We start from the raw sequence: 57,671 nt of genomic DNA, 5'->3' as shown, positions 1-57,671 counted from the left end.
TGGGCAAGCCGTTGGCGACGCGCGAAACCGTCTGCTGCGAAACGCCAGCAGCGCGGGCGACGTCGGCCATGGAGACCGGACGCGCACCTGTATCGTTGGACGAGTGCCTTGCCACAGAACCACCTTCACCCTTGCGAGATCTGAATAGCGCGCATGCCGGCCCGGGCAGAAATACACCCCGCGCCGAGGCCCGCTATCGTCGGACGCATGTTAACGTACTCTACTTTTTCTATCTGCATCTCTTCTGCTTTATAAGTCCATACGGCAGTACCGTTCACAGCTGTATTTCTACCGACTACCGGATTCTCAAAAAGTGTCAAGCGTTGTGTTATGAGTACGTTAACATAGCCCGTAACGTGCGGCATCGTGAACACTTGGTTCATGCCGCTTTAAGTTGTTAACGTACTCATAGCGACGCAAAACTCACCCGTGCGCGCCAAGGAAAGGACTCCCATGACCACCCCCGACGAAAAGACACTCACCATGCTCACCAGGCTGTTTGAGGAGGAGTTTGGACCCATCGGCGACCGCCAGGTGCTCTACGTGCACGCACCCGGCCGTTCCGAGATCAGCGGCAACCACACCGATCACGAGGGAGGCCATGTTATCGCCGGCTCGCTCGATGTCGCCGTTGACGGTATCGCCGTGGCAACCGACTCCAACAAGATCCGCGTCGCCGACGAGGGCTATCCTACCTTTGAGATCACGCTCGATACGCTAGATGTTCAGGAGTCCGAGAAGGGCACGTCCGCAAGCCTCGTCCGCGGCATGGCCCACGAAATCGCCGCTCTGGGCGTTGAGCCCCAGGGCTTCGACTTCGCCTTCACCTGCTCCGTTCCCTCGGGCGGCGGTCTTTCGAGCTCCGCTGCTGTCGAGGCGGCGTACGGTCGTGCCATGGAGGCGCTCTGGGGCGCACCCGCCATCGAGCCCGTCGCGCTCGCCCAGATGAGCCAGCGCACCGAGAACAACTATTACGGCAAGCCCTGCGGTCTGATGGACCAGGCCGCCGTTTGCTTGGGCGGCCTCGCCTACATGGACTTTGAGGACCAGGCTCAGCCTAAAACCCAGAAGCTCGAACTCAACTTTGAGGATCACGGCTATGCGCTCGTGCTCGTTAAGGTTGGCGCCGACCATGTGGCAGCTACCGACGACTACGCCGCCGTTCCGCGCGAGATGCAGGACGTCGCCGCCGAGTTTGGCAAGACACGCCTGTGCGAGGTAAACGTGGCGGATTTTGACGCCAAGCTCCCTGAGCTACGCGCCAAGCTGGGCGACCGTGCCTGCCTGCGCTCCGTTCACTACTGGTATGAGAACGGCCTGGTCGATAAGCGCTGGGCAGCCCTTAGCGCCGGCGACATCGACCAGTTCCTAGTCCTGACGCGCGAGTCCGGTGCCAGCTCTGCCATGTACCTGCAGAATGTCGTCGCCAAACTGGGCTCCGAGCAACCTTCCATGTATGCCTTGGCGCTGGCCGAGCATGTGCTCGACGGCCGCGGTGCCGTCCGCATCCACGGTGGCGGCTTTGGTGGCACCATCCAGGCCTTCGTGCCGCTCGACCTGGTCGACACCTTCATCACCAAGATGAACGGCTGGCTGGGCGAGGGCTCTGCCCGCCACTACGCAATTTCTGACAAGGGGGCTTACGCGGCATGGCTGTAATGACTGATGTGCGCGAGGCCGCGCAGGGCCTGATTGAGTATGCCATCCATCGATCCATGATCGGACAGGATGACCGCATCTGGGCCTACAACACCATTCTCGAGTGCATCGGCGCCACGGGTCCTGCGCTCGACATGGCTTGGGCGATGCAGAACGAGAAGCTCTCGCTCTTGCACCCCGATACGCTCCCCAATTTTGACCTGGAGGGCACGCTTGCCGCGCTTTCCGAGGACGCCGTTGCCAACGGCGCTGCCGAGGACACGGCGTCGGGCCGCGACCGCATCGCCATGCGCATCATGGGCGCGCTCATGCCGAGGCCTTCGGTTGTAAACGAGGAGTTCAACGGACGCATGGGCGTCAACGAACCCCGCGCCGCGACCGACTGGTTCTATGGTCTGTGCTGTGACGCCGGTTACGTGCGCCGCGCCGCCATCGCGCGCAATATCAAATGGAGCACCCCCACCAACTGGGGCGACCTGGAAATCACCATTAACCTGTCGAAGCCCGAGAAGGACCCGCGCGACATTGCCGCGGCCGGCGCCGCAAAGAACACGGGCGAGAAGTATCCCGCCTGTCAACTGTGCATCGAGAACGAGGGCTACCCTGGACGCTCCGCCGCAGCCGACGGCGGCGCCCATCCCGCTCGCCAGAACCTGCGCGTTATCCCCATCCAGCTCGACGGCGAGCGCTGGGGCTTCCAGTACAGCCCGTACGCGTACTTTAACGAGCACTGCATTGCTATGAGCGCCGAACATCGCCCGATGCACGTCGACCGTAAGGGACTGACCTGCCTGTTCGATTTTGTGGACCTGTTCCCGCACTACTTTATTGGCTCCAACGCCGACCTGCCCATCGTGGGCGGCTCGATTCTGTCGCACGACCACTTCCAGGGCGGCGCGCACGAGTTCCCCATGATGCATGCCGCCGAGGTCTCGCAGTTTAACGTGCCCGGCTTTGACCAGGTCAGCGGCACCGTGTTGCAGTGGCCGCTCTCGGTGCTGAGACTGCGCTCGCACGACCGCGCCCAGCTGCTCGACGCCGCCGAGAAGATTATCCTCGCCTGGCGCGAGTGGACCGATGAGTCTGTGGGCGTCATCGCGCACACAGCCGACGGCGTGGCGCATAACACCGTGACGCCCGTCATCCGCCGCGTCGACTCTCGCGGCAATGCCGGCGGCGAGATCTACGAGGCCTACCTGGCGCTTCGCTGCAACATCACAACCGACGAGCATCCGCTGGGCGTATTTCACCCGCATGCCGAGTACCACCACATCAAGAAAGAGAACATCGGCTTGATCGAGGTCATGGGCCTGGCCATTTTGCCGCCGCGCTTGGTTCCCGAGCTTGGCGCTGTCCGCGAGCACCTGCTGGCGGCCAAGGTCGATGCCAGCTACGATCTTGCCAGCGCGCTCGAGGGCGACGACCTTTGCCGCAGCCACGCCGCATGGGCCAAGGATGTCTTTGCCCGCCGCGCCGACGAGCTTACGGCGGATAGCGCCATCGACATCCTGCACGAGGAGGTCGGTATGGTGTTTGGCCACGTGCTCGACAACGCCGGCGTTTTTAAATGGAACGAAGCCGGTCGCGCCGCCCAGCAGCGCTTTATCGACTCGCTGTAGCACGCGAGCTCGAACGCACGCACTTAACAAATAGCGCCTACACGACCGCGGCGCCCGCCGGCAACATCGCCGGCGGGCGCCGTTTTCTGATGCAAGGGTAACTAATTTGCACCAAAACAAGGAGTGTCCCAAACTGCCGGCAGAAAAAGAACGTCCCCAGATGCCGACCTAAACCCACACATTATTCGATGGAAAAACGTGGTTGCCTCCCACATTATTCGATGGAAAAACGTGGTTCATTCCCACATTTTTCGACGGAAAGACCAACACGGTCTTATACTAACCATGATCGTTAGGAGGCAGTATGCAGCGACAGCTAATGGACGAACTCATCGCTTGGAAATCTAGGGCAAACCGTAAGCCCCTCCTGCTTAAGGGGGCCCGCCAGACGGGAAAAACCTGGCTTCTCAACGAATTCGCAGGCCAGCAGTATCAAAACGTCATCCGTTTTGACTTTATGCTCGAACCGGGCGTACGTTCGCTGTTCGACGGAAGCCTTGACCCCAAACGCATCATCTCCCAGATAGAGCTCCTGCGCGGCCAGACCATAACGCCGACAGACACACTCATCATCTTCGACGAAATCCAAGAGGCACCGCGTGGCATCACCTCGCTCAAATACTTCAACGAGCTGGCGCCGGAATACCATATCGTGGCAGCCGGCTCCTATATGGGGCTCGCGCTCCGACGCGAAAACGAGTCGTTCCCCGTCGGCAAGATTGACCAGCTTACCATGCGCCCCATGGGGTTTGTCGAGTTCGTTCGTGCCGTCGATGGCGATCCGCTCGCAGATGCCATCCTTGCCACAGACATGGACCTGCTGGCAAACGTTTCCGAAAAGCTCGAGCGCCTGCTCAAGGAATACCTCGTTGTCGGTGGCATGCCAGAAGTTGTCTCCGCTTTCGCCGCCTCCCACGATTTCATCGAGGCCCGCAGGCTTCAGCAGCAAATCATCGAAGCTTACGAATCCGATTTTGGCAAGCATGCACCAGCCCGCATCGTCGAGCGCATGAGGCTGGTTTGGAAATCCCTTCCCGGCCAGCTCGCAAAGGAAAACAAGAAGTTCGTCTACGGTGCGCTCCGTCCCGGGGCGCGCGCACGCGATTTTGAGGAAAGCCTCCAGTGGCTCATGGACTATGGAATCGTTCATAAGGTACCACGTGTTTCCGCCCTAAGAGCACCGCTCACAAGCTACGAGGATCTCTCGGGCTTCAAGCTGTTCTGCATCGACACCGGCATCCTCGGAGCACTCTCCGGCCTCTCGCCAGCCATTGTTCTGAACGGGCCCGCTGTTTTTACGGAGTTCAAAGGCTCGCTGACCGAGCAATACGTCGCACAGGAGCTTTTGCTCCAAGGCAAAACTCCCGCGTATTGGTCATCCTCCTCCGGCAATGCAGAGACTGACTTTGCCATCGACCATTCGGGGACCGTGCTTCCGCTCGAGGTCAAGGCGGCAGAGAACCTCAAAGCAAAGAGCCTGAGGATTGCCTGCGAGAAGTTCAAGCTCGAGCGCTGCGTGAGAACATCGTTAGCGGCATATAGAGACGAGGGCACGCTCGTCAACATTCCGCTCTGGGAGATTGGGCAAATCGACAAGCTGGCATAGGCGCTGTGGAGGGGGTGTCCCGTAAGGAGTGTCCCAAACTGCCGGCAGAAAAGGAACGTCCCTATCTGCCGCATTCCCGAAGCAAGGCAACGCCGATGTCTTGGAAACGACAGCGAGCGGGCCGCATTTGAGACAAGGTGACGTGAAACGAAAGGGCGCTGACCTTCTGGTCGCGCCCTTGAAGTTGAACGTCAGATTGTCCAAATGCGGCCCGCGCAGCGTCGGCAGGTTACGGCGTTTGGTAAAACGCCGTAACTCGACGCCGTAACCCTAAAGCTCCGTTACTTCAACGCTGTTGTAGACCTCGTCCCAGCGGTCCATGACCAGGTGACCGGTCTTGGGATCCATGGCGTTGAGCTTGCCGCAGGTATTGGCGGTCTTGAGCACCGTGACGTCGTCGGCACCAGCAGCAATGGCATGCGCAAAGCCGGCGATGGTCGAGTCACCGGAACCCGTCGCGTTCACAGCCGCAATCGCGGGCGTCTTGGCGCGGAACGCGCGGCCCTCATGGAATCCTACCGAACCGGCAGCACCCATCGAGACAACGACCCAGGGGATACCGGCAAAGCGGCCATCGGCGGCAAGCGCCTCGCGCAGGGCATCGACATCATCGGTCGTAAAGGACGTACCCAGCAGGCCGTTAATCTCGGTCAGGTTGGGCTTTACGAGCTCAGGCTTAGCGTCGGACTCCAGCGCGGCCTCCAGCGATGCACCCGAGGTGTCGAGTAGCACCTTGGCGCCCGCCTCCTCGGCGATCTTTACGAGCTCGGCATAGTAGCCGGCATCGACGCCGCGCGGCAGCGAGCCCGAAAGCGTCACAACGTCCGCCTTCGCTGCAAGCTCGGCGAACTTGGCCGTAAAGGCCTCGAGCTCTGCCGGGGCGATCTGCGGGCCGCTCTCCAGCAGCTCGGTCTGATTGCCCTCGTGCAGAATATTCAGGCAAATGCGCGTCTCGCCGGCAATGGGTACAAAGTCGTTCTTGACGCCGTCGGCATCCATAAGCTCGGCCATATAGGCACCCATGTGTCCGCCGAGCAGACCGGTCGCGAGCACATCGTCGCCCAACTGCAGCAGCACACGGCTCACGTTGAGGCCCTTGCCGCCAGCGGTCTTTTCGGGCGTCACACGGTTCACGTCGTCGATGATCAGCTTGTCGAGCTGATAGCGCGTATCAATCGACGGGTTCATGGTAACGGTCAGAATCATATTGAACTCCTGTTTCCGGGGCACGACACGCGCGACCCCAAACATACGATAGCTCGTTAAAGGATCTCGATCTCAAAGCCGCGGGTGACGGTCTCCCCCGGCTTGGCCACCAGGCAGCCGCGCTTGTGCTCCAGAATATCGTCCTCGTCGGAGCAGGTGGACAGGCCGCCCCACGGTTCCACGGCCACAAAGTCACCCTCGGGCTTGCTCCACACAATCAGGTACGGCATATCGGGGAACGTCAGGCGCACGCCCTTGTCCTCGGTCTTCTTGGTCAGCGTAACCACGCGGCTCTCGAGCACGTCAAAGATGGTCTCCGCAAAGTCAAAGAGTTCGTGGGTCAGCGGCAGGTCATGGCCAACCATCGGGTTCTTGCTGCGATGCTCAACATCAATCAGGCCCGTCGAGGGAACGGCAGTGCAGAGGTCGGTGGCCTCACGCTGCTCAAAACGAAGCTCGTAGTCGTCATAGGACTCGCCCTCGTCGAGCGGGCACTTAAAGCCGGGGTGACCGCCCACAAAGAACGGCATGTCCTCGGTGCCCTCATTGGTCACCTCGTACGACACGGCAACCTTTTCCGAATCGATCGTGTAACGAGCAACGATCTTAAACGGATACGGGTACTGCTCGAGCAACTCGGCATGGTCGGCAGAGCTTAAGCTCAGCGCAACCATGTTGTCGCTCTGTTCCTCGAGCTTCCACTCCTGCTTGCGCGCAAAGCCGTGGCGGGCGAGCTTTACCTCGCGGCCGCCCATGGTCATTGCGTGGCCGTCACGAAGGCCACCGCAGATCGGGAAGCAAATGGGGGCCTGGCCCGACCAGACTGCCGGATCACCCTGCCACAGGTACTCACGGCCGTTGGCCGCAATAGAAGTGAACGACCCGCCCGCCGTGCTCAGTGCCACGCGGATAGAACCGTTATCAAGAACAAACTCCATAGGAGTCTTCCCTTTCTTACGACAGCCCACCAAGTCAATAGGACTGATAGAAAACCGGCCCGCGCCCCCTCACAGAAACGCGAGCCGTCAATTGAAAAGCTGCAGAATGCCGGGTACCGCCAAGAGCGAAGCACTCAAGCCAAGCAAGCAAACGTGTTATCGGAGCAGCTCGCCGAACCAGAACGCTTCGCAACAACAGCGGTAACCCCACAGGTACCCCCAACGTCAGCGAGCGGCGATCAGGTGCCCCAGGTCGCCGCGAAAGAGGAGCGACGCGTACTTCATGTACGCGAGCGACGGTTTGAGCGACGAGATGGGGTGCCTGAACGCCGCGCAGCGTCGACCCGTTACGCGGTTTGGTAAAACCGCGTAACCCCACTAGTCGTGGTATTCTCCGCGGTCCCACTTCTCGAGGAACTCATCAAAGAAGTGCGGGTCGGCCTGAGCCTCGGCGTCGGCCTTATTGCAGGCATCGATCTTGGCGATCAGGGCATCGTGCTCGGGGGTCTTCTCGTAGGGCTCCTCCAGGAAGGCAAGCATAATATCGGCCATCAGGAACTCACCGGTGATCTTGCCGCCAAAGCCCACGATGTTGGCGTTGAGCTCGCGACGGGCATACAGGGCAGAGGTCATGTCGCGAACCAGGGCGCAGCGGGCGCCGGGAACCTTGTTGACGGCGTTGGTGATGCCGATGCCGGTGCCGCACAGGGCCACGCCAAAGTCGGCCTTGCCGCTGGCAACAGCCTCGCCCACGGCCTTACCGTAGATGGGATAGTGCGTACGGGTGTGGCTGTAGGTGCCGCAGTCGAGCACCTGGTAGCCAGCCTGCTCCAGGCGGTCGGCCAGATAGATCTTCTCGTCCGTAACGATATGGTCGCAACCGATTGCGATGGTCTTCTTCATCAGAACGTCCTTTCGTCTGAATTCACAAGTTGAGATAGAAGTTCGAGTTCTCGGTGGCTCTCGTTAGGCCATCTTGTTGAGCATGTCGACACGGATCTGGTGACGACCGCCGGCGTACTGTGCACGCAGGAACTCGCGGGCGATCTTCTTGGCGACCTCGGTGCCCACAACGCCCGGGCCCATGGTGACCATGCGCGAGCCGTTGTGCTCGCGGGTCATGTAGGCGGAACGCTCGTCGGAAATGTTAGCGACGACCATGCCCTTGATCTTGACGGCGGCCATATAGGAGCCGACACCGTACTTATCGAATGCGAAGCCCTGGGAATCCTTGTGCTCCAGCAGGTCCTTGGCAACGGCGGTAGCGGAATCGACAAAGTCCGCGGCAGGGGTCTCGGAATAGTCGACGACCTCGTGACCATCGGCGATGAGCATCTCCTTGATGGACTCCTTCATCGACATGCCGTCGGCATCGGAAGCGATTACAACCCTCATGACATCCTCCTTGAGAGATACGCAGGTGCGTTGTTTCTGTTTGGAAGTGTTGAATCTCGTTCAGGTCCGGGCATCTGAATGTGCGATTCTTCACTGTTCATGTTTATTTGAACACATTCGAACAGTAACTGCAACAACTTTTTGTTTATCTTTGTTCTTTTTTGAACAAATACCGTTCACGGATGATTGCTGACCGTTTGGACCGGGCGCGGGCGTAGCGACCATGTGTTCAACAAACAAAAGGGCGGCCGAGAACGTGTCTCGGCCGCCCTTCGGCGGTATTCCCCGGTATATACGGCAGCTTTAGCTACTAGGACTGGCCGCCCTTCTTGGCATGCTTGGACGGAGTGCCCAGAAAGCGGCCCGTCAAATAATTCGTCGGCCCGGAAATATCAATCCCCAGCAGTGTGTGCCCCAGCCACAAAAACGCCGCGAGCACCAGCAATGGGATAACGCACGAGGTCACTATCATCACGATGACACCTTCGATCAGATCGGTCACCTGCTGCACAATCTCATCGGTCATCTGCTTGGCGCCGCTGGTCACCGTCGTGACGAGACCCGAGGCACCGTCGGCAAGCTGTTCAAGCACGTTCTTGGACTCTGCGGACTCGGTCTTTTTCTTGTTTGCTTTGGAGCTATCGCTATCTGCCGCACTCGCAGCGTCAGTCGCCTTTTGCTCGGCCGCCTCGATGCTCACTCGATACGTTTCATCAACCTTCTGCGACACCCATACGCTCGCGGGCACCAACACCATGCTAATGATGGCGACCACCAGCACACGCGTTGCCACGCGACGAATGACCGTGCTCGTGCTCCAGCGTCCGTGAATGCCAAGCGACGCTGCAAAGAGCACCAGCGCAAACGGGATCAGGATGCCCAGGCCAACCGACCACAAAATCGTGAGTAAATATTTCTCTAGGTATAGCACGGCAAGCACGATACCAAGATTACCCGAAAGCTGAGCGAGCTGCTCGGCAACCGGCGTTCCCGTATCGCCCGGCAGCGCAGTGATACCCGCAGATAGGGCGACGCACGAGGTCGTGAGCGCCAATACATTGCCCTTCTTTTGATCGATGACCTCGATGGTGGAGTCCCAAGTCTTGGTATCGGCAAAATGCGGACGAGCCACAAACCCCGACAGCAGCGCCAGTACCACGAGCGCAACGATGAGGCCAATCTGCAGTTTTTTGTTTGCGCACACGACATCGGATAGGCTGGGCTGCAGCTCGGTCACCGTTGTTTGCTCGGTTATCTGGACAGGACGCCCATGAGCCATCTCGCGCGCGTCTCTCTTTTGAATCGATCCGTTGTCCGGCATTTGGATACCTCCTCATTCCGGCCTGTATTGCGGATGGAAGTATACCCACCCAGCGAAAAACCGAACGGCAAGAGGCGCAACAGACTGCTGCATGACCTGCCCGCCATGAAATGGGCCCATCTACTACGTTTAACTGCCCATCCCCGACCATGCCCCGTGGCGTAAAAACAAAACCACAGGTAGAACGCCTGCAGTTTTTCATGAAACGCAGGTGTGTTCGGGGGCACCGGGTTAAACGTAGTAGATGGTCCAGTTTCGTGGCGAGTACTGCTAACTGATCCTCCGGGGACGGGAAAAGCGGGTCATTTTGGTCTATCGACCCCTTTTTCGCCGCAACCGAGATAGATGGGATACAGAAAAGCCCTGCTGCGGGTAGCGGCAGGACTTTTGGAAGGGGACTTGGTTGTGCGGGCTCGTTAGGCGAGCTTGGCCTCGAGCTCGGCGATGCGCTTGTAGGCATCGATGGTAAAGCGGGCCTGCTTCTCCAAGATCATAGTGGTCATGAGAGTGTCCTGAGCGTGAGCCATGATGAAGGTCATCTCCATCTCGCCGCCGCCGGCCTCCTGCGAAAGCAGCTTGGTCTGCGTGTCGTGGGCGCCGATAAGCGCATCGCTGGCATCCTTGTGCAGCTGCTCGGCCTTCTCAAAGTCACCCTCGCGAGCAGCATCGAGCGCTGCAAGCAGATCGGTCTGGGCGTCACCTGCGTATGCGACAATCTCGAATCCAACCATCGAGATTTCTTCTTTGGTTGCCATATTGCGTTCCTTTCACATATGAACCAACGGAGAGCATCGCGTCCGGGCATACGCGCTGCGCTGTGTATGACAGAAACAATAACATTCAAACAAAAAAGAACAATACAAAACGTAATTTCGAGCTATGAACGGTCACTTTTAAGCCGCGAACGGTTTCCAAACCATTTCGAACAATATCAAACATGATTAACGGAAACCCAAACAGGACCGCGCCCTAACGCAAATCGTGCACCGTATCGCCCTCTACGAGCACGCCGGGGATCAGCATGTGCTCCACGCCAGACGCAACTCCCTCGGCGCCGGCGATCTTGTCGACTGCCCACATGCCGACACGCTTGTTGTCAAAGCGCACGGTGGTCAGGCGACGATCGGGCACGATGTCGCCCAGACTATCATCAACCCCCACCACGCTCACGTCCTCGGGCACACGCCTTCCGCGCGACTCGAGTCCGCGAATGCAGCCGTAGGCCATGGCGTCATTGGAGGCATAGATGGCAGTACAGGTCGGATCGTCCGCCAGAGCCTGGCCTGCGGCATATCCACTCCGCGCCGTCCAGTCGCCACGGATGAGTCGCGGCAGCTCAATACCATGCGCGCGCAATGTCTCGCGCCAGCCCTCCTCGCGCTGCATGCCCGAAAGCGAGCGTTCGGGACACGAGATAAAGTGCACGGTCTTGTGCCCCTGCCCCAGCAAGTACTCGACAACCTGGCGCGAGCAATCGAACTGATCGTTATCGACCGTCGAGCACAGCGGGTGCTCCAGCATGGTAACGAGCACCGTCTGCATACCAGGCAGAGGCTCAAAGGTGCCAAAGTCCGCCGGCATGCGATTCATGATCACAACCATGCCATCCACCGGCAGTGCGCTCATGCGCGACGATGCGCTCTCGAGGGTATACGGATGTCCATCTACTTTAGTGAGGGTAATGGCGTAGCCGTGCTTATCGGCGGCGGCGGCAAAGCCCTCCATACGGTCGAGGTTGCCGGTACCGGTAATGTTGAACATGGCGACGCCGACGGTCTTAAACTTGCCGCGGCGCAGCGATCGACCGGCAAAATTGGGGCGATACCCCAGCTCGCGCATGGCGGCACGCACGCGCTCCTTGGTCTCGGGGCGCACGCTGGGTGAATCGTGGACGGTGCGCGAGACCGTCTGTTCTGAGACGCCCGCGAGGCGCGCCACATCCTTAACGGAAACCGTTTTTTTAACAGCGGCCATAGGTCGATCTTTCTATGTCAACGATGCCATTGGTGGCACCCTACGCAGTCAAATGAAACATCTTCAAGTATATCTAACGCCTCCCCCACCATACGCTCACCACCCAAAACCTACCGTTCACCGACATTTTTGCTTCCCCGAACGGCTTTTATCGCCCAAATGTTAACGTTGCCATTGTGCAAACACAGAGCCACCGGGCGGCTCAAACGTTTACGCGCAAGAAATCGACGGTCCGCAGGCACAGGGGCCATCGGTTCGCATCTTATTTTGTGTCACAAAATGGCAACGTCAACATTTTGGCAACCAAACGTCAAAAGCTGCTATCGTTGCTAACCCACCGACTCTTAGGAGCTTTGCATGGAGCAACTCATCGCCACCATCGAAAAGGGCCAGCCCTTTTTCAACGCGATCGCCCGCAACAAGTACCTCAAGGCGATCCGCGACGGTTTTATCTCCGTCATCCCCATCATCATCTTCTCGTCCATCTTCTGCCTGGTAGCCTCGGTCCCCAACATCTGGGGTTTCTACTGGCCCGATGACATCAACAACGCCCTGTGGAAGTGCTACAACTACTCCATGGGCATCCTGGCCATCGCCTGCGCCGCTACCACGGCCAAGCATTTCGCCGACGCCCAGAACCGCGATCTGCCCAAGAATAACCAGATCAACTTTATCTCGTGCATGTGCGCGGCCATCATCGGCTTCTTGCTCCTTTCGAGCGACACCATCGCCACGGATGCCGCCAGTGGCTTCAACACCACCTACCTTGGTTCCAAGGGCCTACTGACCGCCTTCATCGCTGCGTTTGTGACCGGCATCATCTACAAGTTCTTTATCAAGCGCAACATCACCGTCAAGATGCCCGAGCAGGTTCCGCCCAACATCTCGCAGACCTTTAAGGACATCATCCCCTTCTCCGTCTGCATCACCGTCTTTTGGGTCTTTGACATCGTCTTCCGCGCTGCCTTTGGCTTCTGCTTTGCCCAGGGCGTCATCCAGGTGTTCCAGCCCCTGTTCACCGCTGCCGACGGCTACATCGGCCTTGCTGTGATTTACGGCGCCATGAGCCTGTTCTGGTTCGTGGGCGTCCACGGCCCCTCGATCGTCGAGCCCGCCATTGCCGCCGCCCTCGTTTCCAACATGACCGACAACCTGGCTGCGTTCCAGGCCGGCCAGCACGCTTCCGCTGTCCTGACCCAGGGTGCCCAGTACTTCGTCGTCTGCATGGGCGGCACCGGCGCCACGCTCGTCCTGGTCTTTATGTTCTGCTTCCTGGCCAAGTCCCAGGAGATGCGCGCTGTCGGTAAGGCCGCCATCGTCCCCGTGTGCTTTGCCGTCAACGAGCCGCTGCTGTTCGCCGCGCCTATCGTGCTCAACCCCGTCTTCTTTGTCCCGTTTGTCTTTGCCCCGATCGCCAACATCTGGATCCTCAAGATCTTTATCGACTTCTTGGGCATGAACGGCTTTATGTACACCCTGCCTTGGACCGTCCCCGGCCCCATCGGCACCATCATGGGCCTGGGCTTCCAGCCGCTCGCCTTTGTGATGCTCGCCCTTATCCTGGTCGTCGACTTCGTTCTGTACTATCCGTTCTTCCGTGCCTATGACGCCCAGAAGTGCGCCGAGGAGGCCGAGATTTCCCAGGAGGAGCTCGCCGCCAAGAACGCCGAGAAGGCCGCCAAGCTCAACGATGCCTTCCAGGGCAAGGCCGACGCCAAGAGCGTTGCCGCCGGCGCTGCTGCCGAGGCCGTGGAAGCCGGCGCTCCCGCCGCTTCCGCAGCACCCGCTGCCGAGGCAACGGCCACCAGCGACCTCAACGGCAAACGCGTGCTCGTGCTCTGCCAGGGTGGCGGTACCTCGGGCCTGCTCGCCAACGCGCTGGCCAAGGCCGCCAAGGAGCGCGGCATCAATCTTGAAACCGCTGCCGAGGCCTATGGCAACCACGTGGACATGCTCCCCGACTTCGATCTGGTCGTCCTGGCCCCGCAAGCCGCAAGCTACCTGGCCGACCTGCAGAAGGACTGCGAGCGCGTGGGCAACAAGTGCGTCGCCTGCCGCGGTAAGCAGTACATTGAGCTTTCCCAGAACGGCGATAAGTCTCTCGCCTTCGTAAGCGAGCAACTCTCGAAGTAAGTAACGCACAGGGCCAGCCGACCATCCAAGACCGGCTGGCCCTTCGATTTAGACGATTGGATCATCATGTCCGTTAACCCTGCTAGCGTCACCAACCCGCCTGCGCAGTTTCCCGAGGACTTTGTCTTTGGCGGCGCCACTGCTGCCTACCAGGTAGAGGGCGAGACCCGCACCCACGGTAAAGGCAAGGTTGCCTGGGACGACTTCCTGGAGGCCCAGGGGCGCTTTTCCCCCGATCCCGCTTCGGACTTCTACAACCAGTACCCCGTCGATCTGGAGTTGTGCGAGGAGTTCGGCATCAACGGCATTCGCCTCTCCATTGCCTGGAGCCGCATCTTCCCCAACGGCACCGGCGAGATCAACCCCGAGGGCGTGCAGTTCTACCACGATCTCTTCGCCGAGTGCCACAAGCACCACGTTGAGCCGTTTGTCACGCTGCATCACTTCGACACGCCGCTTGCCCTCTTTGAGAAGGGCGACTTCCTCAACCGCGAGACCATCGATGCCTTTGTGGACTTTGCCACCTTCTGCTTTAAGGAGTACGCCGACCAGGTGACCTACTGGTTCACCTTTAACGAGATTTGGGCCGATGCCTCCAACACCTACATCGAGGGCACCTTCCCCGGCGGCGTCAAGGCGCATCTGGCCGAGGCTTTCCAGTGCGAGCACAACATGATGCTCGCCCACGCCAAGGCCGTACTGGCCTTCCACAACGGCGGTTTTAAGGGCAAGATCGGCGTCATTCAGTCGTTGGAGTTTAAGTATCCGCTCAACGAGAACGACCCCGCCGACATCAAAGCCGCCAACAACGAGCACGTGTTGCAGAACCAGTTCTTGCTCGACGCCACCTTCCGAGGCGACTACGCGCCCGACACCCTCGAGTGCGCCAACCGTCTGGCTGCCGTCTCGGGCGGCACCATCGAGATCCTGGACGAGGACCTCGAGATTATGCGCGAGGCCGCGCTCTACAACGACTACCTGGGCGTCAACAACTACCAGTGCCGCTTCTTGAAGGCTTACGACGGCGAGAACGACCTGCACCACAACGGTACGGGCGAGAAGGGCACCGGCCGCTGGCGCGTTAAGGGTATTGGCGAGCACGTGAACAAGCCTGGCATCCCCACCACCGACTGGGACTGGATCATCTATCCCGAGGGCCTGTTCGATCTGCTCGTCTACATTAAGCAGCGCTACCCCAACTACAAGCAGATCTTCATTACAGAAAACGGCATGGGCTACAAGGACCCCTACAAGGACGGTTTTGTGGACGACCAGCCGCGCATCGACTACATCGAGCAGCACTTGCGCTGGCTGCTCAAGGCCATGGAGGTGGGCGTCAACGTGGGCGGCTACTTCCTGTGGAGTCTGCAGGATCAGTTCTCCTGGACCAATGGTTACAACAAGCGCTATGGCTTCTTCTACGTTGACTTTGAAACCCAGAAGCGCACGCCCAAGGCAAGCGCCTACTGGTACAAGCACGTGGCGCAGACCCGTCGTCTGGACTAGCAGCTGGCGACCAGCGGAATTGCCCCGCTCACATAACCTGTCCCCATTTCTCAGCCGGGGGTGGCACGTCACACGGCGCGCCGCCCCCGGCCTTTTGTTTTTGTTCGGCTGGGGGGCCGTTTGTCTCGATCTGTAACATCTAGCCGAGTTTTTGGTCCCTAGCTGTTACAAATCAAGACAAACCGGGAAGACGGGGCCGAATTGTCTAAATCTGTAACACTAAAACCGGTTTTGGACGTCTGGTTGTTACAGATTGAGATAAACGCACAGGACAATCCTCTCAATCTCGATCTGTAACATCTAGCCGAGTATTTCGGTCCTAACTGTTACAGACTGAGATGAACGATCCAAGCACGTCTACGCCCGCAGGTCCTTCACGCTGGAACGCTCGATCAGCACGCCTGACACAAGCGTGCGGCTTCTGGAGCTCGGAGCCTCAAGGCCTGCGACGACCTCGTTAAGCGCACGGATGCCCAGCTCGCGGTGGCGAAACTTCACCGACGTCAGAATCGAGTTGGGAATCGTCTTGTAGAGCTCATCGTCGAAGCCGATCACGGACACGTCGTCGGGCACACTGAGCCCTTTGTCACGTAGAGCCATCATCACGCCGTTTGCCATGCAGTCGTTAGCAGCGAGGACCGCCGTGCAATCGGGTTTATCGGCAAGCACAAGGCCCGCGGCATAGCCACTATCCGCATTCCAATCACCTTGCAGAGGCTCGGGCGGCTCAATGCCACGCGTCTCGAGTGCTGCACGCCAACCTTTCATACGGCACTGGCTCGACAGCGACTCTTTTTTACCAGAAACGAAATACACGTTCTTGTGCCCGCGATTTAAGAAGTACTCGCACGCCATGCGCGCACCGTCCTCTTGATCGTCACTAACGGTAGAGCAGGTAGGATGTTCCATCGGCGTGATAATCACCGTCTTGAGGTCTTTCGGCGCCTCAAAGGTATCAAAGTCATCGACCATTTGACGCAGGTTGAAGATCATGCCGTCGACGGGAAGCTGCGACATCCTGCGCGCCGCTTCGGCAAGGGTCATCTTCTCCCCCGCCCGCTTTTTGATCATCGTGAGCGCAAAGCCTCGCTCTTCGGCGGCATCGGCGATTCCGTCAATCATGTCCACGGCGCCGCCCGACAAGTGGAACAGCACGACGCCGATGCACCCGTAACGGCCCAACTTGAGTGAACGCGCGGCAAAGTTCGCCCGGAACCCAAGCGCCTCCATGGCAGCATGGACCCTATCGCGCGTCGACTCGCGCACGCTATCGGGCTCGTTGATCACGCGCGACACCGTCTTGAGAGAAACACCCGCGGCAATCGCCACATCGTTCATCGAGACGTTTTTCTTGTCCATCGTTGCCACTGCTTCTCCAGTCGGTTCTCTATCGCTTGTTTTTTGCGTTCTAGCATACACTACCTACCCGACTGACAAATCAGCCGTTTATCGGACAATATCGACCGTTCACCCGTAAATCCTTGTTGCTCTTCCAAAAATGTCTTACGTTGTCATTAACGAAATGACAACGTTGTCATTTCGCAATGCCTTCCTTAAGCGGGAAGGTTTCCGGGCAGTCCTGACCATCCACCGACGACCAGTTCCATCCACATGCATCGCGCATCAAGTAACAAAGGAGCTTTATGGACGCCATCGTAAAGATGCTCGAAAAGCATCAACCATTCTTTGAGAAGATCTCGAGGAACATCTACCTCCAGGCCATCAAGGACGGATTCCTTGGGTGCATGCCCATCGTCCTCACCTCTTCGATCTTTTTGCTAATCGCCACGCTTCCCGGCGTGGTCGGCATCACGTTGCCCCAACCGCTCATCGACTGGTGCAACAAGCTGTACAACTTCACCATGGGCGTCATGGGCATCATGGTTGCCGGCACCACCGCCAAGAACTTCACGGCCTCCATGAACCGACGCATGCCCGCCGGCAAGGTGCTCAACGACGGCTCCACCATGGTGGCCGCCCAGTGCAGCATGCTGCTGCTCGCCGTTACGCAGTTCACCACCAAGCTCGACGGCTCCGAACTTTCGGTCTTCGACTGCACCAGCATGGGCACGCGCGGTCTGTTCTCGGCCTATATCGCCGCGTTCATTACCGTGTGGGTCTATAAATTCTGCGTCTCGCGCGATTTGACCATTAAGCTGCCCAAGGAAGTCCCGGGCGCCATCGCTCAGAACTTCCGCGACATCATCCCCTTTGGCGGCGCCGTCATCATCTGCGGCATCATCGATGTCGTCGTGCGCAACCTCATGGGCGTTCCGTTCTCCGAGCTGCTTATCAAACTGCTCTCCCCGCTCTTTACCGCCGCAGAAACCTATCCTGGCCTTATCCTTATCCAGGCAGCCACCGCGTTCTTCTGGTTCATCGGTGTCCACGGTCCTTCGATTGTCCAGCCGGGCATCGACCCCATCCGTCTTGCCAACCAGGCCGAGAACCTGCAGGTTCTGCTGGCAGGCGGCCACCCCGCCCACTCCCTCACCTTTAACATGTCGCTCGTGGGTGAGTTCGGCGGCACCGGCGCCACGTTCATCGTGCCACTTCTGCTGATTCTCTTTATGAAGTCCAAGCAGCTCAAAGCCGTCGGTAAGGCCTCGATTGTTCCTGTTGCCTTCGCCGTCAACGAACCGCTGCTCTTTGGCGCGCCGATGATCCTTAACCCCTACATGCTCATCCCCTTTGTTGCCGCCGGCTGCGTCAACGTGAGTGTTGCCAAGTTCTTTATCGACAATGTGGGTATGAACGGCTTCTCCTTCGTGGTGCCTTGGGCTACCCCCGCCCCCATCGGCATCTTCATCACCACGAACTTCCAGCTTATCGCCCTGGTATTTGTCGCGATCATCATCTTGCTGGACGCCATCATCTACCTGCCGTTCTTGAAGGCGTACGATAAGCTGCTCTGCGACCAGGAGGCCGAGCGCGCCGCCGAGCTGGGTCTTGAGTCCGACGGTGCTGCCACCATCGCCGCCAGCACCTCTGAGCCCGCCGTCGAGCAGGCTACCGCTTCCGTCGAGCCGACCGCCGCTGCCGGCGACAGCGAGCCTGTCGCCAATCAGCCCGAGCCCGTCGTCGAAGCATCCGCTAAGAAGGATGTCGACGGCCTGAAAGTCCTCGTCCTGTGCGCCGGCGCTGGCACCTCTGCCATGCTTGCCAACGCCATCAAGGAAGGTGCCGCGCAGACCGGAGAGAACATCGCTTCCTCTGCCGGCGCTTATGGTCAGCACACTGCCATCATGGATCAGTACGACGTTATCGTGCTTGCCCCGCAGGTTCGTAGCTACTACAACGACATGAAGGCCGACACCGATCGTCTGGGCATTAAGCTGCTCGCCCCGCGCGGCAAGGAATATATCGACCTTACCCGCGACCCCGCTGGCGCCATCAAGTGGCTCCGCGAGAACCTCGACTAGCTCCTCCCTCTGTTGGTGCCCGGATCCCCAGTTCGGGCACCTCTCCCTATTCGTACCCCCAGAAAGGATGCCTCATGAACAACCCCATGCAGTTCCCCGACGGCTTTGTGTTTGGCGGCGCCACTGCCGCTTACCAAGTTGAGGGCGAGACCCGCACGCACGGCAAGGGCAAAGTGCCCTGGGACGATTTCCTGGCCGCTCAGGGTCGCTTCTCCCCCGATCCCGCAAGCGATTTCTACAACAAGTACCCGGTCGATATCGACCTGTGCCAGCGCTTCGGCATCAACGGTATCCGCGTCTCCATCGCTTGGAGCCGTATCTTCCCCAACGGCACCGGTGAGATTAACCCCGAGGGTGTCGCCTTCTATCACGAGCTCTTAGCCACCTGCAACAAGGCCGGCGTTATCCCCTATGTCACGCTCGATCACTTCGATACGCCCGAGGCCTTTTACCAGAACGGCGGCGAAGGCTTCCTGACGCGCACGACGATCGACGCCTTTGTCGAGTACGCCAAGTTCTGCTTTGCCGAGTTCACCGAGGTCAAGCACTGGTTTACCTTTAACGAGATTCCCGCGACCGCCGAGGGCAGCTTTATCGTCGGCAACTGGCCGCACGGCGAGAAGTATCGCCTGGACAAGGCCTTCCAGCTTATGCACAACATGATGGTGGCCCACGCCAAGGCTGTCGTCGCCTTCCATGAGGGCGGCTTTGAGGGCGAGATCGGCATTGTCCAGAACCTAGAGCCCAAGTATCCCCTCGATCCCAACAGCGCTGCCGACTGCGAGGCCGCCCGCATGGCCGACGTCATCAACAACCGCTGGGTACTCGATGCCACCTTCCGCGGCCACTATGCAGCCGACACCATGGAGGCTGCGACCAAGCTTGCCCATATCGCCGGCGGCGAGCTCGACGTTCGCGACGAGGACATCGCCGCGCTGACCGCCGCACTCCCCTACAACGATTGCCTGGGCGTCAACACCTACAAGTGCCAGTTCCTGCGTGCCGCCGAGGGCGAAAACGACATCAACCACAATGGCACCGGCGACAAGGGCTCCTCGCGCTGGTTCCTCAAGGGCGTAGGCGAGGCATGCGTGCGCGAAGGCGTACCCACCACCGATTGGGACTGGATCATCTATCCCGAGGGCCTGTACGACCTGCTGCTCCGCATTAAGAACGATTACCCCAACTACAAGAAGATCTACATCACCGAGAACGGCATGGGCTATAAGGACGACTTTGAGGACGGCTTTATCGATGATGCCCCTCGCATCGACTATATGCGTCAGCATCTCGCATGGATCCTCAAGGCGATCGACGGCGGCGTGAACGTCGACGGCTACTTTGTGTGGTCGCTGCAGGACCAGTTCTCCTGGACCAACGGCTACAACAAGCGCTACGGCCTGTTCTACATCGACTTTGAGACCCAGGCCCGCTATCCCAAGGCGAGCGCGTACTGGTACAAGAACGTCGCGGAGACCGGCCTGTTCATGGCCTAGTTTCCGCCGCATACCCCCTGTCGGCCGCATACGAATCCCTCCACGGGTTCGCATGCGGCCTTTTTGTTTTGGCTCGGCCCGAGCAGGTCGTTTATCTCGATTTGTAACATCTAGCCGAATATTTCGGCCCTAGCTGTTACAGATCAAGACAAACAGAACGCCCGAGCAGAAATATCTCAATCTGTAACATCTAACTCGCTTTTAACCGTCTAACTGTTACAGATCAAGACAAAGGTGATGGCTGGATAGACAAAATCTCGATTTGTAACACCTAGTCGAGTTTTTGGGTCCTAGCTGTTACAGATCGAGACAAACGGAATAGGCCGGGCCAAAATCTCGATCTGTAACACCTAGTCGAGTTTTTAGGTCCTAGCTGTTACAGATTGAGACAAACGGAATAGGCCGGGCCAAAAATCTCAATCTGTAACATCTGGTTGGTGACTTCACCCCTACCTGTTACAGGTTGAGACAATTTGATAGCGAAGTCCCCATTTGCGCGTCATATCGCATAGCGCTGACGCGCCGATTCCCCACAATGACAGGGGGGCAAAAGTCCTCACACAGCGCTTACTAGCAATCCTGCAGCGCTAGCTAGCAAATGACCTGCGTATGCTCCTCGATGGCGGCACGATCCTCGGCGGTAATACCCGGCTCGCACACCACGGCATCCAGGCTGTCCAGACGGCAGAAGGTGTAGAAGTCGCGCTTGCCAATCTTGCTGGAATCGGCGATCAGATAGCGCGAGTCTGCCTTGCTAAAGGCGAGCTGCTGGATGCGGCCCTCTTCCATGTTGGACGTAGATACGTCACCGTCCAAGATGCCGTTGGCGCCGATAAAGGCTGCATCGATCCCCAGCGCACGCAGGGTATCCTCGGCCGTTGGTCCCACAAAAGCGGCGGTGCGGCGACGATACATGCCGCCCACGAGGCACAGGTCGCAGTCTTCGCGCGCCTCGAGCAGGTTAAACACCGAAAGCGAGTTGGTCACAATGCGCAGGCGGCACGCCGGCAGCATCGAGGCCATCTGCTCCACCGTAGTACCCGTGCCCAAAAAGATGGTCGAGCCTTCCTCGATAAGCTCCACAGAACGGCGCGCAATCTGCAGCTTTTCCTCGGCATGCTTGGTGCGCTTTTCGCTGTGCGAGTACTCGTGGCGCAACATAGCGTGGGGACGACCCTGCGCACTGCGGGCGCCGCCGTGCACGCGCTCGATCTCGCCCAGGCTCGCAAGCTCCTCAAGATCACGGCGGATCGTCATATCCGAGACGCCCAGTGCATCCGAAATCTCCTTGACCGAGACCGTGCCCTGCTCCTCGAGCAGCTGACGAACCTTATCCTGTCGCTCCGCTTTAATCACGATGAATCCTCGCCGTTCTTTGTGCGCATATCATTCAAACAGTAACGAACAAATTGTATCAGACTCGCGCGCGTCAAAAATGAACGCCCGCACAGCTCCAATCATCACTTTTTTGAGAAAAATACCCCCTGCTTTAGTGGGGTGTAGTGATAATCTCGCCTGTTCGCGCTACAGTTTGTCGGAAATACCTCGATGTTAGGAACCAAATGATCACTTCCGAGCTTTTCGGCACCGCGCCGTGCGGTACCCCCGTTCATCGTTACACCCTCAACGGGCCCGAGATCTGCGTTCGCATTATGGACTATGGCGCCACCGTGCTGGGTATCGATGTGCCCGACATTCCCGGCAATGTGCGCGATGTGGTGCTGGGCTTCGATAAGCTCGAGGATTACTTTGACAACCCCGCCTGCTTTGGCGCGACCATCGGCCCCGTGGCAAACCGCACCGCGGGCGCCACGATCACCATCGACGGTACGGACTGGCATATGCCCGCCAACGAGGGCGCCAACAACCTGCACAGCGATCTTGAGCACGGCCTGCACAAGCGCGTGTGGGATGTTGAGCTCGACGAGGCCCACAACGCCGTGCGCATGACCACCTCACTTGAGGATGGCGAGTTGGGCCTGCCCGGCAACCGCACCTTTACGGCCGTGTTTACTGTGACGCACACCGGCCGCTTCCGTATCGAATATGGCTGCGAGAGCGACCGCGCCACGTACGTGTCCATGACCAACCACACGTACTTTAACCTTGCCGGTCATAATGCCGGCATGGACTGCGAACACTTCTTTGTTGCCAACGCTGCCCACTACCTGCCCATCGACGACCAGAACATTCCTACTGGCGAGATTGCTCCGGTCGAGGGAACACCGTTTGATTTTCGCGAGTTACGCCCCGTCGCGCCTGGCATGGAGGCCGACCATCCGCAGATTAAGCAGGCACGCGGCTACGATCACTGCCTGTGCATTGGCGGCTATCAGTACGGCCGCAATCTGCGCCGTGCCCTGCACGTCGAGGAGATGTGGACCGGCCGTGAGCTGGACTACTACACCACCGCCCCGGGCGTGCAGCTCTACACCGGCAACTGGCTAGGCGATGAGCACGCCAAGGACGATGCCAACTACGGCTGGGGCGCCGGCTTTGCCCTCGAGGCCGAGATGTACCCCGACACGCCGCACCAGCCGCTGTTCCCGCAGGGCATTGTGGGCCCGGGTCATCCCTACAGCAATGTGATCGAGTACCATTTTATGAGGCACTAAGCTCATAACGCAACATATCGCACAGCAGCGCCCGCCGGCACACCGCCGACGGGCGTTTTTCTACCTAGTTGTAGGCAACCAGGCACATCTCGGCTTGAATGATTAGTGCATTTAACGTGAGAAAAGCCGTCAGAGCACTTGCGCGGATTTGCGATGTCCCGTATCATAGACAGCCGTTGACGCCTCAGCTGCGTCATCACATGGCCGCCAGCGTAGCTCAGTTGGTAGAGCACCGCTCTCGTAAAGCGGGGGTCACCGGTTCGAGCCCGGTCGCTGGCTCCATTGCACAAGACAGCCGCCTTCGGGCGGCTTTTTTGTTGCCGATTTTGAGTGCGCGTGCCAATCCACGCATCGCAACAGCGTCAGCTCCCCTATTCAAAACAGAAACCCCGTTAATCGTGATTCCCCTAGGGAAAACACGATTAACGGGGTCGTAGCGTGCTTCCCTTAGGGAAAACACGCCAGCATACGAACAGCTCAGCAGAGCAGCGCGCTATTCCTCCCAGTAAGCGTCTGCAAGCAGCTTAAAGCAGATTTTCTTGACCGGCTGCGCGCCATCGCCCGGGAACTCGAGCGTGGGCATGTGAGGCTCGCCGGCAACAAACAGCGCAAACTTGTCGTCGGCAAGATCGCCGGCGATCGAGGCGTCGGAATCGACCAGGTCGTAGTCGTCCTTCTCGTCAAACTCCTGGACCAGCGTCAGGCTGCCCGTGGCGACCTTAAAGGCCTCGCGACCCTCGACGTCGATCTGCAGGTCGTGATAGCGCTGATGCGTCTCGTAGTGGGCCTCGGCCTCGGGACGCGTCGTGGGAGCCATGACGTTTGCAAAGACCTTGTCGCCCAAAATCGGATAGCTGCCGACCTCGAGCTCCGCCGGGTCGTTCTCCTCGAGCCAGTCGATCAGCACGTCGAGGCCCTTAAGCATTCCGCGATACTCCTCAATATCGCCCAATGCACCGTAAATCATCTAAATCCCCTCTCGAATCGTTTCTTTGGCGGCTACTCGGCAAACGCGTTACCGACGCTGTTGCCACCCACATACGTCTCGACCAGGGTAAGGTCGGGATTGAACACGACAAAATCGGCATCGCGGCCAGGCATAATGCTGCCACATTTATCCTCGACGTGAGCAGAGCGCGCGGGCACCTCGGTCGCCATGCGAATTGCGATATCGGCGCTCGCGAGACCCCAGTCGACAATGTTCTTGACACCCTGTGCGAGCGTGAGCACCGAGCCGGCGATAGCAGAGCCATCGGCAAGCCAGCAAAGGTTGTCCTTCATAATGACATCCATGCCACCGCTGGTGTACTTGCCCTCGGGCATGCCGCCGCAACCCAAGCAGTCGGTGATCAGCACTGTGTGCTGCCAGCCCTTGGCCTGCAGCAGCGCCTTAATAGCAGCAGGGTTCACGTGTTTGCCGTCGCAAATGATCTCGGCATAGGTGTTGGGCGTGGTCATAGCGGCCCCGACGACACCGGGCTCACGGTGATGCAGACCGCGCTGGCCGTTGTAGGTATGCGTAAAGCAGCTGGCGCCAGCATTGATGGCGGCAGCACACTCATCATAGGTGGCATCAGAGTGGCCGATGCAGGTCACGACGCCCTTTGCGCTCAGAGCCGCGGCGTAAGCGGCGGCGCCGTCACGCTCGGCCGCCATAGCGCTCTTGACGATTCGACCGCCGGCGGCCTCCTGCCACTCGTCAAAAACTTTCTCGGACGGGCCGATCAGATAAGCAGGGTTCTGGGCGCCCACATGCTTCATGGTAAAGAACGGACCCTCCAGGTAGATGCCCTGAATACGAGCACCGCAGAACTCAGGTCCGCGCTCCTCGTCCGCCTGTGCAATGGCAGCGCAGGCGTCCTTGATCTGCTCCACGCCGTCGGTAAAGGTCGTAGGCAGCCAGCTGGTGGTGCCACGACGAGCGAGCTCGGTCGAGCTGATGTTGATACCCTCGGCATCATTATCGGTCGTGGCATGGTTATAGAAGCCATGAATGTGGGTGTCCACCATGCCCGGCGCAATCCATGTACCCGAATAATCTTTGATCTCACAAGCGGGCTCATCGGCCTGCCAAGCGCCAAAGACGCCATCTTCGACCATGAGGTAGCCGCCCAGCTGCGGCCCCGCCGGCAAAAAGAACTTGTCGGCCTTGATAGCATACGTGCTCATCTATGCTCCCGTACCCGCAGTGCGTTTTAGGGCGGATCAAAAACCACTGCATTGTTAATTCGAGCGATTGTTCGTTGCCTTCTACCGCTTGGCGCATTTTGCACCCGCCGCAAAACACACCAAGCCGTTTATACCCAATAACTCTAGACTGCGCGGTTGTGGTAGACCTTGTATTTAAACTGGTCGGCGCGCGCAACCGAACGCGTATACTCGATAACCTCGTTGTTCATGTCATATGTGGTACGAATCAAATCCAGGACCGGTGCGCCTTCGGCAATCTCGAGCAGACGGGCGTCGGAATGGCGGGCGATACTCGCGTAGAATTCTTCCTCTGCCACGCGAACTTTCTCGTGAAAGTCCTGCTCGATCATGTCGTACAGCGATTTGTTCTCGATCATGGGGCGCTTAAGCGCAAAGAACTTGCGACTCGGCAGATATGTACACTCAATCATCAGCGGCACACAATCGGCAATACGCAGGCGCTTGATCTTGTACAGACGCTCGCCAAGACGCGCGTTCATCTCTACGGCAATATTCTTGTCGGCCTCGACCTCGGTAAACTCAAGAATCGTCGTCTTGGGCACACGGCCGATCGCCTTCATCTGCTCGGTAAAGCTATAGATTTGCGAGAGGTTTGCCGTTTGCAGAGAGCGGTCGCACACCATGGTTCCACGGCCGCGCTGACGAACCACCAGGCCCAGGCGCTCAAGCTCCTGCAGGGCAAGGCGAACCGTCGTACGCGAGAGCCCGTAGCGTTCCGACAGGTCACGCTCGGACGGCAAATAGTCGCCGGGTCGAAGTTCGTGATCGATTTTATCGGTCAGCAAATCGACGAGCTGATCGTACAGAGGCTGTTTGCGCGCTCCCATTGCCATGATGATACCTGCCGGATAAATGACTCGAAATTGGTTGTAACCAGACACCACGTACTATAGCAGTTTTAACGTAATAACAGCAGGTCAACCAGCACATTGCAATATTGTTTACCGGTTAATTGCCCGTGTACTGTAATACCAATCGCACCGCCTCATCAAGTATCGAGGTAGCAAAAAGGGCCGCCCCCGCGGAGCGGGACGACCCTTTGCAAGACACGTACGTCTCTAAGGCTTAGAGAAGCTTCTTGAGCTCCTCGGCAACAGCCTGGACCTGCGTACCGATGATGACCTGGGTAGCACCCTTGTCCATCTTCATAACGCCCAGAGCGCCAGCCTTCTTGCAGGCAGCCTCGTCGACCAGAGCGGAATCGCCGAGCTCGAAGCGAAGGCGAGTAGCGCAGCAGTCAACGGTCTTAACGTTCTCCTTGCCACCGACGGCAGCGAGAACAGCGGCGGCCAGAGCGGCGAACTTGTCGTCGCCAGCAGCGGCGGAAGCGGAGGTTTCCTCGACATCCTCATCCTCGCGACCAGGGGTCATGAGGTTGAACTTGGTGATGGCGAAGCGGAACACGAGGTAGAAGACCAGGAAGGCAGCGATGCCCATCGGGATGATCATCCAGGTGTTGGCAGCAGCCGGGAGGCTAGCGGAGAACAGGAGGTCGGTAGCGCCAGCAGAGAAGCAGAAGCCAGCACGGAAACCAACATAGTAGGTGATGATGGTGAAGATGCCGTACAGGGCAGCGTACACAACGTAGAGCGGGAAGCACAGGAACATGAAGCCGAACTCGAAGGGCTCGGTGACGCCACAGACGAAGGCGCAGATGGCGGCGGAGACAACCAGGCCGATAGCAGCCTTCTTGTTCTTAGCGGTCTGAACCATAGCCAGGGCAGCGCCCGGGATACCGAACATCATGCAGGGGAAGAAGCCAGACATGTACATGCCGAGGCTCCACTTGACGTCGGCAGAGGTCTCGCCAGCCCAGAAGTGGGTCAGGTCGCCAAGGCCGATGGTGTCGAACCAGAACACGTTGTTCAGAGCATGGTGGAGACCAGTCGGGATGAGCAGGCGGTTGAGGAAGGCGTAGATGCCAGCGCCGATGCCACCCATAGCAGCGATACCCTCGCCCAGAGCGACGAGCGCACCGAAGATGAGGGGCCAAGCGAAGAGCAGGACGACGGAAACGACGATGCAGATGACAGCAGTCATGATGGCGACGCAACGCTTGCCGGAGAAGAAGGCCAGCCAGTCGGGAAGACGGGTGTCCTTGAACTTGTTGTAGCAGGTGCCACCGATGATGGCGGACAGGATACCAATGAAGGAGTTACCAGCGATCTTGGAGAACGCGATGCCCTCGGTAGTGGCGAGCCAAGCGGTCTGGGCGTCGGCATCCATACCACGGATAGTGCCAACAACGGCAGGGTTCAGGAGCTGCTGAATCATCAGGAAGGCGACGAGGCCAGCGAGGCCAGCGGTGCCATCGTGATCGTCGGCAAGGCCGACAGCGGCGCCGACTGCGAACAGCCAGGCCATGTTATCGATAAGAGCGCCGCCTGCCTTGATGAGCAGGAAACCGGCGGTATAGGCAAAACCGGTAGTGTCACCGGCAGCACCCATGACTGCGGGAGCGAGCAGGTAGCCCACGCCCATAAGAATACCTGCGACGGGAAGAGCCGCGACGGGAAGCATCAGCGCTTTGCCGAGCTTCTGGAGGTACTTCATCATATGGTATCTCCTCCAACCTTTCTTTCGTTGTTCACCAACGAGTTCCATGTCCGCGCCTTGTGCATACCGGCTTCTCCGCTTGCCGGCATTGGCGCGCAAACTTAGACAACCCAGTCCCTATTTGGGGTTGCTGGTATGTACGGTAGCACACACTCAATTCAAACGTCCACCACATTTCGTTCAAATTACTATTTCGTTGCCAAACGGTTATTTTTGGCCCGTAAACGGTAATTTACGCAGGTAGAAGCGCTGCGTTTCTTTCATTACCAAACTAATTCTTAGCAATTTCCATTCGATTTCGAATCAAAATTGGTTACTACCAGATGAACAGTGGTACCACATTGTTACTACCAGTTTGGCCGAAATCGTTTTCACTTTACATGAATAAAGTCTCCAAGAATTTGTATATTAAACCCCTCCTACTCTCTCTTCCCCGCCCTTTCCTCCAACGCAAAAAGCCCCCTAGAACGATGTCCGTTCTAGGGGGCTTCATCAGATATTTCGGCTTCGTACTCGAAGGCTCAGGTAATCTTTACGCAAACAGGCCGTAGATGCTGATATTGGCCTTGGCGTAGAGGCCGTTGGCGTACTCGGTCCACTTGGAGCTGGCGTTCGAGGCCTGCGAAGAGTACTGCTGGTAGGCGGTGTAATAGGCGGTCATGGCCTGCTTATAGGTAGCGCTATCGGCCGTAAAGGCATCGTCGGCAAAAGCCTTAGCGTAGGCGCTATCGGCGTCCTTCCAGGTACCCTTCTTGCTATCCCACTCGTCACCGGCAAGGTTGATGATGTAGTCGGCGTAGTCCTTGCTCGCGGTGTCCTCGTTGCCGTCAGAAGGCTCGGTCGGAGCGATCGGCATGCTTGCGGAGCTATCGCCCACCTTCTTCTTGTAGAGCTTCTGCAGCGTCGCGGACTGACGGACGATCTGCTTGGCCTGGTCCTTGGACACGCCATACTGCGTGGCCATGGTCTTGTAGTCCGAAGTGCCGATAGAATCCTCGGCGTACTCCTTCATCTCCTTAGAAGAGACGGTGATGCCCTCATCCTCGGCAGCGTCCAGCAGAATCTGGTTGCGCACGTAGGACAGGATGACATCGGCAGAGGGAGCGGTGTAGTTGCCATCGCTATCCTTGACGGTATCAAGGCTGTACTGGCTCTCGATGGCCTCGCGCGCGGTGATGTCGCTCTTCTTGCCGTTGTAGCTGTAGCTTGCCACGGTCGAATCGAGCTGGTCCTCGGTGAGGGTCGCCGAGCCGACGCCCTTGCCGCCAAAACCACCGTTGCCGATAAAGAAGCCGACCACAGCAGCGATCACGATGGCGACCACAAAGGCGGCAATCATCGTCTTCTTGTGCTTGGATGCGCTGTCGTCCACGTCGGAGTCATCGTCCTCGTCTTCGTCCTGCTCCTCAGGCATGAGGTTCTCGTCGGCGGCATCCGCGGCAATCTGAGCCTCCAGGCGGGCGTCCTCCTCCTCGGCGGTCGTGCCGGCAGCAATGTGCTCGGCAGACGTACCTGCGACCAGATCGATCTTCTCGTCCTCGTCACCGTCGGGGCCTTCGCCGCGCTCGATGATCTGGATGCCGTCGATCTCGTCCTTCTCGTCCTTCTTTTGAATCAGACCCATATCAGTTACTCCTTGTTAAGAAACATAGTCCTCAATAGAATACGCCCGACAGAGCGCCGGGCGTATTCATTCTCAGGTTATCCGCAAACGTATAAGTACCGCTTAGGCGTTTGAAGCCGTATCCCCTTAGGCAAGATGCGCGATAACGGCATCGGCAAAGGCCTGCGTGCCCACGGCGCCCTCAATGGAGCCGGTCTGGGCACGACGCACGTCACCGGTAACCTGCTCGCCCTCATCGAGCGTGGCAGATACGGCGGCGCGAATGCGATTGGCAGCATCGTTCTCGCCCAGGTGATCGAGCATCATAGCCGCAGACAGAATCTCGGCCGTGGGGTTAGCGATATCCTGGCCAGCGATATCGGGCGCGGAGCCATGCGTGGCCTCAAAGATGGCGCAGTCGGCTCCGATATTGGAGCCGGGGGCCATGCCAAGGCCGCCCACAAGACCGGCGCACAAGTCGCTGACGATATCGCCATACAAATTGGGCAGGACTAGAACATCGAAGTCGTTGGGGTTCTGAACCAGACCCATGCAGGTGGCGTCGACGATCTTGTCGTTGAACTCGATATCGGGATAGTTGGCAGCCACCTCGCGAGCCACGCGCAGGAACAGGCCGTCAGTCGCCTTCATGATGTTGGCCTTATGCACGGCCGTCACCTTTTTGCGACCGCAGCGGCGAGCATACTCAAAGGCGTACTCCACAATACGGCGGCTCTTGGCGATGGAGATGGGCTTGATCGAGATGGCGGAATCCGCGGCGAAGGTTTTCTGACCCGAGCGCTCGACAAGCTGTGAAAGCTCCTCGACCTCGGCAGCGCCTTCGTCGAACTCAATACCAGCGTAGAGGTCCTCGGTGTTCTCGCGCACGATAACCAGGTCGACATCGCGGAAGCGCGAGCCATCGCCCGGTTGCGACAGGCAGGGGCGCACGCAGGCGTACAGGTCGAAGTACTTACGCAGGGCAACGTTGACGCTGCGGAACCCCGTACCGACCGGCGTGGTGATGGGGCCCTTGATGGCAACTTTGGTCTGGGCGACGGCATCGAGCACATGCTGGGGCAGCGGCGTGCCAAACTCGTCCATGACGCCGGCACCGGCCTCCTGGACGTTCCAATTGATCTGGACACCGGCGGCCTCGACCACGCGGCACATGGCCTGCGTAATCTCGGGACCGATCCCGTCACCGGGAATCAGGACTACATCGTGCGCCATAATCTGTTACTCCTCGTCTTCGGCGTCGTCAGATTTTTTAACGCTAGCACGCTTCTTCTTTTTGGAGAGATCCAGGCCAAAACGTTTAACAAGCATTTCGCAAATCTCGCTCGAACGGGCCTTGAGATAGCTGCCCTTGCCGTTCTCGGCATCGAACTTAAGGCGCAGCGCAAGCTTCTCGGCGATCTCGGCATCGATCTCGCCTTTGCCAAACTCGTACAGGCAGCCGAGCATATCGCGATACTCGAGGTCACCGTGGTAGCACTGGATGGCCTCGTCCAGGATGGGCCAAGCCTCGCGCGAACGCTCGACGCTCGTGGCACCCCACACGCACAGCAGGCGGAAGGCGGCATAGCGCAGCGTGGAGGAAATCTCGTCAAACAGTGCGGTCTCGGCGCCCTCAAAGGCATCACCCAGCTGGTCGGGGCAGGTGGTGGCGAGCGCCGCCAGGGCATCGAGGGCCTCCCAGCGAGTCTGAGCCTCGGGCCGGTCGAGCGCCTCGATCAGCGCGGGCACGCAGGGCACGACGCGCTGCGGGTCGCGCTCGGCAAGCAGGTGCAGCACGCGGGCGGCAAACTGGCGGATACGGCGCGTGGGGCAGCCGAGCTCCTGGACCAAGCGGTCGACGGTGTTCTCGTTCTCCTCTGCCAGCTGAAGCTGTGCCAGCTCCTCGTCGGTGAGCTGTTCGTCTTTGTTTTCTGCCATAGTTACCTCTTCTTACTATTTCTTAGTGTGCCTGCCAGCACCCTTGCTGTCATCGGTGACCGAGATGAGCTGTCGGTCAGCCGCGCCATTGCGACGCGCGCGGCGGCGCTCCTCGGCGTCTCCTGCGTCGGCGGCGGCGCGATGAGCCTGGTTGACGTTAAAGACCTCATCGTGCTTGCGCCACGGACCAACGGACTCGCCAAAGCTCATCTTAAGGCCGGCGATAAAGCCGCCAAGCCAGCCGATCGGCGCAAACTGCACCAGTGGGAACAGCGAGAACACCCAGGTCAGCAGGACGACTGCCGCCGCTCCTGCAAAGTTGGCAATCCAGTAGTCGCGCTTGGTGACGACGCGCTTTTCGCACGCCCACTGGCCGCACAAAAAGCCAATGTAGATCGCAAAGAGAAAGAGCACTAGTGCAAGCACCACGAACGTCCAGCTCATGGGCGCTACTCCTCGTGATGGTGGCCGCAGCAGCACTCGTGGCCGTCGTCATGGCCGTGGCCGCCGCAGCACTCGTGGTCCTCGCCATGGTGGTGGCCACAACCGCACTCGTGGTCGTCGCCATGCTCGCCGCAACCACAGCCTTCCTCGTGAGCACCATGCTCCTCGGGACGATACTGCGACCAGTCCAGACCGGCGGCAATGGCGTCGGCCTCCTCCTTATAGAGGACATTGATGGCCTGGGTACCCAGCTTGGCACCACCGATGGCGTCGAGCATGTCATAGAGCGTAAAGGCCACGTCGGCGCCGGGCAGCGCAAGCTCGCGGTCGTCGGCATAGGCGAGCGCCAAGCGCAGGTCCTTGATGAAGTGCTCCACCATAAAACCGGGCTTGTAGTCGCCGTCGAGCGCCTTGGGCGCCAGGCTCTCCATGGCACCGGACTTGCCGGTGCCGCCCAGGATCATCTGACGGGTCTTCTCCATATCAAGGCCGCTCAGCTCGGCAAACGCCAGCGCATCGGCCATGCCGACCATGCAGGCGCCCAGCGACACCTGGTTGGCGAGCTTGGCAGCCTGGCCCTTGCCGGCGCCGTCGAAGCAGCATATGGTTGCCGCAAAGGTGGAAAGGATATCGCGGACCGGGGCAATGTCGTTCTCGGTAGCGCCCACGATAGCCGTAAGCGTGCCGGCGATAGCACCCGACTCGCCGCCGGTGACGGGGCAGTCAAACGCCATGCGGCCGGAAACCTGGGCGGCCTCGGCAATGTCGCGCGCCAGCTCGGGCGAGCTCGTGGTGAGGTCGATTAGGACCGCACCGGGCTTAGTGCACGCGAGCAGACCGTCGCCCGCCAGGTAGAGCTCCTCGACCTCGGAGGGATAGCCCACCATGGTAAAGACGACGTCGGCGTTCGCCGCGGCATCTGCCGGCGTATCGGCCCAGACGGCACCGCGCTCAACAAGCGCTGCAGCCTTGGACTTGGTGCGGTTGTTGACCGTGACGGGATAGCCAGCGTCCAGAATGTGGCCGGCGATAGGGGCACCCATGATTCCGGTGCCGATAAATGCGACAGAGAGCTTGTTTGCCATGAAACCTTTCCTTTTGGGTTGGGTGTTATTACCAGGTTGAATACTCGTTGCCAGCGTTTGGGCTGTGAGTCGAGGGCGATTACGGACGCAGCGCTTGTCTACTGGCCGCGCACGCGGCGGGCGATGCGGTCGGAAAGCGACGCCTTGTCGGTGCGGTTCTTGCCCCAAAACGCGCAGGCCACCATGCCGGGGCCCACGTGCGAGCCGATGGTGGGGCCCACGGAGCTGCGAATGATCGTGACGTCGGCGCAGCCCTCCTCCTTGCGGATGGCGGCTTCGAGCCAGTCACCGTCCTTTTCGGCATCGGCCGTCATGATGGCGATGGGCATGGTGCGATCGGGCACGTAGTTCTCGCGGAACGACTTGAGGATGGACTTGAGCGCCTTCTTGCGGCCGCGGTTGACGCCGATCAGCGACAGCGAGCCGGCAAGGTCGTAGGAGAGCTCGGGCTTGACGTCGAGCTTTGCCGTGAGCTGCGCCGCCGCGGGCGGAATGCGGCCGCCGGCAGCCAGCGCATCGAAGCTCTCGAGCGTAAAGTAGCCGTGCACGTAGGTCTTGGCCTCGTTTGCCCAATCGACCAGCTGCTTGGCAGTCAGTCCCGCCGAACGCTGGCGCACGGCCTCAAGCGCCAGGAGCTCGCCGGTCGCGCAGGGCAGGGCGTTGTCGACCACGTAGAGCTCAAAGTTGGGATACTCGGCGCGCACGGCATCTGCCGCCTGGCACGCGGAGTTGTAGCTCGACGACAGCGCCGAGGTAAAGCACAGGTAAACCGTGGGCGTGCCCTCTTTGGCGCACTCGGTAAAGAACTCGATATAGCGACCGAGCGACACAGCCGAGGTGGACACGCGGGCACCGGCGCGCATGCGGTCGTAGAACTCCTTAGGGCTCATGCTCGACCAGATGTCGTCCGTGCGCTCCTCGCCATCGATAATGAAAGGGAAGCCCAAGATATCGACATCGAGGTTCGCGGCGACCTCGGGGTTAAAGTCGCAGCAGGTATCGACGACGATACGGCAACGGTCCGAATGACCGGCGGATGCGGCCTTGTCCATCAAAGCGACTCCTTACGTAAAAAAGGCGGCCACCCGCATGGGATGGCCGCCAACCGTTAACTCATGCAAGTTAACGTATTTTACTCGTCAAGTGTTTCGATGCGGGGCTTGATGATGCCATATCCACCATTCTTACGGTGATACACCACATTGATGAGGCCAGTCGTCGCGTTCTCGAACACGTAGAAGTCGTGGCCGAGCAGATCGGTCTGCACCAGCGCCTGCTCCTCAGTCATCGGGGTGACATCGATGACCTTCTCGCGGACGAGCAGGTCGTCGTCCTCCTCGGGCAGCAGCAGGTCGGCCAGATCCTCGACGCGCTCGACCGGTGCGACATCCGCAGCGCTGGCACCGCCCTGGCGGTTGTCCACAACCTTGGTCTTGAACTTGCGCAGCTGGCGGGTGACCTTATCGGCGGAGAGATCGATGGCGGCATACATATCTGCGCCGTGCTCGGCGACGCGAATCACAGAGCCGCGGGCACGAACCGTGACCTCGACGATTGCCGGGTTGGGGTTCGAGGGGTTCTTCTCATAACGAAGCACGACGTCGACTGTCATGGGCTCGATATCGAAAACCTTGAGCGCCTCGCCGATCTTCTCGTCCACATGCGCACGCAGAGCATCGGTTACCGTCGTCTTGCGTCCAGAAACCTTGATATCCATACGTGGCTCCAATCTGCCTCGGGGACTTACTGTACTGGCTATGTACCCATTGCCGTGCATTTAATCACCCGAATTCCCAAAGGCCCGAATAACGACTGCTTGATACCGCATACCGAAGTCTCGCACTTTTCCGCGGCAAAGTGCGCTATATGAGGGCGTCGGCGGAGTTGGTTTTTCTCCTGGAAATTGCCCTTGAGCTGCTGGTTTTATCAAAATTGAAAAGCCGGGCTCCCCTATGGGGGAGACCCGGCCATGCGTGTTGAAACCGTGAAGAAGCGCCTTGTTCAATGTATGGCAGGCTCCACCCCTACCAATAACTAGCTATTGAGCTTGTTGATGTCATCGTCGGTGATGGCGCCCTCCTGGCTAGACGAGGGGCTGTCGCCGTTGTTATCGGAGGTGCCGCCATCGGAGGACTCGGTCTCGTTGGACGTGGATTCGGATGCCTGCACATTGGCCCCCGAAACAGTCTTGGCGGTAAGGTCATAGGGCATTTGGCCGTACCAGACGCAGTGGACCGCCTCGAGCGTGCCGTCGACCGTGATGTCGTCGAGGGCATCGCCCACGGCACGGCACAGCTCATCGTTAGAGCTAAGGCCTGCGACGCCAAGCGTGGAGGGCGTCTCGAGCGTGCCGACACAGGAGATCTGGCTCATCAGGCGCGCGAGGTAACCACCGGCCGTGGAATCACAGACCACGTAATCGACCTCGCCCGACTCGAGTGCCTCGAAGCACTCGTTGATGTTGGAGAAGGTCTTTTGGTTGGCCGTGATGCCCTGCTTGGCGAGCGCTTCCTGCGAGGCCGAAAAGGTCTGAACGCCCAGGGTAGCGGTGTTAAGGGTTTCGGTGGAAACGCTCGGCGACTCGCCGTCACTGCTCTTGCCGAATACGGCGGGGGCGTCGTACAGACAGGTGCCAAGCGAGCTGATATCGCCGTCCGTAGAGCTGACGTCGCCAATGAAGATATCGGCCTTTTTATCGCTGAGCGCGGAATCGGCCGAGGACGCATCGACAAAAGCGACCTTGAGACCCATGCGGCATGCGAGGGCACGAGCGGCATCGACCGCATAGCCCGTGAGGTTTCCGTCGGCATCCTGCATGGCTTGCGGGGCATCGGAAGTATCGAGGGCGACCGTCAGGGTTCCCGGCGTGACCAGGGCATCGTCCGATACCGTGGGGGTAACGGTCTCGCGCTCGATCTGGTCGATCGTGGGCGTCGTGAACGTGGACAGTGGATTGAACGCGCATCCACTCAGGCCCAAAACGGCAATGACCGCCGCGGTCCCAGCACCCAACCGAGCTGCATGCATCAAGCTGCCCCTCACCATGTCCGCTACCCTGCCTTCTGTGTCGTATACGATCCGTGCCCTGCACGGAATATCGGGTTGTTCCCACCAGCTGACCTGGTATTTGACCCCACACTTGCGCACCGGGGCGTTTGCTCGGGAGGCCGCAGCCACCTTCACGACTGGCCCGCTCGCCCGCGAGGCGGTATTGCCCCAAAGAAAGTAGAACGGACGGTGCGGCTTACATCTAGGACGCGCCATGATCGCGCCGCGCGCACGCGGTCGCTTACGTGGATCCCTTTGACCGCGTCTGTCTTGGACTTGGATGGGCGCATTGCCCGTCCGCAACCACAGCCTGGCGGGAACGTAGCGCATTATAACTAAGTTCAAGCTAAAGTTTAAGGTTAGGGCGTCATTCGCACCGCGAGTACAGATTTCGCAGGTCGGAGCGGACCATTCGTGCCCCCATGAAGCCCGGAGCTCCCCTACGGGGAGCTCCGGGGTGCCCGCCTCGGGGTGCCGTGGCCAAAAAATGGCAAATATGAGTACTGTTACCAATTTTGTAACAGGCAATTTTGGCCTCTCGGACAGATTTTGCGCTTAGTGTCGCCAATCTGATGCTTAGTTATTCTACATTTGTTTATTATCTTCTTTCTTTACGCCGCCTCCGAGTCCTAAATTCTTTGATTTTGCTGTTACTGATTTAGTGACAGTACTCATATTTGCCATTTTTTGGCCAGGGCATATGATTAACCCCCTATTTTCGACGCGAATTATATCGGTTTAAGCCCAAAACACGCCCGCAGCGTGTTAAGCAACGCCTCTTGCTTCTTCCTGCGGGCATCGACACGATTCCGGTACCGCTTTCGCATACGCTGGTGGATGCGCCATGCGAGTGCCTCCATTGCCTCCATGTCGCAAAGTATTTCGTTGTTGACCGTCGCGACCTCGATTCCCATAGTAATCAAGCCCGTGTTGCGTTTTTCATCATGGATACGTCCCCTCCGGGAGGAATGGCCCAGCTCACCGTTGTATTCCAGGTCAAACCGGGCTGCTTCCTGATACGCATCGCAAACTGCATGCGGCATCCCCGAGATTGCCTGCGCGCGGTCATCGAACTCAATCTTGTAGTCGGTCTTAAAAGGACCGCAGGCAAATCCACCATAGGAAAACGGAAGTGAAAACATGGCAAGCATGATGCACTCCATGGGTGAGCGCAGGTTTTCCGACAGATAGGGACACAGCCGCCGCAGTTGTTTGGCCGCACTCCCCTTGCATGTCGCAAGGTAATCTGCCAGGCGATCGGGCGTCAGCACCGGCTCGACTTCAAAGTAGCCCACGTCTGCCGGTTGGTCCTTGTCCTTTGCAAGTCTATTCGCAACAGGCGAGGTATAAGGAGGTAGATACTTCCCGCGATCGCTTAGTGAAATCTTGGAACACAGTTCCTGGGCCAGGGCAAACGCCTGGGTACAGCCGACCTCGCGGGCGACGGCAACACAAAGGGCCTCGGGAGATAGGCTGTACACCCCCGGTTCCACCTCTAGAATCGAGCCGGCAGGCAACCTGGAGCACACGGACCAGCCCACGCCAGGCATGCGGCGGCGCTGCGCCGCAGATCCCACCAGCAAGCACAGATCTTCTTGCACTTCGCCGCTTTTGGCTCCAATTCGCACCAGGTCGGGAAGATAGACATCCTCGGTCGAAGGCGATGACGTACACAGCACGCGGCGCTCTTCATCGGGATTGAGGTCCTTCCAGCCGATGTAGCCCATCTGCCGGCGCTCGGCTCGAATCAAGCGCAACGCCGAGGCGCCCGCCAGAATCACGGAAGCCGCTAGCTGCTCTTTTGTCGGTTTATTGTGCTGCCTGATTGTTACCGCCACACGAATCACCCCTACCAAACGCGTGCGATAGCGAGGCCATCGACGGCTCTGGCGCCGGCGCGCTTAAGCTCCGCCGAGGCCGCTGCCATTGTTGCGCCCGTGGTAATGACATCGTCGATGAGCAGCAGACGGCAGCCACGTACATCCTCGACCGTCTCGTACATGTCCCGGGCATGTTCCCGGCGCTCGGCGCGACCGAGTTCGCGCTGGTCGCCATGACCGTATTTGACCAAGGCGTCCAGCAATGGCACGCCCGAAAGATCGCAAAACGAGCGCGCGATTGCTTCCATGTGATCAAATCCACGCCGCCGAAACGCCGCCGCAGTTGCGGGCACAAATACCACCGCGTCGGCACCGGACAGCACGCCGCCGTAACGGTCGGGGGCTGCTACCTGGGCATGCAGGGCGGTGTCGTAGAGCAGCTCTGCCAGATACGGTGCCAGACGGCGCTCGCCCGCATCCTTGTATGCCTTGATGATGCGCGGCAACGGATGTGCATAGACGGCGCACGCCAGGCAGCGATCGAGGGCCTTAGCCACCGTCGAAGACGCACCCTCGACCGAGCACTCGGTACACAGCAGGCCTCCAAACGGAGCGCCGCACCTCGTGCAGCTGTGGCGCGGATCGACAAGCGTGAGCGACGCCAGGCACTCCCGACAAATAAGCGCACCGGCACGCTCGCAACCGGCGCATCGCGTGGGCGAAAGAACCTCGAGTGCCTCATGCGCCGCGCGCTCGGCAAACGGTAGCAATTCATCCGCAAACGGCAAGATGCCGGCACTCCGTAAGCGGCTCAAACCATTCAGACAGTTATTTATGACAAAACCCTCCCTACGCTTGGGCGAAGGGAGGGTTGTCGATTCAGTGCCATGATACCCCGTTGCACTTGGGGTCAGACAAGTCGAATCCGCTTGAGGGCGCTATTCGCCGGCAGGCGGTTGCGGTGCGGACGAGGTGTGGGTCGAGCCTTCGCCACCATCCTGGCGCGGCTTGCGGGAACGGCGACGGCGGCGGCGCTTCTGACTCTGGTCGGCCGAACCCTCGCCACTGCGATCCTCACGCGGTTCGCGCTCGTCGCGAGCACCGCCGCGCGAAGCCTTGGCGGCAGCTCCTCCGCCATCGCCGGGGCGACGGCGCGTGACCTTGACTTCACCATCCGAAACCTGATCGGCCACAGAAGGAACCGAGGGTTTCTGCTGCGTGCCCGAGGAATGGCGACGGCGCGGACGCGGCGCGCGCTCCTCCTCGCCACGTGGCCTGCCAGCCTTGTCGGCAGGCGCGTCGGAGGCCGAGACGCCCTTGGGAGCGGCACCGGCCTCGCGAGCGGCTGCGGCGCGGAAGGCGTCCTCGCGCTCCTCGCTCGACAGGTGGCGGCGACGACGGCGCGTGGGGTTCATGCCGCCGCCGCGGTTTTGCTGCTGGGGCTGCTGAGCCTCGCGCTCGCGAGAGGCGTTCTTGCCCGCGGTCTCGCCGTTGTCGACGGACGCCGCGCGCTTGCGGCGACGACGGCCGCCGGCCGCCTCCTCGGCCTCGGAAGCCTCGGCCTTGCCGCGGCCCTTTCCGCGGCCACGACCCTCGCCCTGGCCCTGACCGGCACAAGCATCGGATTCGGCATCGCGACGACGGCGCTTGGGCATCGACGTGCCGGCCAGACGGTCGGCACTCGACAGGCCATCGCCCACGTAGACGCCGTTCTCGCGATCGAGCTCCATGAGCGCCAGGCGCATCTCGGGCGACTCGATGCGCTCGAGCACATCGCGCGTCACGCAGTCGGGGCGGCAGCTGCAGCCCTGCTCGGCGGCCTTCTTTTTGCAGCCCTCCGAGCACGTCATATCGGCCAAGTTGACCTTAAAGACTTTACCGTTCTCCAGGCGCAGCACCAGCTGCTCACGCGGCGTGTCATATTCCTGGATACGCGCCTTGCCGAGCGGCGTATCGATGAGCGTCTTCTTTTTGGGCGCGCGGCTCTTAAAGTCCTTGTACGCCTCGAACTCATAGCGCAGGCAGCACATCAGGCGGCCGCACACGCCGCTGATCTTAGACGAATTGAGCGGCAGGTCCTGCTCTTTTGCCATGCGAATCGAGACGGGCTCAAACTGTCCGCCAAAGCGCGTGCAGCAGAGCTCCTGTCCGCATTGGGCATAGCCGCCCACCAAGCGAGTCTCGTCGCGCACGCCAATCTGGCGCATGTCAACGCGAATGTGCAGCGTCGAGGACAGGTCCTTGACGAGCTGACGAAAATCGACGCGCTCCTCGGCCGCAAAGTAGAATACGGCTTTCTCGCCGCCAAACAGGTATTCGACACCCACCGGCTTCATCTCGAGGTCGAGATCTTTGACCAGACGGCGGAAATCGACCATGGCCTCATCGCCCTGAATGGCCAGGTCGTCGGCAAGCTGCAGGTCGATATCGCTCGCCACACGCAGCACGGGCTTGAGCGGCTGACCGATCTCGTCTTGCGGCACCTCGAAGGGATCGGCCGTGACCAGGCCGATCTCGGTTCCGCGCTCGGTGGAGCAAATGGCATAATCGGCCTCGAGGATATCCAGATCCTGCGGGTCAAACCACAGGTCGCGCGAGGCGTAGGTAAACTTAACGGGTACGACTAACGGCATTTCAGTGCCTTCCTGATATCGAACAGCATGACCTCGATGGCCAGCTGGGGAGTAACGTTTCTGGCAATGTTGCGCTCGGCGGTCGCGACCGCCTCGAGCGCCCGGGTGGCACCCGCAACATTCGTCGCGGCGGCAAGCCGCCCGATCGTGTCGCGCACGTCCTCGTTCACAATGTCTGCCGCCTCATCCTGAAGCGTCAGCAGCACGTCGCGCATGAGCGTCCGCGCGCTCGACAGCGCTTCCATGATACCCGAACGCTCGCGCGCGTTGAGTTCGCGCTTGTTGCGGTCCTCAAGCTGCTTCAATGCTCCACGCGACAGATAATCGGCGTTTTGCTCGAGCACCTTTTCCTGCGTGGACTTGACCTCGGCGAGCGGAGCCTTAACGGCGACGATGAGCGACTTGGCGCGGCTGAGTACATCGGCCTCGTCGGCGGCGATGAGCGAATCGATGGCGCGGATCATCTGGCGGCGAGCATCCTGGCGCTCGGCGCTCTTGAGGAACTCGATGCCGCGCGTGGGGCTCCCCGCCACGGCGACCGCCATTCGACAGCGTGCGAGATCCTGGCCCGTCGCGCGGCTCACGGCCTTCGTGGCCACGGCGGGCGACACCAGCCGAAACGGCACGCACTGGCAGCGGCTCACGATGGTGGGCAACATCACGTCTGCCGAGGTGCCCAGCAAGATAAACATAACGCCCTCGGGCGGCTCCTCGAGCGTCTTGAGCAGTGCGTTGGCGGTGTTGGCGCGCAGCTGCTCGGCACGGTCGATGATGTAGACCTTGGCCTTGGCACGGATGGGCGCCAGCGGCACGTCGTCGAGCAGCTCGCGGGTCTGGGCGATGAGGTAGCCCGTGGCGCTCTCGGGCGTGTAATAGTGCACGTCGGGGTGCGTATGGCGGGCGACACGCACACAGCTATCGCATGAGCCGCAGCCGTCCTGCTCGCACAGGAAGGCTTGGGCGAGCGCCCAGGCGGCATCGAGCTTGCCGGCACCGGGAGCGCCCAAAAACAGGTAGGCGTGCGATGCGCGGCCGCTGGCGACGGCGTTGGTCAAAAAATCGCGTACGCGCTCTTGGGTGTCGAGCTTGGCCAGCAGGCTTGCCTGAGCGGGGGCCATGTTACTCGGCCTCCTGGGCAAGCGTGGCGGTGACGGCGTCCTGGGAAATGTCGAGACCGTACGCGCGAACCTGCTCGACCGTCTGCGCGAAGACGTCCTCGATGGAAGCGGTGGCGTCGATGAGCTTCACGCGATCTGGCTCCTCGGCGGCAATGGCACTAAATCCCTGGTAAACGCGCTCCTGGAACGCCATGCCCTTGGCCTCCATGCGGTCGACCGCACCACGGGCGGACATGCGCAGCGCCGCCTGCTCGGGCGTGATGTGATAGACGAGCGTGAGCGCCGGGTGCGTCCCCGCGACAGCAAGGTTGTTGGCGTCGCGTACCATCTGGCGATCGAGGCCGTCGGCAAACGCCTGGTAGCAGGTCGTGGAATCATAGAAGCGGTCACACAGGACCACCTTGCCGGCCGCAAGGGCGGGAGCTATGACCTCGTGCACCAGCTGGGCGCGTGCGGCCTCGTAGAGCAGCAGCTCGCAGGTATCCCCCATCGCCGTATTGGCGGGGTCGAGCAGCAGGGCACGGATCTTTTCACTAATGGCGGTACCACCCGGCTCACGCAGGGTCACGACCTGGTAGCCAGCGAGCTCGAGCGCACGGGCCAGCAGGCGCGCCTGCGTGGACTTACCGGCACCATCGACGCCCTCGAGCGTGATAAAGCTATGTTGAGCGGGCTCAAAAGCCATGGGCGCATCCCCTTCCCACAAGGCGCGTAAATGCAGATATATCAACCAAATCATGATACCCCAGGGGCAGGCGCACCCCAAATCCAACCTAGTCATTGGGGACGTTCTTAAATGACTGGTCGTTTAAGAACGTCCCCAATGACTACCCAATGACTAAAGGTGCCTTTCCAAAGTTGCGGTGAAATAGGGACTGATTAAAGCTCTAAGACCGCCAAACAGTCCCTATTTCACCGCAACTTATGATGGGGAATTTTGGATGCTTGGTATAATCGTCGTATGGCATTGAAATGTGGCGAAAGGAGTGGCAATGTCTCGGTATTGCGCCTCGTGCGGCAAGCTTCTTGCAGATAATGCCAAGTTCTGCACCTCGTGCGGTGCACCCGTTGAGCAAACAGCCGCGAGCGATAGCCAGCCCGCTTTTGAGCAGACCGGGGCCCTTGATACGCCGCAAGCCAAGGCGGACGATCCCCTCGCTTATCGCCCCGACCCCGCCGCAAGCCCCGCGGCCGTCGAGACCACGCAGTGCATACCCGTCGCGAGCGGCTCGTCCCAACAGCAGCCGGCTCCCGCATACGCGCCTGCTTCGCCACAGACCCCCGCTCCCAAAAAGAGCGGCACCGGGGCGCTTGTCGCCGTTATCGTTGCGCTGGTGGCAATCATCATCGCCCTGGTCATCTTCTTTGTGATCAAACCGTTCGACAACTCCGCCACGCAGACGACTGCCGAGGTTACCAAGCTGCACCACGATGTTGACGATGATGACCTCAAGCCTCTCGGCGACCCCAATAGCCTTTACGACGATGACGATGACGACGAGGACGAGGCTGGCGGCGAAGCAACCCTCTCCGAGCAGAACCTCTACCGTCGCCTGAGCGAATACTACGACCTGCTCGAGGACCTCGATAGCCAGGTCCGCGCCTGCGCGCAGGCCTTCAATGGTAGCTATCTGGAAGAAGATCGCACCACCCGTCAAAATCTCGCCGACGTCGCCGAGCGCACGGAGGAGACCATCGAGCAGTATTACGATATCGTCGAGGACCTGGACGTCCCCATGAGCTCCAAGAACTACCACTCCTGGAAAGACATCATTGCCCTGTATGACGACCTGGATCACCGCATCGACGCGATCTGCGATGCCTGGGAGATCAGTCTAAAGTACGCAAAGCCCTCGGACCATAAGGACGAAATCGTGGCGCCGCTGGCACGCGACAACGAGCCGGGAACCAGCAGCAACAAGTATCGCTTGGACTTTGAGGACCGCTATCCCAGCGCCAAACCCGTCGAGGTGAACTAGCGTTTTGTCGTTCCCGAGCTGGCAGTTAGGGACGTTCCTAAACTGCCGGCAGAAAAGGAACGTCCCTAACTGCCGGATAAATAACGAGCGAGGATCATGAGACCCTCGCTCGTTTTTGGTTTGGGTAATGTTTCGGCTGCACCGCTACTTGTCGGTAGCTGGCTTCTTGGTGGTCGTCTTTTTCGCGGCAGCCTTCTTGGCAGTCGACTTCTTGGCGGTCGAAGTCTTCTTTGCCGCCGTGGTCTTCTTCGCCGTACTCGCCTTGGTCGTCGTCTTGCGGCCGCGGGCGGGCTTCTTCTCCTTGGTCGGGCAGTCCATGTTGACGCAGATGCGCCACGGACCGCGCGCCGTGTTGACCACCACGATGGGAGCGCCGCACTCGGGACAGGTCTCGCCCGTCGCCTCGAGTTTGCCACGCGCCGGCAGCGGATAGCTCACGCCGCAATCGTCATAGTTGGTGCAGCGGATAAAGCGCTTGCCGCTCTTCTCGCTCTTGTGCGCAATCAGATCGCCATGGCGTCCGGCCTCGGCGCACACCTTGCACTCGCCCACCTTAAGGTCGGGCTCGTAATTGGTGGGACACGTGGGGTTCACGCAGATCTCGAAAGCCTTCTGGCGGAACGGCTGGCACTTAATGCGCGGTGCGCCGCATTCGGGGCACACGGCAGCCTCGCCCTCGAGCGGGCTCACCTTGACGCCGCTCGGCACCGGATAGGTCACGTCGCAGTCGGGCCAGCCCATGCAGCCGATAAAGCTGCCGCGGGTCTTGGCGCTCGTCTTCATGACCAGATCCTTGCCGCACTTGGGGCAGGCGCCCACGCGCGCATCGGCCGTGACGGCATCGCTGATGGCGTCGCCCAGCTCCTGCGTATGCTTGAGCAGCTCATCGAGCACGCCGGCCAGCAGCGCGCGCGAGTGCGTCACGACATGCTCTTCGGTATCTTCGCCGCGCTCCACGCGGGTCATGTCGCCGTCGAGCTCGCTGGTCATATCGGGGCTCGTGATGCGCGGGGCAAACTGCGACAGTGCATCGATGATGGCGATACCCAGCTGACTCGGCTCCACGGGATCGTTTTTGAGGTAGCGCACGGCGTACAGGCGCTCGATGATGCTCGCGCGCGTGGACTTGGTACCCAGGCCGCGCTTTTCCATCTCCTGCACGAGCTTGCCCTGGCTGTAGCGTGCGGGCGGCTCGGTCTGCTTGGCCTCGAGCTTAATGTCGAACACGTCGACCATGTCGCCCTGCTCCAGCGGCGGCATCTGCTCGTCGCGCTTGAGTCCGTACGGGTATGCCTCGCGGAAACCCGGGGTCACGAGCACATCGCCCGAAGCCACGAACGGCTCGCCATTCACGTCGAGCTCGAGCTTGGTGTTCTCGATGGTGGCGGGGCCCATAAGCGTCGCCAGGAAGCGGCGAGCGATGAGGTCGTAGAGCTTGCGCTGGCCACCGTCGAGCGTGGACGGATCGCCCTCGCCCGTGGGGTAGATAGGCGGGTGGTCGGTGGTCTCGACCTTGCCGCGCGTGGGCTTCATGGGACCGGCGAGCACCTTTTTGCATACGGGCGCCAGCGCCGGGTTGATCTTTGCCAGGTCACTCACCACGGCGCCCAGATCGAGCGTCGCGGGGTACACGGTGTTGTCGACACGCGGATAGCTGATAAGACCCGCCATGTAAAGGGACTCGGCGATGCGCATGGTGCGTGCGGGCGAGATGCCCTCGGCCGCAGCGGCAGCCTGCAGCGAGGTGGTCGCAAACGGCGTGGGCGGCTGCTGCTTGCGCGAGCGCTTGGTCACCGCGGCGACGGTTGCCGTCGCAACGCCGTCGACATGGCCGTACGCCATCTCGGCAGCATCCTTGTCGGTAAAACGCGCCGTCTTGTGCGCGATCTTAAAGCGGTCGTCCTCGGCAGCAGCCTGCGCGGCAGCCATGCCGCGAATCTGCCAGTAGTCCTCGGGCACAAACGCCATGCGCTCGCGCTCGCGCTCGACCACCAAGGCGAGCGTCGGGGTCTGCACGCGGCCGGCAGAACGCACGTTGCCAAAGCCGCCAAACTTGGCGAGCGTCAGGTAGCGCGTGAGCACCGCACCCCAAATGAGGTCGATGTGCTGACGGCTCTCGCCGGCATCGGCCAGGTTCTGGTCGAGCGAGACGAGGTTATCAAAGGCCTGCGTGATCTCGGCCTTGGTAAACGAAGAATACTGGGCGCGGGCAACCGGCAAGTCGGGCGCAACCTCGCGCACCTTGTTGAGGGCGTCCGAACCAATCAGCTCGCCCTCGCGATCGAAGTCCGTGGCGATGATGACGCTGTCGGACTTCTTGGCAAGGTTCTTGAGCGAGCGAATGAGTTCTTTCTCGGCCGGCAGCTTGATAACGGGCGCCCAGGTAAGGTAGGGCAGGCTCTCGAGCTTCCAGCCTTTGATGGAGATACCGTCGGCAAGGAACGGTTTGCGCTTGGTGTCATAGGGCGGACGCGCCAGGCCATCGGGTATGTCGGCCGGCAGCATCTCGCCGTCCTCGGTGACCGAATACCAACCCAGCTTTTTATCGAATAGCACGCTGTCGCAAAAATCGGGCGCAAGGATGTGACCGGCAAGGCCGATTGTCACGCACTCCTCGCCCTTCCACTCAAAACGGTAGATGGGGGTGTTGTACACCTTGTCCTTTTTGGGCTTGCCCGTGGAAAGACGCTCGGCAATCTGGCGCGCGGCGTCGTTTTTCTCGGCGATGATGAGCTTCAAAAGAGGCTCCTATCTCGTGTGTCTGCGGCTGCGCCCGCACGTACGACGGCCGACTTACGCCCTTGTTTGTTCGATCTGCCCGATGAGCCAATCGCACCAGGCATCCATGCCCTCGCCCTTGCGTGCGCTCACGGCAAACCGCGGCGCCTGCGGATTGAGGTCATCGAGTGTCTTAGTATACCTATCCATGTCAAAATCGAAAGCCGGGGCCACATCGACCTTGTTGAGCAGCTGTGCGCCAGCGTGCTGGAAGATGCCCGGGTACTTAATGGGCTTGTCGTCGCCCTCGGGCACCGAGAGAATCATGATGGACAGGTTCTCGCCCAGGTCAAAGTCGACCGGACAGACCAGATTGCCCACGTTTTCGATAAAGATAACATCGATGTTTTGAAGGCCCACCGCCTGGTCAAACGCATCAACGGCCTCCATGATCATGTTGCCCTCGAGGTGGCACAGACCGCCCGTGTTGATCTGAATGGCGGGCATGCCGGCTTCCTTCATGGTGATGGCGTCGACATCCGAGGCGATATCGCCCTCGATGACGGCACAGCGCAGGCCGGCTTTGTCGCGCAGACGCTCGTTGGTGCCCAGAATCGTGGTGGTCTTACCAGAGCCGGGACTCGACAGCACATTGATCACATAGGTGCCTGTCTCTTTGAATCGCTGACGCAGCTGATCTGCCAGGCGCTCATTGCGCGACAGAATCGGCGATGCGATATCAATAGTTTTCTCGGCCATACTCGGCACTCCTTACTTCTACCATTTATACCCCGTCCCCAAATGGCAGGCTGGTTAATTGTCGGGGGTTTCAATCTCGATGCTGGCGATGTCGAGCTCGCGGCCGTGCAGCAGGCGCACGTTGGTGCCGCCACACTGAGGACAGCGGCAATGGAAGCGGTCGTGCTCAAAGACCTCGCGGCAGTCCAGGCACTCGCTTTGTGGATGGACTTCCTCCACGGCAAGCTCGCAGCCGCGCGTGAGCATGTCCTCGTCGCGAAACGTCTCCCACGCAAAGTCGAGCGCCTCACGCACAACTTCGGTCATATCCCCAATGCGCAGCGTTACCAAAACAGCGCGCGAGGCCCCCGCCCCACGCGCCGCGCGAATCACTGTATCGAGTATGCCGTTGACAATGCCAACCTCGTGCATACGGATTTACTCCTCGTCGTCCTCGTCGTCGTTCGAGAACAGATCCAGACGGCTCACAAACAAGCCTTCCTTGCCATCGCGCGCGGTAATGACCACGCGGGCGATGGCGAGCGAAATCTCGTAGAGCGAGAGCAGGGCGCCATACATGAGACCCAGCGTAACGGGCGAGCCGTCGGGCGTAATCACAGCCGAGCCCGCAAGCAGGCCAACGTATACGTAACGCCAGGCACCGCGGAAGGCCGCATAGGACACGATATGGAAGACAGAAAGGTAGAAGATGATGAGCGGCAGCTCAAACGCCACACCAAAGCCGATCATAAAGAGCAGCTCCATGTTGACGTAGTTCTCCAGATCGGGCAGCGCCGTAGCGACGGCCGAGGTTTCGCCGATGAGCCACTCAAAGCCCGCAGGGATGATGATGAAGTAGCAAAAGATTGCGCCCAGGAAGAACAGCACCGTCGAGGCGAGCACCGTGGGCACAACCCACTTGCGCTCGTTGGGGCGAAGCGCCGGCAGGAAAAACGCCAGAATCTGCCAAATGATCATAGGCGTGCACATGACAACGGCCATCTTGAGGGCCAGCGAAAAGCGCAGACCAAAGCCGCCGAGCGTGGTGGTGATGTAGAACTTACCGTCCGGCACAAAGGAGCGGATGGGGTCTTCCAGGATGTCGAGCACCACGGGCGTGGCGAAATACAGCACGATGGCGGCGGCAAAGACTGACACGACCACGATGGTCAGGCGGCGACGGAGCTCACCCAGATGATCGAAGAGCGGCATGCGCGCAGGTCCGATAGGCATTACTCATCGCCTCCCTTCGGGGCATGGGCGGCAGCGGCGTCGTCCTCGGCCTCGAGCTCGCGAGCGAGCTGGTCGACGACGGCCTTGCGCTTGCGGGGACGACGGGCGTAGAGGTCAGCCGTCGTGGGCTCTGCCGGCTCGGGCTCGGGCTCCGGCTCTGCAGCAGGCTCGGGCTCGACGGCGGCAGCGGCAGACTCGGGGCCCTCAGCCTCACCAGCAGCACCTTCGTCCTCGGCAGCACCCTCACTCGCGGCCTTCTCGGCGGCAAGGCGGGCACGGCGCTCGGCAAAGGTCTCCTTCTTTGCGGGCGCGGCCGTCTCGACGGCATCCTCGTCCGCATCGGAATCGTCATCGACGGCAGCCTTCTTGGGCTTGACCGGAGCCGAAGCGGCCTCGCTTACCGGATCGATAATCTCGGACTGAACAACAGCCGTCATCTTTTCCTGCGTCTCGCGGAACTGACGGATGGCACGGCCGATCGTGCGGCCCATCTGCGGGAGCTTATCCGGGCCAAACAGCAAAAAGCCGAAGACCACGATGATCGCGAGCTCACCCTCTCCAATACCAAACACACATACCTCCAAGGCTCGATGTGAGTCGAGCCCGCACCGCGCCATTCGGCCGGAACTCGTCTATTCATTCGGTCAAGTATAGCGCCCGGACGTCAAAACATCCGAGCGCATCACAAACATATACCAAACGGCACGCCCTTTTTGGGGCAGGGCTTATGCCGCCGTAATTGAAATCTCCTGGTCGACACCCAGCAACTGAACCACGCGCATCACCGGGGGCTGCACGTTGACGCAGCCAAACCGCTTGCCGTGATCGGCTGCGTGGTGCGCGGCGCCCACAAGTACGCCAATACCTGTCGAGTCGATATAGCTCACCTGGGCAAAGTCGAGCTCAACGGCCTCGGTGGGCTGCTCGAGCGCCAAGTCGATGGCGTTACGCAAGCTGTCGGCGTTAGAGATATCAATCTCACCGGTCACCCTGATGGTGTAGAGCTCCGGCGTGGGGTTGGTGGAAATTCCCAAATCCATGTATACGCTCCTTTGCGTATCGAGAGTGCGGATGGTACTGGACGCGGATTTGCGGGGCCCTACGCGTTAGGCGCGCTCGGCACGAGCAAGCTCGGCAGCGACGAGCTTGACGGCCAGCACCAGCACGTCGAGTGCGGCCTCCAGGTCCTCGACCGTGGGATAACTCGGCGCGATGCGGATGTTGGTGTCGCGCGGATCCTTGCCATAAGGCCAGGTGGCACCTGCCGGCGTGAGCTTGACACCCAGGTCGGCGCAAAGCGCGGCGACCTTTTGGGCCGAGCCCTCGGGGCCATCAAAGCTCACAAAGTAGCCGCCGCGGGGATGCGTCCAAGTAGCGCAACCCGTATCGCCCAGGCCCTCAGTGAGCTTGCGCTCGACGGCCTCAAAGCGCGGACGCAAGAACTCGGCATGCTTTTTCATGTGCTCCTTGACCGCCTCGATGGTGGGAAGGAAGCGCACGTGGCGTAGCTGGTTGAGCTTGTCGGCGCTGATAAGACCGGCCTTCAGGCGCTTGGAGAACTCCGCGATGACCGCGGGACTCGCACCGATAAAGCCGATGCCCGCGCCCGGGAAGGTAATCTTGGACGTCGAGGCGAATGCCACCACGCGGTCCTCGGTACCCGCCGCGCGGGCAAGATCGAAGATGTTGGCGAGCTCGTCGGTCTCGTCGTACAGGTCGTGCACGCAGTAGGCGTTGTCCCAAAAGATGCGAAAATCGGGCGCGGCCGTGGGCATCTCGACCAAGCGGCGCACGGTGTCCTCGCTAAAGGTGATGCCCGTGGGGTTGGAATACTTGGGCACGCACCAGATGCCCTTGATGGAGTCGTCGGTGGCAACCAGGCGCTCTACCTCGTCCATGTCGGGGCCGTTGCCGGTCATCGCGACGGGGACGTTCTCGATACCCAGGTCGGCGGTGATGCCAAAATGACGGTCGTAGCCGGGAACCGGGCACAGGAACTTGACCTTCTTACCGTCGTGCGCGGCCTCATAAGCCTCCCAAGGCTCGCTGCCGCACGAGCCGCAGCGCCAGAACATACCGGCGATATCGTGCTCGATCAAAAGGCTCGACGAACCCAGTACGAGCGTCTGATCGGCGGGGCAACCCAGGAACTCCCCCGCCAGCTTGCGTGCCGAGGGGATGCCCTCAAAGCAGCCGTAGTTGGAGCAGTCGACGTTACCGTCGTGCAGATCGGCGTCGGCATTGAGGATATCGAGCATGGGGCGCGAGATGTCCACCTGGGAGGGCGACGGCTTGCCGCGCGCCATGTCGAGCGCCAGGCCCTTGGCCTTGACCTCGGCAACCTCGGCTTTGAGCGCCTCGATGGCGGCATCGAGTTCGGTGGTTTCCATCTTCTGGTAGATCGTCTGCATGGGTGCGACCTTTCGCAAAGCGGGACGTTGCAGTTTGTCTAAGTATAGACCGCTACCGCCGCAACGGTATGAAGCCGTGATAGATTAAGTCCATCGCAATGAATTACGATATCCACCGTATGACCCGTATAGCCGCATGGCACATCCAAGGAGGCAGTATGGAATACGGCTCTTTTCAAGCCGAGGAGTTCGGAGACCTGCAGCGTCTGGTCGACGGCTTGTTTTATGACCGTAAGGCCATTGACCGCCTGGATCTAATCGTTCAGGCGGAGATTTTGGACCTGGCGCCCGATCTCATGGAAACCGTGAATCTTTTGCCGCCCGGCCACTACGACCGCCAATCGCTTTGCGACCAGCTTAACTCGGCCCTTGCCGCCCACGGCTGGGGCGCCGTCTACGGCACCGTGGAATAAAAATGGCAAATAAATGAAACGCCGTTTGTGACAGTGCTCACAAACGGCGTTTTTTCACACGAGGGCATCCGGGGCATGTCCGGCCCCGGTTTTCGCGCTCCTACTCGTCCTTGGGCGAAGGGTGCTTGCAGACCACACTCATGTAGATCATGCCCAGCACGGCCGCGGTAACAGAGCCGGCAAGAATGGCGGCCTTGGCGGCCAGAACCTCGAACTGGGCCGTCGGGAAGGCGAGGCCGCTGATGAGGATCGACATGGTAAAGCCGATGCCACCCAAAATGCCCACGCCGGCGATCATATGCCAGTTAACGTTATGAGGCAGCTCGCAAGCCTTAAGCTTGACCAGGGCAAACGTCACGCCAAAGATACCGATCGGCTTACCCAGCAGCATGCCAAAGTACACGCCGAGGGTCACCGGGTCGGTAAGCAGCACGCTCATGTCCACGCCCACAAGGCGAACCTGCGCGTTGACAAACGCAAAGATCGGCAGGATCACAAAGTTGACCGGCGTGGAGATCAGGCGCTCCATGCGGATGAGCGGCGGGGTCACACGGTGCATGACACGCTCGACTTTGGTGGTCGAAAGGGTAAAGTCGTGCTGGCCCAGGATGTGCGCCTCGTCGTCGTAACGGTCGTCGAGCAACGGCAGGTACTCGCCTAGCCAATCGGTAAGGCTATCGAGCTTAACACCGCACTTGGCCGGGATGGTGAAGGCCAGGATGACACCGGCAAGCGTGGCGTGCACGCCGCTCTTAAACATGCAAAACCACAGCAGCAGACCAAGCACCGAGTACGGGGCAAGGCGATAATGCTGAGTCTTGTTGAGCCACACAAGTGCGCAGGTCACAACCGCAGCGGCACCCAGCCAAAACGGACTGGGGCTCTGGCCGTAGAAAATGGCGATGGCGGCGATGGAGATGAGGTCGTCGGCGATGGCGAGCGTCGAGAAGAACACGCGCACGCCGTTGGGCACGCGATTGCCCAAAAGCGACAGCACGCCCAGCGCAAAGGCAATATCGGTTGCCATGGGGATGGCCCAACCGTTGCGGGCGCCAGCATGGTTAAAGATCAGGTAGATGCAGGCGGGAACGACGACGCCGCCCACGGCTGCCAGCATGGGAAGCATGGCCTGACGCGGATTCTTGAGCTCGCCGACCGTCATCTCGTACTTAAGCTCAATGCCCACCAACAAAAAGAAGATCGCCATGAGAAAGTCGTTGACGAAAAGCTCGACGGTGAGGCCAGCCGTAAGGTTGCCCAGACCCACATACAGCGGGGTCTCCAAAAAGTGATGGATAGCCTCGTAGACATCGGTGTTGGCGCAGATAACGGCGGCGATGGCGGCGATGACCATGACGGCGGCGGAAATCGTGCCGTTCTCGGCGATGCGCTCCCAGATGTCATGACGTTCAAAGCGCTTGCGCTCACGAACGTTGAACAGCTGCTCAGTTGCTGCCATGGGCGGCTCCTTTCACGGGAAAGCTCCCGTCTTAAAAAAGCACGGCCCGCCCAAGTGGCGGCACCGCGCTCCAACGTATTACGCTTGCATCTAGCCTACCCTGCACGACAAGCACGCAGGCGTGGCCGAAAAGCGGAACCACAGGTTGAACATTATTTGCCCAACGGTACGGGCGCCCCTGTCCAATAGAGGACGCGGTCCCGCGCACAAAAAACGACCGGAGCGCGGGGCGTCCGCGGTCCGGTCGTAGCAGGCTACAAAACCTAGCAGGCGGCCATGATGGGGGCAGCGACCTGCTTCTTACGGGAGAGGACGCCCGGCATCCAGACGCCGTCGTGCTCGTCGGCAATGCCCAGGCCCTTCTGAGCGGCCTCGGTCTCGCCCTCGAGCAGGACCTGCGAGCCCTCCTCCATGATGTCGGTGATGCACAGGACGATACCGTCGGCACCCTTCTCGGCGGCGTAGGCGCGCATGGCCTCGCGGATCTCGTCGATCATGCCGAGCGCACGGCTCTTGTCGACGGTCTCGTACTGGCCGATGAGCAGCTTCTTGCCGGCGGGCTCGAACATCTTGATGTCGTTGCCGACCATCTCGGCTGCGGTGAAGGAGCCGGACGGACGGGTGAGGAAGACCTCCATGCCAAACTTGACCGGGTCGACACCCACCTGCTCGCCGAGCTTGGCGGCGACGGCGCGGTCGACATCGGTGGTGGTGGGGCTCTTGAGCATGAGCGTGTCGGTCATCATGGCCGAGAGCAGCAGCTTGGCCTGAACGTCGGAAAGCTCAACGCCGAGCACGCCGGCGAGCTTAGTGACGATGGTGCAGCTGGAACCCCAGGGCAGGCAGATGTAGTGCAGCGGGCCGGCGGTCTCAAAGTCGCCGATGCGGTGATGGTCAACGACGCCAAAGACCGTGGCGTCCTTAAGGCCGGCGACGGACTGGGCGGACTCGTTATGGTCGGTGAGAACGACAAGCTGGCCGGCCTCGACGGACTCAATCATGCGGGGCTCGGCAATGCCGGCGTCTGCGAGCAGCTTGGCGGACTCTGCCGGAAGCTGACCAAGAGCGCAGACCTCATAGGTGTTGCCGGCATACTCAACCTGGTTGAGCAGCTGAGACAGAACGACGGCGCTCATGATGGCGTCGTTATCGGGGTTCTGGTGACCAAAGACAAGAACGTTTGCCATGGGTATCCTCCACTTGGTATGTGTACTTAGACGTAGCTATGGTAGCACGCTGGCAGCTGGCCTTTGGGGACGGAAGGGCCACGGCATATTTTGTGGCAGGTATGGGGGCCAAGGCTGTCCCTTTTGCACCATGTTGGTGCAAAGTAACCTGGCCCCCTTGCACCAGCTATTTACCGGCAGCGCGCAGGGCTACGTAGGCAGAACCGATGATGCCGGCGTCGTTTCCGAGCGAGGCAACCTTAATGGGCGTCTCGCGCGAGGCGGAAAGCGCGTAGCGCTGGAAGTACTCGCGAACCTTATCGAGGTAGACATCGGCCGAGGCGGAGGCGCCGCCGCCGATCAGGAACATCTCGGGATCGACCACGTTGGCAATAAGCGCCAGGGCGCGGCCGAGATAGTCGGCCATGGTATCGGCCGCGGCCAGCGCGAGCTTATCACCCTCGCGGCAGGCTTGGAACACGTCCTTGGAATCGGAAGGGCCGGTGAGCTCGATGGGCTCGACGCCCGCCTTCTTGCACTCGGCAAGGTAGTTGCTCACCACGCCGGTGGCGCTGGAATACTGCTCCAGGTGGCCATGGCCGCCGCAGCCGCAAGTGCGCTCCTCAGCCGGATTCAGGCACATATGGCCAATCTCGCCGCCGGCGCCCACAACACCCGACACCACATCGCCGTTGACGATAACGCCGCCGCCCACGCCGGTACCGATGGTGACCATCACCACATTCTGCACGTCCTTGGCAGAACCGAGCCAAGCCTCGCCCATGGCAGCGGCGTTGGCATCGTTCTCGTACTTAACGACCGCATCGGGGCAGTGCTCCTGAATGGCGATCTTCAACTCGGGCAGGTTAATGGCAATGTTGGCCTTGACCTTGGCATCGCCCGCTGCCGGAATGGGGCACGGAACAGCAAGGCCAATGCCCGCCACAAAGGCGCGCGGAATCTGTGCCTTGGCGACCACCTGGTCGATAGCCTCGGTCACCGCGGCAAAGCCCGCAGCGTCAACGATGGGAGGCGTGGGCACGCTGACCTTCGCAAGCAGGTTGCCATCCCCGTCGAACAGGCCCTCCTTAACCGAAGTGCCGCCGACGTCGATGCCGATGTAGTACTGCTTAGGTTCCATAGGGGCCCGCCCTTCTCGTTTAAACATTGTCTGTATGGTACCGCTCCCAAGGCAAAAACCTACCAAAAAGGGACAGGTTTGTTTTGGTAGGTTTTATCTGGGGAAATGCAGAATACAGGATTCGGTTCGCTGGGTGCTAAATCGGTTCGGCCCCGTCCTCGGACCGATTAGATTTCTCAACACGACATTATTCGAATGTATATTTATTTAGAGCGCTTTTATTTTTAGTGCAAAGCGACTTTTAGTAATATATCTATCGAACTTTTCAATGACTCAATAGGGATACTTAGGTGTTGAGTATACTTTCTTTTATACTCAATCAAGTTGGAAAGGAGGTTCCATGATTCCCAAATACGAGGCGATAGCTGCAGATATTCGTCGAAGTATTGAGAATGGCGCTCTTAAACCAGGCGACAAGCTTCCCACCGTCGTTGAGTTCTGCGAGCTCTATAGCGTTTCCAAAATCACCGTCAAACGAGCTATCGAGCAAATCACCGAGGAAGGTCTTGTTACCAGCCGTCGTGGATCGGGTACCTACGTTAAGGACACGGCGGGACTTCCCGGCCAAGCGTTTTTCCAGGGCAAAAACGACCGTGCCCAGGGCTTTTCGTATGAGCACCGCGGGGAGAAGGTGACCTCGGTGGTCTATGATTTCTCGATTGTTAATCCACCAGCGGACATCGCAGCCCAGCTGGGAATTGCCGAGGATGACTTTGCCTATCACATCGTGCGCGTGCGTCAGGCCGATGAGAAGCCCATCGTTATCGAGTACACCTACATGCCCCTCGAGCTGATTCCGGGCCTTAAAAAGAAGGACCTGTACGGATCGGTCTACCGCTTTGTCCGCGAGCAATGTGGGCTGAAGATCTCGAGCTTCCACCGTACCATTCGCGCCGTGGCAGCAACCGAGGAAGAAGCCGAGCGCCTGGACACCAAACCTGGCTCTCCCCTGCTCGAGCTCAACCAGATTGGCTTTTTGGACAGCGGTGCGGCCTTTGAGTATTCGGTCTCGCGCAACGTTGGCGACCGCTTTGAGTTGCACAACGTAACGTTGGCATAGGTTTTTGTAGTCATGCGGGCGCTCGTTTTGAGCTGTTTGTGCAACGCCCGCGCAACACAATGGGGTATGAATATGTCCGATTTGATTAAACTGACGCCGATCTTCCACGAGAAGATCTGGGGCGGCCGTCAACTCGAAACCGTATTTGGTTACGACATTCCCGATGGACCCATCGGTGAGTGTTGGGCCATCTCGGCCCACCCCAACGGCGACTGCCAGATTGCGGAGGGCCCGTATGCCGGCCACACGCTGTCGTGGCTGTGGGCCGAGCACCGCGAGCTCTTTGGCAGGTGCGAGGGCAAGGAGTTCCCGCTGCTCATTAAGATTCTGGACGCCAAGGACGACCTTTCGATCCAGATTCATCCCAACGACGAGTACGCTGCCAAGCACGAGAACGGCAGCCTGGGCAAAACCGAGTGCTGGTATGTGCTGGACTGCGAGCCCGGCGCCACGATCATCGTCGGCCAGCGCGCGCATGACCGCGCCGAGGCCGCGCAGATGATCGAGGACGGCCGCTGGGACGACATGCTCAACGTGCTGCCGATCCACAAGGGCGACTTTTTCCAGATTGATTCCGGTACCGTGCACGCCATCAAGACCGGCACGCTCATTTTGGAGACGCAGCAGTCAAGCGACGTGACGTATCGCCTGTACGACTACGACCGTCCCGGCACCGATGGCAAGCTGCGTCCGCTGCACATTGAGCAGAGCCTCGATTGCATCGATTTTGACGCTCAGGCTCCGACCGACGGCACGGTGACCGCGCCCGAGGTGGACGGCGTGACCGAGCTCGAGTCCAACCCCTGCTATACCGTCGATCGCGTGCGCGTCAACGGCAGCAAGACCTTGGAGCAGCGCTGGCCCTTCATGTGCCTGTCAGTCATCGACGGCGAAGGCACCGTCTGCGGCGACCCCGTCCACAAGGGAAGCCATCTGCTGGCACCCAGCACCGTCAGCTCCATTGACCTCGAAGGCCAGATGGAACTGATCGTCTCGCACCTGTAAGTTACCGGTCCCCGAGCGCTCGCCGGGATGGGGCGCGGGGTTTGGTCGCCTGCTCGGACAGTCCTGCTCGCACGGAACTCGCGATCGACCAAACCCCGCGCCCCATCCCGGCGAGCCTCTGGCTAGTAACGACAATCAAAAAGCAACAAGGGGCTCCCCCGTTCATCAACGGAGGAGCCCCTGCTATACATAACGGCTCAAGGTGCCTATAGGTAGACCTTTTCGAGAAACGATAGCGTGTCCTGAAGCCGCACTCTTTCCTTACGGTTGGTCTGCCGATTTACATACGAAGCAAAGTCCGTAAGAAAATCCTCCGCATCAACCCTCATTTGCCCCGTTAGCTCCAAACGCGCCGAAGGCGACAACAAGTCAGCAAGTCGAGCAACATCCGAACGGTGCTTCCGCCGATCAATGTTGTTGCAACGACGTCCCTCTTCATAACTTCTGTTGATATCAATGTGCGCACGCATCTTGAGGGGAATGATATGGAGTGCATCGAGCAACGTAATGCCCTCTACGTTCGTTGCGTTGTCGCGAATAAATTCGTAGTAGCCATCGTCGAGGATAATTGCCGAGAGACTTGATACGGCCCCGTCAAAGGAAAGAGGTGCCACTTCGCTCGTTTCGTCTTCGAGCACAAAATCAGGATGTCGGGCAAATAGCTCAATTTGACCGGGATAGTCTAGGGCCCGCTTTGATCCTTTGGGCAAGCAGAGCCGATAGTAAGTGCACTTTCCATCGCCGACCTTTCCAATCTCGTATCCAGCTGCTTTGATAAACGCCCACAACGCAGTGGCAAATTCAACGCCTTCCCCATCAACAATTACGACGACATCCAAATCTTCGGTAGCCCTGAATGAATCACCTTCGCTGTCAAATAGAACGCTGCAGGCCCCTCCACCAATAAGGACGTAACCACCTTTGCAGCTGCTCATGGCGTCGGCAAATCGCTCTATCCCCCTCACTTTTGGCATATCGTCCTCCTGAGCTGTTCGACCGCAT

The 57,671-nt window shown here is 59.9% G+C and carries 51 protein-coding genes and 1 tRNA gene (2 of these 52 only partly in view); 13 read left to right on the top strand and 39 right to left on the bottom strand.

Annotated features, from left to right (window positions below):
- Positions 1 to 70 carry the 5' portion of a LacI family DNA-binding transcriptional regulator gene (locus ACTQ48_RS05125; RefSeq protein ID WP_441570307.1) on the bottom strand. Its footprint begins 917 nt before the window's first position, so 70 of the gene's 987 nt are visible here — the first part of the coding sequence; its start codon is at positions 68 to 70; the stop codon falls past the left edge of the window.
- Between the two features lie 383 nt (positions 71 to 453).
- On the opposite strand from ACTQ48_RS05125, the gene ACTQ48_RS05120 reads away from it, so the two are divergent.
- The 3 genes from ACTQ48_RS05120 to ACTQ48_RS05110 all read left to right on the top strand — a co-directional run bounded on the left by ACTQ48_RS05120 (position 454) and on the right by ACTQ48_RS05110 (position 4,884).
- Positions 454 to 1,659: a galactokinase gene (locus ACTQ48_RS05120; RefSeq protein WP_441570299.1), complete on the top strand. Its 1,206-nt coding sequence runs from the start codon at positions 454 to 456 to the stop codon at positions 1,657 to 1,659.
- Positions 1,650 to 3,278, top strand: a complete 1,629-nt coding sequence (locus tag ACTQ48_RS05115; RefSeq protein WP_441570298.1) for a UDP-glucose--hexose-1-phosphate uridylyltransferase — start codon at positions 1,650 to 1,652, stop codon at positions 3,276 to 3,278. The genes ACTQ48_RS05120 and ACTQ48_RS05115 overlap by 10 nt, the downstream gene beginning before the upstream one ends.
- A gap of 304 nt (positions 3,279 to 3,582) precedes the next feature.
- Positions 3,583 to 4,884 carry an ATP-binding protein gene (locus tag ACTQ48_RS05110; protein ID WP_441570297.1) on the top strand — a complete coding sequence of 434 codons (1,302 nt, stop codon included), beginning with the start codon at positions 3,583 to 3,585 and terminating at the stop codon, positions 4,882 to 4,884.
- Between the two features lie 270 nt (positions 4,885 to 5,154).
- Here the strand turns inward: ACTQ48_RS05110 and ACTQ48_RS05105 are convergent, their stop codons facing one another.
- From ACTQ48_RS05105 to ACTQ48_RS05075, 7 genes are all read right to left on the bottom strand, one after another.
- Positions 5,155 to 6,090, bottom strand: a complete 936-nt coding sequence (locus ACTQ48_RS05105) for a hexose kinase (RefSeq protein ID WP_055285435.1) — start codon at positions 6,088 to 6,090, stop codon at positions 5,155 to 5,157.
- A 56-nt stretch (positions 6,091 to 6,146) separates the two neighbouring features.
- A complete protein-coding gene (locus ACTQ48_RS05100) occupies positions 6,147 to 7,028 on the bottom strand; it encodes an aldose 1-epimerase family protein (RefSeq protein ID WP_427748000.1) in 882 nt (293 codons plus the stop codon).
- 378 nt (positions 7,029 to 7,406) lie between these two features.
- Positions 7,407 to 7,931 (bottom strand): galactose-6-phosphate isomerase subunit LacB, encoded by a 525-nt coding sequence (gene lacB / locus ACTQ48_RS05095; RefSeq protein ID WP_346981957.1) that lies wholly within the window; start codon positions 7,929 to 7,931, stop codon positions 7,407 to 7,409.
- Positions 7,932 to 7,994: 63 nt separating this feature from the next.
- Complete coding sequence (lacA, locus tag ACTQ48_RS05090; protein WP_006234830.1) at positions 7,995 to 8,423, bottom strand: galactose-6-phosphate isomerase subunit LacA; 429 nt, start codon at positions 8,421 to 8,423, stop codon at positions 7,995 to 7,997.
- Between the two features lie 310 nt (positions 8,424 to 8,733).
- A complete protein-coding gene (locus tag ACTQ48_RS05085; protein WP_441570296.1) occupies positions 8,734 to 9,744 on the bottom strand; it encodes a hypothetical protein in 1,011 nt (336 codons plus the stop codon).
- A 416-nt stretch (positions 9,745 to 10,160) separates the two neighbouring features.
- Positions 10,161 to 10,499 carry a PTS lactose/cellobiose transporter subunit IIA gene (locus ACTQ48_RS05080; RefSeq protein ID WP_055252615.1) on the bottom strand — a complete coding sequence of 113 codons (339 nt, stop codon included), beginning with the start codon at positions 10,497 to 10,499 and terminating at the stop codon, positions 10,161 to 10,163.
- A gap of 214 nt (positions 10,500 to 10,713) precedes the next feature.
- Positions 10,714 to 11,718, bottom strand: coding sequence for a LacI family DNA-binding transcriptional regulator (locus tag ACTQ48_RS05075; protein ID WP_441570295.1), 1,005 nt, complete (start codon positions 11,716 to 11,718; stop codon positions 10,714 to 10,716).
- Between the two features lie 357 nt (positions 11,719 to 12,075).
- Here ACTQ48_RS05075 and ACTQ48_RS05070 point away from each other — a divergent pair, with 357 nt between their 5' ends.
- Positions 12,076 to 13,851, top strand: coding sequence for a PTS lactose transporter subunit IIBC (locus ACTQ48_RS05070; protein ID WP_427718986.1), 1,776 nt, complete (start codon positions 12,076 to 12,078; stop codon positions 13,849 to 13,851).
- A 66-nt stretch (positions 13,852 to 13,917) separates the two neighbouring features.
- Positions 13,918 to 15,357: a 6-phospho-beta-galactosidase gene (gene lacG, locus ACTQ48_RS05065; RefSeq protein WP_154514977.1), complete on the top strand. Its 1,440-nt coding sequence runs from the start codon at positions 13,918 to 13,920 to the stop codon at positions 15,355 to 15,357.
- Positions 15,358 to 15,714: 357 nt separating this feature from the next.
- Here lacG (ACTQ48_RS05065) and ACTQ48_RS05060 read toward each other — a convergent pair whose 3' ends face one another.
- Positions 15,715 to 16,716 carry a LacI family DNA-binding transcriptional regulator gene (locus ACTQ48_RS05060; protein ID WP_427718983.1) on the bottom strand — a complete coding sequence of 334 codons (1,002 nt, stop codon included), beginning with the start codon at positions 16,714 to 16,716 and terminating at the stop codon, positions 15,715 to 15,717.
- A 284-nt stretch (positions 16,717 to 17,000) separates the two neighbouring features.
- Here ACTQ48_RS05060 and ACTQ48_RS05055 point away from each other — a divergent pair, with 284 nt between their 5' ends.
- Entirely contained in the window at positions 17,001 to 18,779 is a 1,779-nt protein-coding gene (locus ACTQ48_RS05055) for a PTS lactose transporter subunit IIBC (protein WP_441570294.1), read from the top strand.
- A gap of 74 nt (positions 18,780 to 18,853) precedes the next feature.
- Positions 18,854 to 20,275, top strand: coding sequence for a 6-phospho-beta-galactosidase (gene lacG, locus ACTQ48_RS05050; protein ID WP_441570293.1), 1,422 nt, complete (start codon positions 18,854 to 18,856; stop codon positions 20,273 to 20,275).
- A gap of 591 nt (positions 20,276 to 20,866) precedes the next feature.
- Here lacG (ACTQ48_RS05050) and ACTQ48_RS05045 read toward each other — a convergent pair.
- Positions 20,867 to 21,631, bottom strand: coding sequence for a DeoR/GlpR family DNA-binding transcription regulator (locus tag ACTQ48_RS05045; protein ID WP_441570292.1), 765 nt, complete (start codon positions 21,629 to 21,631; stop codon positions 20,867 to 20,869).
- 206 nt (positions 21,632 to 21,837) lie between these two features.
- On the opposite strand from ACTQ48_RS05045, the gene ACTQ48_RS05040 reads away from it, so the two are divergent.
- Both ACTQ48_RS05040 and ACTQ48_RS05035 read left to right on the top strand, forming a co-directional pair.
- Positions 21,838 to 22,890, top strand: a complete 1,053-nt coding sequence (locus ACTQ48_RS05040; protein WP_427728593.1) for an aldose epimerase family protein — start codon at positions 21,838 to 21,840, stop codon at positions 22,888 to 22,890.
- A 206-nt stretch (positions 22,891 to 23,096) separates the two neighbouring features.
- Positions 23,097 to 23,172: transfer RNA gene (locus ACTQ48_RS05035), tRNA-Thr, on the top strand.
- Between the two features lie 211 nt (positions 23,173 to 23,383).
- On the opposite strand, the gene ACTQ48_RS05030 is transcribed toward ACTQ48_RS05035, so the two are convergent.
- The 17 genes from ACTQ48_RS05030 to tmk form a co-directional block, all read right to left on the bottom strand.
- Positions 23,384 to 23,857 carry a YhcH/YjgK/YiaL family protein gene (locus ACTQ48_RS05030; RefSeq protein ID WP_441570291.1) on the bottom strand — a complete coding sequence of 158 codons (474 nt, stop codon included), beginning with the start codon at positions 23,855 to 23,857 and terminating at the stop codon, positions 23,384 to 23,386.
- Positions 23,858 to 23,889: 32 nt separating this feature from the next.
- Entirely contained in the window at positions 23,890 to 25,059 is a 1,170-nt protein-coding gene (nagA, locus tag ACTQ48_RS05025) for an N-acetylglucosamine-6-phosphate deacetylase (protein WP_427718971.1), read from the bottom strand.
- Between the two features lie 143 nt (positions 25,060 to 25,202).
- Complete coding sequence (locus tag ACTQ48_RS05020; protein ID WP_427718969.1) at positions 25,203 to 25,934, bottom strand: GntR family transcriptional regulator; 732 nt, start codon at positions 25,932 to 25,934, stop codon at positions 25,203 to 25,205.
- Between the two features lie 232 nt (positions 25,935 to 26,166).
- Positions 26,167 to 27,657 (bottom strand): PTS transporter subunit EIIC, encoded by a 1,491-nt coding sequence (locus tag ACTQ48_RS05015; protein ID WP_427728598.1) that lies wholly within the window; start codon positions 27,655 to 27,657, stop codon positions 26,167 to 26,169.
- 532 nt (positions 27,658 to 28,189) lie between these two features.
- Positions 28,190 to 29,281 carry a hypothetical protein gene (locus ACTQ48_RS05010; protein ID WP_441570290.1) on the bottom strand — a complete coding sequence of 364 codons (1,092 nt, stop codon included), beginning with the start codon at positions 29,279 to 29,281 and terminating at the stop codon, positions 28,190 to 28,192.
- Positions 29,282 to 29,407: 126 nt separating this feature from the next.
- Positions 29,408 to 30,493, bottom strand: coding sequence for an isocitrate/isopropylmalate dehydrogenase family protein (locus tag ACTQ48_RS05005; RefSeq protein WP_441570289.1), 1,086 nt, complete (start codon positions 30,491 to 30,493; stop codon positions 29,408 to 29,410).
- A 6-nt stretch (positions 30,494 to 30,499) separates the two neighbouring features.
- On the bottom strand, positions 30,500 to 31,198 hold the full coding sequence (locus tag ACTQ48_RS05000) for a hypothetical protein (protein ID WP_427718960.1): 699 nt from the start codon (positions 31,196 to 31,198) through the stop codon (positions 30,500 to 30,502).
- 15 nt (positions 31,199 to 31,213) lie between these two features.
- Entirely contained in the window at positions 31,214 to 31,642 is a 429-nt protein-coding gene (locus tag ACTQ48_RS04995; RefSeq protein ID WP_427728604.1) for a hypothetical protein, read from the bottom strand.
- 5 nt (positions 31,643 to 31,647) lie between these two features.
- Entirely contained in the window at positions 31,648 to 32,727 is a 1,080-nt protein-coding gene (locus tag ACTQ48_RS04990; RefSeq protein ID WP_427718955.1) for an NAD(P)-binding domain-containing protein, read from the bottom strand.
- Positions 32,728 to 32,825: 98 nt separating this feature from the next.
- A complete protein-coding gene (locus ACTQ48_RS04985) occupies positions 32,826 to 33,779 on the bottom strand; it encodes a DegV family protein (protein ID WP_427718953.1) in 954 nt (317 codons plus the stop codon).
- 80 nt (positions 33,780 to 33,859) lie between these two features.
- Positions 33,860 to 34,444 carry a ribosome hibernation-promoting factor, HPF/YfiA family gene (hpf, locus tag ACTQ48_RS04980; protein ID WP_055285508.1) on the bottom strand — a complete coding sequence of 195 codons (585 nt, stop codon included), beginning with the start codon at positions 34,442 to 34,444 and terminating at the stop codon, positions 33,860 to 33,862.
- 317 nt (positions 34,445 to 34,761) lie between these two features.
- A complete protein-coding gene (locus ACTQ48_RS04975) occupies positions 34,762 to 35,754 on the bottom strand; it encodes a substrate-binding periplasmic protein (protein ID WP_441570306.1) in 993 nt (330 codons plus the stop codon).
- 749 nt (positions 35,755 to 36,503) lie between these two features.
- Positions 36,504 to 37,613 carry a hypothetical protein gene (locus ACTQ48_RS04970; RefSeq protein WP_441570288.1) on the bottom strand — a complete coding sequence of 370 codons (1,110 nt, stop codon included), beginning with the start codon at positions 37,611 to 37,613 and terminating at the stop codon, positions 36,504 to 36,506.
- 11 nt (positions 37,614 to 37,624) lie between these two features.
- Positions 37,625 to 38,383 carry a ComF family protein gene (locus ACTQ48_RS04965; RefSeq protein ID WP_441570287.1) on the bottom strand — a complete coding sequence of 253 codons (759 nt, stop codon included), beginning with the start codon at positions 38,381 to 38,383 and terminating at the stop codon, positions 37,625 to 37,627.
- A 150-nt stretch (positions 38,384 to 38,533) separates the two neighbouring features.
- Positions 38,534 to 40,228 carry a PSP1 domain-containing protein gene (locus tag ACTQ48_RS04960; RefSeq protein ID WP_441570286.1) on the bottom strand — a complete coding sequence of 565 codons (1,695 nt, stop codon included), beginning with the start codon at positions 40,226 to 40,228 and terminating at the stop codon, positions 38,534 to 38,536.
- Entirely contained in the window at positions 40,219 to 41,346 is a 1,128-nt protein-coding gene (locus ACTQ48_RS04955; RefSeq protein WP_441570285.1) for a DNA polymerase III subunit, read from the bottom strand. The genes ACTQ48_RS04960 and ACTQ48_RS04955 overlap by 10 nt, the downstream gene beginning before the upstream one ends.
- A gap of 1 nt (position 41,347) precedes the next feature.
- Positions 41,348 to 42,031: a dTMP kinase gene (gene tmk, locus ACTQ48_RS04950; RefSeq protein ID WP_427747986.1), complete on the bottom strand. Its 684-nt coding sequence runs from the start codon at positions 42,029 to 42,031 to the stop codon at positions 41,348 to 41,350.
- 307 nt (positions 42,032 to 42,338) lie between these two features.
- Here tmk and ACTQ48_RS04945 point away from each other — a divergent pair, with 307 nt between their 5' ends.
- Entirely contained in the window at positions 42,339 to 43,325 is a 987-nt protein-coding gene (locus ACTQ48_RS04945) for a zinc-ribbon domain-containing protein (RefSeq protein WP_441570284.1), read from the top strand.
- Between the two features lie 144 nt (positions 43,326 to 43,469).
- Here the strand turns inward: ACTQ48_RS04945 and ACTQ48_RS04940 are convergent, their stop codons facing one another.
- The 7 genes from ACTQ48_RS04940 to ACTQ48_RS04910 form a co-directional block, all read right to left on the bottom strand.
- Entirely contained in the window at positions 43,470 to 46,064 is a 2,595-nt protein-coding gene (locus ACTQ48_RS04940; RefSeq protein WP_441570283.1) for a DNA topoisomerase I, read from the bottom strand.
- 54 nt (positions 46,065 to 46,118) lie between these two features.
- Positions 46,119 to 46,802 (bottom strand): hydrogenase nickel incorporation protein HypB, encoded by a 684-nt coding sequence (gene hypB / locus ACTQ48_RS04935; RefSeq protein ID WP_152068470.1) that lies wholly within the window; start codon positions 46,800 to 46,802, stop codon positions 46,119 to 46,121.
- 54 nt (positions 46,803 to 46,856) lie between these two features.
- Entirely contained in the window at positions 46,857 to 47,213 is a 357-nt protein-coding gene (gene hypA / locus ACTQ48_RS04930; RefSeq protein ID WP_152068469.1) for a hydrogenase maturation nickel metallochaperone HypA, read from the bottom strand.
- Between the two features lie 6 nt (positions 47,214 to 47,219).
- On the bottom strand, positions 47,220 to 48,014 hold the full coding sequence (tatC, locus tag ACTQ48_RS04925) for a twin-arginine translocase subunit TatC (RefSeq protein WP_193221504.1): 795 nt from the start codon (positions 48,012 to 48,014) through the stop codon (positions 47,220 to 47,222).
- Positions 48,014 to 48,586: a twin-arginine translocase TatA/TatE family subunit gene (locus ACTQ48_RS04920; protein ID WP_427718929.1), complete on the bottom strand. Its 573-nt coding sequence runs from the start codon at positions 48,584 to 48,586 to the stop codon at positions 48,014 to 48,016. The genes tatC and ACTQ48_RS04920 overlap by 1 nt, the downstream gene beginning before the upstream one ends.
- Positions 48,587 to 48,739: 153 nt before the next feature.
- The gene (locus ACTQ48_RS04915; RefSeq protein WP_152068467.1) at positions 48,740 to 49,054 is read right to left on the bottom strand and encodes an STAS domain-containing protein; all 315 of its coding nucleotides are present in this window, start codon (positions 49,052 to 49,054) and stop codon (positions 48,740 to 48,742) included.
- 66 nt (positions 49,055 to 49,120) lie between these two features.
- A complete protein-coding gene (locus tag ACTQ48_RS04910; RefSeq protein ID WP_152068466.1) occupies positions 49,121 to 50,425 on the bottom strand; it encodes an aminotransferase class I/II-fold pyridoxal phosphate-dependent enzyme in 1,305 nt (434 codons plus the stop codon).
- A gap of 158 nt (positions 50,426 to 50,583) precedes the next feature.
- Between ACTQ48_RS04910 and ACTQ48_RS04905 the strand changes: the two genes are divergently transcribed.
- The gene (locus ACTQ48_RS04905) at positions 50,584 to 50,838 is read left to right on the top strand and encodes a hypothetical protein (RefSeq protein WP_441570282.1); all 255 of its coding nucleotides are present in this window, start codon (positions 50,584 to 50,586) and stop codon (positions 50,836 to 50,838) included.
- 100 nt (positions 50,839 to 50,938) lie between these two features.
- Here ACTQ48_RS04905 and nhaA read toward each other — a convergent pair whose 3' ends face one another.
- The 3 genes from nhaA to ACTQ48_RS04890 form a co-directional block, all read right to left on the bottom strand.
- Positions 50,939 to 52,297, bottom strand: coding sequence for a Na+/H+ antiporter NhaA (nhaA, locus tag ACTQ48_RS04900; protein ID WP_154515038.1), 1,359 nt, complete (start codon positions 52,295 to 52,297; stop codon positions 50,939 to 50,941).
- A gap of 263 nt (positions 52,298 to 52,560) precedes the next feature.
- Positions 52,561 to 53,484, bottom strand: coding sequence for a manganese-dependent inorganic pyrophosphatase (locus ACTQ48_RS04895; protein ID WP_154515040.1), 924 nt, complete (start codon positions 53,482 to 53,484; stop codon positions 52,561 to 52,563).
- A 166-nt stretch (positions 53,485 to 53,650) separates the two neighbouring features.
- Positions 53,651 to 54,604 carry an ROK family protein gene (locus tag ACTQ48_RS04890; protein WP_427728539.1) on the bottom strand — a complete coding sequence of 318 codons (954 nt, stop codon included), beginning with the start codon at positions 54,602 to 54,604 and terminating at the stop codon, positions 53,651 to 53,653.
- Between the two features lie 340 nt (positions 54,605 to 54,944).
- Between ACTQ48_RS04890 and ACTQ48_RS04885 the strand changes: the two genes are divergently transcribed.
- A complete protein-coding gene (locus ACTQ48_RS04885) occupies positions 54,945 to 55,664 on the top strand; it encodes a GntR family transcriptional regulator (RefSeq protein WP_441547349.1) in 720 nt (239 codons plus the stop codon).
- A 72-nt stretch (positions 55,665 to 55,736) separates the two neighbouring features.
- Positions 55,737 to 56,669, top strand: a complete 933-nt coding sequence (gene manA / locus ACTQ48_RS04880; RefSeq protein WP_441570281.1) for a mannose-6-phosphate isomerase, class I — start codon at positions 55,737 to 55,739, stop codon at positions 56,667 to 56,669.
- Positions 56,670 to 56,875: 206 nt separating this feature from the next.
- On the opposite strand, the gene ACTQ48_RS04875 is transcribed toward manA, so the two are convergent.
- Positions 56,876 to 57,643 carry a hypothetical protein gene (locus tag ACTQ48_RS04875; RefSeq protein ID WP_441083292.1) on the bottom strand — a complete coding sequence of 256 codons (768 nt, stop codon included), beginning with the start codon at positions 57,641 to 57,643 and terminating at the stop codon, positions 56,876 to 56,878.
- Positions 57,631 to 57,671, bottom strand: the 3' portion of a protein-coding gene (locus ACTQ48_RS04870) for a hypothetical protein (RefSeq protein ID WP_441083293.1). It continues 982 nt past the right edge of the window; only the last 41 of its 1,023 coding nucleotides appear in the window; the start codon falls outside the window, past its right edge; its stop codon occupies positions 57,631 to 57,633. Before ACTQ48_RS04870 ends, ACTQ48_RS04875 begins: the two co-directional genes overlap by 13 nt.

Source organism: Collinsella sp. Sow4_E3, from assembly GCF_052116285.1.
In the GTDB taxonomy this organism is placed as follows: domain Bacteria; phylum Actinomycetota; class Coriobacteriia; order Coriobacteriales; family Coriobacteriaceae; genus Collinsella.
The sequence above is the reverse complement of the archived record's forward strand: the minus strand, read 5'-3'. Positions and strand labels throughout refer to the sequence as shown.

Coding starts and splice junctions, on each gene's coding strand:
- ACTQ48_RS04875 (WP_441083292.1), bottom strand. CDS start 57,643: ATGCCAAAAGTGAGGGGGATAGAGCGATTTGCCGACGCCATGAGCAGC.
- ACTQ48_RS04995 (WP_427728604.1), bottom strand. CDS start 31,642: ATGAGCTGGACGTTCGTGGTGCTTGCACTAGTGCTCTTTCTCTTTGCG.
- lacA (WP_006234830.1), bottom strand. CDS start 8,423: ATGAGGGTTGTAATCGCTTCCGATGCCGACGGCATGTCGATGAAGGAG.
- ACTQ48_RS04975 (WP_441570306.1), bottom strand. CDS start 35,754: ATGCATGCAGCTCGGTTGGGTGCTGGGACCGCGGCGGTCATTGCCGTT.
- ACTQ48_RS04885 (WP_441547349.1), top strand. CDS start 54,945: ATGATTCCCAAATACGAGGCGATAGCTGCAGATATTCGTCGAAGTATT.
- ACTQ48_RS05110 (WP_441570297.1), top strand. CDS start 3,583: ATGCAGCGACAGCTAATGGACGAACTCATCGCTTGGAAATCTAGGGCA.
- lacB (WP_346981957.1), bottom strand. CDS start 7,931: ATGAAGAAGACCATCGCAATCGGTTGCGACCATATCGTTACGGACGAG.
- manA (WP_441570281.1), top strand. CDS start 55,737: ATGTCCGATTTGATTAAACTGACGCCGATCTTCCACGAGAAGATCTGG.
- ACTQ48_RS05100 (WP_427748000.1), bottom strand. CDS start 7,028: ATGGAGTTTGTTCTTGATAACGGTTCTATCCGCGTGGCACTGAGCACG.
- ACTQ48_RS05015 (WP_427728598.1), bottom strand. CDS start 27,657: ATGATGAAGTACCTCCAGAAGCTCGGCAAAGCGCTGATGCTTCCCGTC.
- hypA (WP_152068469.1), bottom strand. CDS start 47,213: ATGCACGAGGTTGGCATTGTCAACGGCATACTCGATACAGTGATTCGC.
- ACTQ48_RS04910 (WP_152068466.1), bottom strand. CDS start 50,425: ATGCAGACGATCTACCAGAAGATGGAAACCACCGAACTCGATGCCGCC.
- ACTQ48_RS04945 (WP_441570284.1), top strand. CDS start 42,339: ATGTCTCGGTATTGCGCCTCGTGCGGCAAGCTTCTTGCAGATAATGCC.
- ACTQ48_RS05000 (WP_427718960.1), bottom strand. CDS start 31,198: ATGGCAGAAAACAAAGACGAACAGCTCACCGACGAGGAGCTGGCACAG.
- lacG (WP_441570293.1), top strand. CDS start 18,854: ATGAACAACCCCATGCAGTTCCCCGACGGCTTTGTGTTTGGCGGCGCC.
- tmk (WP_427747986.1), bottom strand. CDS start 42,031: ATGGCTTTTGAGCCCGCTCAACATAGCTTTATCACGCTCGAGGGCGTC.
- nagA (WP_427718971.1), bottom strand. CDS start 25,059: ATGAGCACGTATGCTATCAAGGCCGACAAGTTCTTTTTGCCGGCGGGG.
- ACTQ48_RS04985 (WP_427718953.1), bottom strand. CDS start 33,779: ATGGACAAGGCCGCATCCGCCGGTCATTCGGACCGTTGCCGTATCGTC.
- ACTQ48_RS05055 (WP_441570294.1), top strand. CDS start 17,001: ATGGACGCCATCGTAAAGATGCTCGAAAAGCATCAACCATTCTTTGAG.
- nhaA (WP_154515038.1), bottom strand. CDS start 52,297: ATGGCAGCAACTGAGCAGCTGTTCAACGTTCGTGAGCGCAAGCGCTTT.
- ACTQ48_RS05105 (WP_055285435.1), bottom strand. CDS start 6,090: ATGATTCTGACCGTTACCATGAACCCGTCGATTGATACGCGCTATCAG.
- ACTQ48_RS05040 (WP_427728593.1), top strand. CDS start 21,838: ATGATCACTTCCGAGCTTTTCGGCACCGCGCCGTGCGGTACCCCCGTT.
- tatC (WP_193221504.1), bottom strand. CDS start 48,014: ATGCCTATCGGACCTGCGCGCATGCCGCTCTTCGATCATCTGGGTGAG.
- lacG (WP_154514977.1), top strand. CDS start 13,918: ATGTCCGTTAACCCTGCTAGCGTCACCAACCCGCCTGCGCAGTTTCCC.
- ACTQ48_RS04895 (WP_154515040.1), bottom strand. CDS start 53,484: ATGGCAAACGTTCTTGTCTTTGGTCACCAGAACCCCGATAACGACGCC.
- ACTQ48_RS05080 (WP_055252615.1), bottom strand. CDS start 10,499: ATGGCAACCAAAGAAGAAATCTCGATGGTTGGATTCGAGATTGTCGCA.
- ACTQ48_RS04960 (WP_441570286.1), bottom strand. CDS start 40,228: ATGCCGTTAGTCGTACCCGTTAAGTTTACCTACGCCTCGCGCGACCTG.
- ACTQ48_RS04990 (WP_427718955.1), bottom strand. CDS start 32,727: ATGGCAAACAAGCTCTCTGTCGCATTTATCGGCACCGGAATCATGGGT.
- hypB (WP_152068470.1), bottom strand. CDS start 46,802: ATGGCCGAGAAAACTATTGATATCGCATCGCCGATTCTGTCGCGCAAT.
- ACTQ48_RS04915 (WP_152068467.1), bottom strand. CDS start 49,054: ATGGATTTGGGAATTTCCACCAACCCCACGCCGGAGCTCTACACCATC.
- ACTQ48_RS04890 (WP_427728539.1), bottom strand. CDS start 54,604: ATGGAACCTAAGCAGTACTACATCGGCATCGACGTCGGCGGCACTTCG.
- ACTQ48_RS05020 (WP_427718969.1), bottom strand. CDS start 25,934: ATGGCAATGGGAGCGCGCAAACAGCCTCTGTACGATCAGCTCGTCGAT.
- ACTQ48_RS05060 (WP_427718983.1), bottom strand. CDS start 16,716: ATGGACAAGAAAAACGTCTCGATGAACGATGTGGCGATTGCCGCGGGT.
- ACTQ48_RS04905 (WP_441570282.1), top strand. CDS start 50,584: ATGGAATACGGCTCTTTTCAAGCCGAGGAGTTCGGAGACCTGCAGCGT.
- ACTQ48_RS04955 (WP_441570285.1), bottom strand. CDS start 41,346: ATGGCCCCCGCTCAGGCAAGCCTGCTGGCCAAGCTCGACACCCAAGAG.
- ACTQ48_RS05115 (WP_441570298.1), top strand. CDS start 1,650: ATGGCTGTAATGACTGATGTGCGCGAGGCCGCGCAGGGCCTGATTGAG.
- ACTQ48_RS05030 (WP_441570291.1), bottom strand. CDS start 23,857: ATGATTTACGGTGCATTGGGCGATATTGAGGAGTATCGCGGAATGCTT.
- ACTQ48_RS05085 (WP_441570296.1), bottom strand. CDS start 9,744: ATGCCGGACAACGGATCGATTCAAAAGAGAGACGCGCGCGAGATGGCT.
- ACTQ48_RS05075 (WP_441570295.1), bottom strand. CDS start 11,718: ATGGCCGCTGTTAAAAAAACGGTTTCCGTTAAGGATGTGGCGCGCCTC.
- ACTQ48_RS05005 (WP_441570289.1), bottom strand. CDS start 30,493: ATGGCGCACGATGTAGTCCTGATTCCCGGTGACGGGATCGGTCCCGAG.
- ACTQ48_RS05120 (WP_441570299.1), top strand. CDS start 454: ATGACCACCCCCGACGAAAAGACACTCACCATGCTCACCAGGCTGTTT.
- ACTQ48_RS05010 (WP_441570290.1), bottom strand. CDS start 29,281: ATGGGTCTGATTCAAAAGAAGGACGAGAAGGACGAGATCGACGGCATC.
- ACTQ48_RS05070 (WP_427718986.1), top strand. CDS start 12,076: ATGGAGCAACTCATCGCCACCATCGAAAAGGGCCAGCCCTTTTTCAAC.
- hpf (WP_055285508.1), bottom strand. CDS start 34,444: ATGGATATCAAGGTTTCTGGACGCAAGACGACGGTAACCGATGCTCTG.